Source organism: Paenibacillus solanacearum (assembly GCF_910593845.1).
Lineage (GTDB): Bacteria > Bacillota > Bacilli > Paenibacillales > NBRC-103111 > Paenibacillus_G > Paenibacillus_G solanacearum.
In genome coordinates, this window is record NZ_CAJVAS010000005.1 from 230686 (window position 1) to 281829 (window position 51144).

Below are 51144 nucleotides of genomic sequence, written 5' to 3' on the forward strand. Positions count from 1 at the left end.
AGATCGCAGGACAGCCCCGGGAATCAGCCCAGGCGTAAATCCACCCTTCCCGTTCCTCGCGCCGCGCATCGCGCACCCAGATTCGTTCGTAATCGTTCGGCATGCCCGGACCGTAATATTCCTCAAGCGCATCCATGCGGGCGAGCCCTTCTTCCGTAACGATAAGCCACCACCCCTCCACCAGATCGCCATCCCCATAGCCGGCAAGCACGATCGCCGGGTAATCGCCGCAATCATACAGCTTGCCGTACACGACGCCGGGCCGGGACGACAAAGTATAGGATGCGACCACGTGATGATTCGACTCGCCCTCAAGCAGTGTGCCGTACACAAAGACCGGAATCATGACAACACTCCTTTGCAACCAAGCGTCAATACCCTTCTCTTATCATACCACATCCCAAGCCCCGGACGCGCCGCCCGTGCCCGGAAAGCGCCTCTAATGGAGGAGCACCAGGAAACATGGGCATACATATAGTGAGAAAGCGTACGAAATGCGCCGCGATTCTCCATGACCATCCATCGCAAAGTAAAGATACGTTTCCCGTTTAGAGAAATCGCGGTATGATAAGCGCCAAACTTAAAAAAACCTTATTGCATATCGGTTAAGTAGGAATTATACTTGTTGTTATTGGATCTGAATCGCAAGGAGCGTATGGAATGGACTGGACAATTGTTTTGATGGGTGCCTTCGTGGGGCTGCTTGTCGGGCTTACCGGCGTCGGTGGCGCGGCGCTGTTGACACCGGTGCTCGTATTCCTTGGCATACAGCCGACAGTGGCTGTTGCGACTGATTTATTTTATAACTCGATTACGAAGCTGTTCGGAAGCATTCAGCATATACGTCAGCGGACCGTGCAGACTTCTCTCGTGCTGTATTTGGCGATGGGAAGCGTCCCGAGCGCCATTGCCGCGATTCTGCTGCTCAAATATTATCCGCCGCTGCATGGTTACCAGGACGCCATCATCAAGCATGCGCTCGGCATCGTGCTGATCATCGTTGCGCTCGTAAGCCTGGTGAAAGTCTGGTTCGACAAGGGCGGCGCGCGGACAAACCGAATTCAGCAGAAGCCGCTGTCAGAGAAGAAGGCGCTGACCATCCTGATCGGCGTCGTGCTTGGATTCGTTGTCGGCTTGACCTCGATCGGTTCCGGCTCATTGTTTGCGCTGGCGATGATGTTTTTGTTCCGGCTGACCGCCGCCGAGCTCGTCGGCACCGATATCGTGCACGCGTTCCTGCTCGTAACGGCCGCAGGCCTCATGCACGCCGGATTCGGAACGATCAACTATGCGCTGGCATTCAATCTGCTCGCCGGCTCCGTCCCGGGCGTCCTTGTCGGCAGCAGCCTGTCGGCGAAGCTGCCTTCCACCCCGCTTCGTACGGTCATGGCTACGATTATTCTCATCAGCGGCATTAAATTAATTTAACCGTCCTTCATATCTATAAGCATCCATGAACAAGAAAAAAGCCAAAAGCGTCCACTTCTGGCTTCATTCTTCTATATTAGCCGGACCGGGAACCGGCGTTTCCGGTCAATGCCTTGTGGACGCCGCTTCCTGCTGCCGGATTGTAAGTCCGCGGGTTTTGACGATAATTTTGCGGATACTGTCTTCCGACAAATGAAACTGGCGGATCAGCTCCGATACGCTGTGACCGCTTTGGTACAGCCGAAAAATTTCGTAGTTGCGGCGCAGAATTGATTGGCGCGTTCCGTTATTCTCGCCCCAGCCTGCGCGGGTTTGTTCCTTTTTCGGTATATAAATAATCTCGCCTTGAATGTAATCCTGCAGTTGTTTCAGCAGGCTAGGCGGTAATATGTCCTTCCCGTTCTTGTACCCCACCGATGAAAGCCTCCTTTCGTGCCGTGTTCGTCCGAGCCTCGAAAGTTGCAAGCATTTTCATCTTCACACCTCCATCAAGAGCCTTGTTGGTATACAAAACCGATGTCTGTCAGCATTCGGGTAAATGAAAGAATAAAAAAAACACGATGTACCGTATCGTGCCCAAATGCCTTCTATGTCATATATCGATCAATGACGTTCAGGTGACGGTGCTTTCGAAAATGCTTATTCACTTGCGAGCAATCCCTTTTCCGTTTCTAAATGCGCTTCTGTTGATCATTGCAGCTGCACTCCTTTCACCTGATTTGATTGATGATACGCGAATCTTCTTTATTTAACCATACTTTCCCATATATGTCCAGTCGTACCTTCGACGATAGAAGGGGCCCGCGAAGGCCCCTCATTTGATTGGCGCTTCCGCTTTACGCGAAAGCCACCTCCATTTGTGTAATCATTGCTCACGATCACTCCTTTCCTTTAGCGTCAGCTGGCCGGCTACATGTACTATTAACTCATACATGCCGCCTTGGGGCAAGGTGACAAAATCGTTATAACGATTTAATCCTCACTGCCGCGCTGCGCCGCCATTAGCCCGGGACCTTCTCCGTGCGGAGGCCCTTTGCATCCGTTCGCTTTCGCATAAGTCGGGAGGCTAAAATCCTTGCTTCTTCAGCCAGTTCGCGCATAGATTCGGCCATGTGCGCGCTTCCGGATGCTCCTGGGCCAGTCCGAGGCCGTGCCGGCCGCTCTCATAAATATGGAGCTCGAACGGTACTTTATGCTTCCGCAGAGCAGAAGCGAACAGCATCGCGTTCTCTACCGGAACGCCAGCGTCATCCGCCGTATGCCAGATGAATGTCGGCGGCGTAAGCTCCGTAACCCGATTCTCGCTGGACATCTGCTGGACTAGCGCCGGCTCGGCCGGGTCGCCGAGCAAGTTGTTGCGCGAGCCGCTATGCGTATGCGCGCCGAACGTGATGACAGGATAACAGAGCACAAGCGCGTCCGGGCGCGAGCTTTCCCGTTCAATCGGGTCGGCTGCCTCCGCATCCCCGCCGTCGAACTGCGTCCCTGCGGTGGAGGCCAGATGCCCTCCTGCGGAGAAACCGAGAATGCCGACCCGCTTCGGGTCTACGTTCCACGCGGCGGCGTTATGCCGGACGGTCCGGATGGCGCGCTGCGCATCCATCAGCGGGTTCGGATGCCGGTAAGGGGCCACCCGGTAATGCAGCACGATGGCAGAGATGCCGAGCGTATTGAGCCATCTGGCAACCGGTTCGCCTTCGTGTTCGGCTCGGCGGCCATAGCCGCCTCCCGGGCAAACGACAACAGCGGAAGTCGGCTCGGCGGACTCCACCAGGAAAGGCACCAGCGTCGGCCGATCTTCCTGCTCCTCCCCAAGCGCATTCGGCGTTCCTTGCGGCCACAGCAATAAACTCATCAATGAAACCTCCCCAATGGAAATGTATGCTAAAATCATACTACATTCGCCGACCGGTTTGTACTATGAAATCGCGCCGCGGCTTCGGAATTTCCCGGCGCTGCCCGTCCGTTGACATGCGGCGCTTGCGCACCCGTTCGTTCGTTTGCGCCAGCCATGCCGGTTTAAGCCCGTCGACGGATGCCGGGCCGAGGGCGGCTATGGTACAATGGAAAATAAAAGAAATCTAGAAGCACGACATTCTTTTTCAAGCGAGGGACCTTATGGAAACGAAACGAAGCCGGGCGGAAGCGCTCGTTCAACAATATAAGCAGGAGCATTTACTGCGGTGTATATCCCGATTGCCGGAGGAGCGGGCGGAGCGGCTGATCGATCAAATTTTGCGAATCGATTTTACGCAGCTTCGCAGCGCGATGCGGACGCCGGCTCCGTCCATTAGCGGCCAAAGCCGCCTGGAACCGATGGACGCAGCGGACTGGGACGATTTCGACGCGCGGCAGCGAGCGGATTTTGAAGCGAAGGGCTGGGATTTGCTGCGCAGCGGCAGCGTCGGCGCGATCGTCGTCGCCGGAGGACAAGGAAGCCGGCTCGGCCACGAAGGGCCGAAGGGCACGTTCGATATCGGACTGCCGTCCGGCAAGTCGCTGTTTCAGTTGCAGGCCGAGCGGCTGCTGAATTTGTCCCGGCGCGCGGGCCGGCCGATTCCGTGGTACATTATGACCAGCCCGGAAAATCACGCCGAAACGGTGCAATTTTTTAAAGCCGCGCACTATTTCGGCTATGCGGAGGATGATTGCTTCTTTTTCCCGCAGGGCGTAATGCCGGCTGTCGATATGGACGGGAGCATTTTACTCTCCGGCCCGGATGAAATCAGCCTCGCTCCGAGCGGCAACGGCGAATGCTTCGCCGCCCTCAAGCAGAGCGGTGCGCTGGAGGACATGAAGCGGCGCGGCGTGGCCTGGCTGTTCTACTATAACGTGGACAACGCCTTGATCCAGGCGGCCGATCCGCTGTTCGTCGGCGTAGCGGCGCACTTAGGTCATCCGATCGCCACGAAGGCGGTCGAGAAGGCATATCCGGAAGAGAAGGTCGGCATCCTCTGCCTGCGCGACGGAAGACCTTCGGTCGTGGAATATACCGATGTGCCGGAAGAAGTGATGCTGCAAAAGGACGGCAAGGACAAACTGTTGTTCGGCCTGGGCAACGTCTCGATTCACCTGTTCCGTCTCGATTACATCGAGCGGCATGCCGATGCGGCCATCCCTTACCATAAGGCACATAAAATAATCAAATATATCGGCGAAAACGGCGAGCTGATCCGCCCCGAGACGCCGAACGCCTATAAGTTCGAGCGGTTCATCTTCGATTTCTTCCCGCTGGCGGACCGCATGACCGTGCTGAAGATGAAACGCGAGGAGCAGTTCGCTCCGGTGAAGAACAAGGACGGCGTCGACAGCCCGGCGTCGGCAAGACGGCTTGTCTTCGATCTGCACCGCAAGTGGCTGCTGGAGGCAGGCGTGCCGGCAAGCGCGATCCAGGGACGGGATATCGAAATTTCCCCGCTTCTGTCGTACGGAGGGGAAGGACTGGAGCAGCCGGATCTTCTTCGAAGTCTCGGCATTTCCAGCGAGTAGCAGACGGTTCCTTAACGAATAAAGCCTTGATCCCGCGACATCGGGACCAAGGCTTGCTTCATATTCATATTTTACAACGTTATTGTACAAACTTCGGATTATTCGTTCCGGGCAGCGAGCCGCCTAGCTCTTCGCTTCGTCCCAGACGACTTCCCAGTTCCGGTTCAAAGTCGCTTCAATTGTGCCGCGTTCCATAATGTAGGACGCCAGCAGCTCCGCCATATCCGTCGGAATGTCCTTCACCACCGGCTTGCCTTGGAACATCAAGTAATTCCCGCCGCCGCCGGCGCGGTAATTGTTCATGACGACATCGTACTCCGCCTTCGGATCGATCGGCTTCCCATCATACTCCAGCCGGGTCACCCGCTCGCCTTCGGGCCGCGAAATGTTCAGCCGGTATTCGATGCCTTCCCACATATCATAGTTGTAATGCTGCGGTTTCGGATCGCTAAAGTGCGGGCTTACCTCGATGTCCCCGCTCCCGTCGTACTGCTGGAAATACGAAGCGGTGCGCTCCAGCGCGGCCCGAATATCGGCGCCGGTAATGCGGATCACCTGCAGCGTGTTCGGGTAAATGTAGTTGGAGACGATATCGCGCATCGTAATATGTTCGGGAAATCCCGGCGAGACGTTGTCGAACAGCGCCGTATTGGAGATCGGCGCGCCGGATAAGTCCATCTGCACCTTATTGATGAATTCGATCAGCGGATGCTCCTTGAGCCTTACGCCCATCGGATCGGTGACTCGCATATCGCCCGCCAGCCGGCCGATCGGCTGATCGAGCCATACTTGCGCGAGCGCCTCATGAGGCTGGACCAGCGCCAGCACCGCCGGATCGGGCTCTACGCCCTGCGGGGACAGCAGCTCGGACCGTTTGGACTGCACCTTCCATTTCCCATCTTCCTTGGTCAACTCCAGCGTCACTTTGCCGAGCCAGGCTCCGGTGCTTCCCGGCTGCACGATGACAACGCCGTTCACCGTCGTATCCGACAGCACCCGGTGCTGGTGGCCCGTCAGCAGAACATCGATTCCCTCAACCTCCCGGCACAGCGCGTAGCCTTGATTCTCCCCCGTCAGCGGCTCTGTCGGCTCGCCCGTTTCCAGATGGCGCTCGAAGCCGCCGTGATACGAGACGATGACGACATCGGCGCCTTCTTCCTCGTGCAGCTTGCGCACCCATGTCTTCGCAGTGAGAAGCGCATCCTTGAACTGCAGCCCGCGAATATAATCCGGCTTCTCCCAATGCGGAATATAATGAGTCGTCAGCCCGAGCACGGCCACCTTCAGATCGTCCGCGAACGTTCGAATGAAGTACGGCTTGCCGAAATACGGATCCCCGGTCGCTTCGTCCACGATATTGGCGCAGAGCCACGGGAACCGCGACTCCTGCACAGCCTTGCCGAGCAGGTCCGGGCCGTAATTGAACTCATGATTGCCGATCACCGCGGCATCGTACCGCAGCTCGTTCAGGCACTCGATCATCGGGCTGGCGGCCTCGGCGTTCAGCTTCGCATGATGATAAGCAAGCGGCGTCCCCTGGATCAGATCTCCATTGTCGATGACGAGCAGCGGCGCTCCTTTGCGGCGCTCTTCGCGGATCAATGTGGCAATTTTGGCAAAGCCGTACTCCGTCGGCTTATTATTTGCATACTGAATGGGTATCATATTTCCATGAATATCGCTTGTTTCCAGAATGGTGAGTGTGCATTCCCGGGCCATACGCATTGTTCAACTCCGTTACACGAATTTGACTACACTATACCAGACTTCACCCGACAGGCACAACGGAGACAGCAAATTGCAATTTCCGACGCAACTTAACGAATATTTTACTGTCTCTTTCTTCAAATTGTGATATAGTAAGTAATGGATTTTTATCCGAGCCATTTAACAGGAGGTCAATTCCATGTTCAAAAAGTTTGCAGCAATCAGCTTGTCCCTCGTGCTGACTGCGGGATTTGCTGTAGGGTGCGGCAGTAAACCAGAGACAACCCCGGCCCCTGCACAGCCTGACAACAAAGCGGCGGCTCCTGCTGCCAAAGGCTACGTACCGAAAGAATTGACGGTACAATTCGTTCCATCGCAGCAAGCCGAAACGCTGGAAGCGAAGGCGAAGCCGCTGGAGAAACTGCTCGGAGAAAAACTGGGCATCCCGGTGAAAGTTTCCGTATCCACGAACTACAACACCGTTATCGAAGCGATGGCTTCCAAAAAAGTCGATATCGGCTTCTTGCCGCCAAGCAACTACGTCATGGCGCATGACGATAAGAAGGCTGCCGATCTGCTGCTGCAAGCGCAACGTTTTGGCGTAGACGATAAAACCGGCCAACCGACGAAGGAATTGGTAGACTTTTACAAATCAATGATCGTGGTGAAAGCCGATTCTCCGATTAAAGATATTAAAGATTTGAAAGGGAAAAAGATTGCATGGCAGGATGTTACCTCTTCCGCCGGCTATGTATACCCTGCAATTCTAATGAAGAAAAACGGCATCGACCCGGAGAAGGACGTAACGGGCATTACCGTGAAAGGCCATGACAAGGGCGTTCTTGCCGTACTGAACGGCGAAGTGGACGCAGCGGCCGTATTCCAGGATGCACGGATCAACGTGATCAAGGATTTCCCTGACGTATTCCAGAAAGTTCGCGTGCTTGCCTTCAGCGACCCGATCCCGAACGACACGGTTTCCGTTCGTCCGGACATGGACCCAGCTTGGAAAGACAAGATCGCGCAAGCGTTCATCGATCTCGGCAAAAACCCGGAGAGCCAAAAAATCATCTTCGACGTATACTCGCACCAAGGCTACGTGAAGTCCGACGACAAGAAGTTCGACATCGTCCGTCAAGCGGCCAAAGAAATCGGTCAAAAGAAATAAGGCGCTCTGCCATGCAAAAAGGAACAGTCCTCCGCGAGGAGCTGTTCCTTTTTTTTGCTACACCGTGAACTCGATCGGTACGCCCTTGTCGCCGAGCCGGCCTTCCCTCGCGTCGTCCCGCAGCCGCTTCAACCAGCGCAGCTCCGTCTTGGCGTGCTCATATCCGCCGACCATCATGTGCAGCGCCGATTTCGGCACGATGCCGATATGGTCCGTATACACATCGTGCAGCGCCTTCATCGCCTTCTCGCACTTTCGGACGCGCGAGTCCAGCAGCTCCGCGAGCTTCTGCTGGTCGCCGTGATCGGCGAAGACGAGCGCCATATACAGCGGGTGCTTTACCGGCTCGTATTCCGCAAAGACGCGCAGCAGCAGCCTGTCGAACTCTTGACGCCCTTTTTCCGTTATACGGTATATCGTTTTGTCCGGGCGTCCGGCATCCTTCACAATCTCGACGGTCTCGATGCACGCTTCCTCCGCCAGCCGATCGACAGCATAATAGAGCGACCCCATCTGCAGCTTCGTATAGCGGTGCATTTCGCGCTCTTTCATCTTTTGCGTCATTTCATAAGGATGCGCGTCACCCTCGATTAACAGCCCAAGGATGGCCAATCTCATCGACACCGCGCCTCACCCCCTGCTTGCTTCCGGCACTGGCGGGCTTTCCGCCGGCTTGACCCGCTCGCTGCCCATCATGAATACGAAGACGGCCGCAAGCAATGCGGGAAGCAGCGCCCACATGAACGTTTGCGCGATCGACGACGACAGCGTATCCGTTATCTGGTTCAGCACGTCGGGCGGGATCAGCGCCCGCTTCTCCGACGACAGCATATCGCGCGGATCGCCGAGCTTGCCGCCAGGCAGACCGCCTCCGCCGGCGAACGCATCCGCTATGCCGGACGCAAAGGCGTTCCGCTGAATGATGCCGAAGATGGTAATGCCAAGCGTCATGCCGAGCGAGCGGAGGAACGAGTTGGCCGACGTCGCGGCACCGCGCTGCCGCATGTCGAAGTTATGAATCGACGCCATGCTGAGCACCGAGAACGAGAACCCGACGCCGAAGCCGGTCAAAATCATGTACAGCGTCAGCAGCATCCGCGATGTCTCCGGCGTAATCGTGCCCAGCAGCAGGATCCCGAGAACGAAGCAAACGGCGGAAAAAATCATAATGTTGCGGAAGCTTGTTTTGGCTGTGAAAAAACCGCCCGTCTGGCTGCCGACCACGGAACCGAGCATCATCGGCATCAAGATCAGCCCCGAATTGGTCGCCGATCCGCCGAAGACGCCCTGCACATAGATCGGAATGTAAATCGCGGCGACGATGTAGCTTGCGCCGTACAGCAGCGCCACCGCATTGCTGGAGGCGAACAACCGCTGTTTGAACATGGCGAACGAAATAATCGGTTCGCTCGCCCGGGTCTCCGCCACGAGAAACGCCACGAACAGCACGGCAAACGCGGCGAACAAGCCGATGATGGCAAACGAGCCCCATGCATACTTCTGTCCGCCCAATTCCAGTGCGAACATCAGGCAGACGACGGAGGCTACGAGGGTGGCCGCGCCGAACCAGTCGATGCTTTGCTTCGTGTGCTTGAGCGACTCATGGTAGAAGGCGCCAATGAACGTAAGCGCAACGACGCCGATCGGAAGGTTAATGTAGAACACCCAGTTCCATCCGATATATTCGGTAATATACGCGCCGAGCAGCGGTCCGAATATGCTCGAGATGCCGAAGACAGCGCCGAACAGCCCGCCCATCTTTCCGCGTTTTTCCGGCGGGAAAATGTCGAACACGATCGTGAACGCAATGGGCATCAGCGCGCCGCCGCCGATCCCTTGGACCGCACGGTAAATGCTGAGCTGAACGATGCTGTTCGCCGTGCCGCAAAGCGCCGAACCGACGAGAAACAGCACCATGCCAAAAATAAAAAATCGTTTGCGTCCGAACATGTCGGACAGCTTGCCGAAGATCGGCGTACCGGCCATCACGGCCACCATGTAGGCGGAGGTCACCCAGACGAACTGCTCCATGCCTCCCAGCTCGGCCACAATCGTCCCCATTGCCGTTGCAACGATCGTATTGTCCATGGCCGCCATCAGGATGCCGAGCAGCAGCCCGGCAATGACAAACCCGGTCTTGCTTTGTTTCGTATTCATGCCAGCGCTCCTCTTATCAATCCATATAGTCAATAATGGAAATTATTATATTCAAATTTGAATAGATAATCAACGATTTATTTGTCATGAAAAAACAGTGCGAAGCGAGTCTCCTGACTCCGCACTGTTTCCTTCACAGCATCCTTCTGCTGCTGTTCGGGCATCACCGCGCTTCCCTTCCCGCGGCTGCCATTCATTCCAACGCGCGCGAAGCGGTATGCGTACGTTGGACGGAGGGACGTGCCCCCCATGACATCCGCTTCGGCTGCAGCGGCGCTTAAAGGCGACGATCGACCGACGCCCTATCCAGCATCCGCTCCCGCATGCGAAGCTCCAGCGCCTCCGGCGTTCTCCCCGCATAGCCCGCCAAAGCCTCGGCATCTTTCAGCAGATGCCCGGTCAAGATGCACACCGCCGTCTCGTCCTTGTCGATGATCCGCTCCGCCGCCAGCCGCTTCAAGCCGGCCACCGTTGCGGCTGACGCCGGTTCGCAGCCGATGCCCGAGCGGTCGATGACCTGCTTGGCCGCGAAGATTTGCTCGTCTGTGACGGTTACCGTCACGCCGTTCGTGTGCTCCAGCGTCCGCAGCGCCTTCTTCCAGCTCGGCGGGCTTCCGATGTTGAGCGCGCTGGCCCGCGTGGACAGGCGCGGCTCCGGTGTCAGCGTCCGCTCACCGGCCTCCACCATGCGATGGAACGGGCTCGCGCCTTCCGCCTGCACGATCGCTACTCGCGGCACGGTCTCGATCAGGCCGATCGCTTGCAGCTCCTGCAGCCCTTTGCCGAGTGCCGCAGCGTTGCTGAGCGCACCGCCCGGGACGACGATCCAATCCGGCATCGACCATTCGAGCTGCTGGGCGATTTCAAATACGATGCTCTTCTGCCCTTCGATGCGCAGTGGATTGACGGAGTTGCAGACATACAGTCCGAATTCATCCGCATGCGCCTCCAGAAAACGCAGGCCGTCGTCGTACGTTCCGGGGAAGCGGACGAGCTTGCCGCCGTAAGCCAGCGTCTGCAGCACTTTGCCGTCCGCCACGCCCTCCTCGGGAACGAACACGTACGACGTCTTGCCGCACCAGGCCGCATACATCGCCAGCGACGAGGACGTATTGCCGGTGGAGGAGCAGGCAAACCGGTTCATTCCGAGCGCGTGTCCGTGCGAGACGGCGACGGTCATTCCGTTATCCTTGAACGAGCCGCTCGGGTTCTCGCTCTGCGCCTTCAGCAGCACGCGGCGCACCCCGGCAAACCGGGCGGTCGCCGCCGCATCATACAATCCTGTATTTCCTTCGTATCGGGTTACAATCGCTTCGTCCGGCAGCTCGGGATGAATCAATTCCTTGTAGCGCCAGACGCCGCTCGCGTAAGGCGTCATCCGCTCCGCAAGCCTCGCATGGAATAGACGCTTCAGCCGGTCGGCGTCAAGCCGCTTCCACTGCTGCTCAATTTGCAGCAAGCCGCCGCAGGCGCAGCGGATGCGCGGTTGATGTAACTCCCATAACCGGTCGCAATCGATGCATGTCAACTGCATATTTCGAACCTCCTTAAAGTGTCATTGCGTTGTTTTGCTCCTGCTTATGAACTACAATAAAGGAAATCGTTTCATAAATAAAATATAAGTTATTTTGTAATTCATAAATTAAAATTATGATTTATCCCAAGACAGGAAGGAGGCATCCGCTATGAATCTTCATGCGCTCAGCGTCTTTCGCGCCGTTGCGCACGGCGGCAGCGTGACCCGTGCTGCCGAAGCGCTGCGCATTAGCCAGCCGGCGGTAACGGCCCAAATCCGCAATCTGGAGAACGAGCTCGGCCTCTCCCTTATCGCTCCGAAAGGCCGCGGCATAGGGCTGACGGAAGCAGGCGAATGGGTTGCGGCCCAGGCGGACCGGCTGTTCTCGCTGGAGACGGAGGTCGAGCGTCTGATCGCCGATTACAAGGAAGGCCGCACCGGCAAGCTGCGCATCGCCGCTACGTATTTGCCGGCCAACTTTTTGCTGCCTGGCTGGATCGCTGCTTTCAAATCGGATTATCCCGATGTGCGCGTCATATTGCATACGGCCAACACGCGCCAAGCAATGGAACGGCTGATGCGATACGAAGCCGACTTGGCGGTGATCGGCGGAGGGGCCGAGCCCGAACCGGGCATCGCCCGGCGCGTTCTGTTCGAAGATCCAATGTGGTTTGTCGTCCCGCGCGGTCACCGGCTGGCGGATCGGGAGTCGTCCCTTGCGGAAATTTTGCGCGAACCGTTCGTCATGCGGGAAGAAGGAAGCCGTACGCGCGAGATGCTGCTGGCCTTGTGCCGGACGGCCAATCTGAAACCGCCCGCGGCGGCGGTGGAATGGGACGGTATGAATGAGGCGGTCAGGGCGGTGAAGGCGGGGTATGGCGTCATCTTCGCCTCGGCGGCGGAAGTGCGGGAGGATGTGCAGCGCGGCGATGTCGCCCGCGTCTTTGTGCGGGAAGTCGAAGCCGTCAATCCGATTGCCGTGTATACGCGGGAGCAGGAGACGTTGTCCAAACCGGCGGAGGCGCTGATGAATATCATCATGCGCCCCCGTGAAGAATCGTAGGCGGCGATCAAGTCGCCGCTATTTCTTCTTCAATTCTTCAATTTTTTTGTCAAACGTCTCGTTCGCTTCTCTTAGCGCCGTGTTGACGTCTTTCCCATTTTTTACGGTCGCAGTCAGCGCGGCTCGGGCTGCGCTAATCCCTTGCGTGTCGTACACCGTCTGTGGATACGGACTGGCAGGTGTCATATTGACGGCTTTCACATTTTTCCCCACCATATAAGTCAGGTCTTTACCGAAAGCTTCTTTCACCTTCGGATCTTTCAATACGCTGTATCTTCCCTGCCTGGACATATCCATCTGCACTTCGTCCGATAAGATGGCGGACATTACCCGGAAAGCGTCCTCCTTCTTGGAACTTGTCTTGGAAAGCACCATTAAGTGTGCGTCGATTCCGGGGCTGACGCCCGGCAGCTTTTGCCAGACAGGGAAGGAGGCCATGTCCCAATTCAAATCCTGGAATTGGCTTAAATCGCCGAATAAATTAATATCGGCCAGCATGGCCAGCGTCCGTTTCTTGTAAAACAGCTCTGCGGCTTCTTTATTAAATGAGATTTGCTCGTTTCCGGGAATCGAATGAATGGCAATCATCCGCTCCATGACTTGCTTCCACTCCGGTGTGTTCAGCGCCGCTTTGTTCGTCTTCGGGTCGACAAAAGGCAGCGAAAGCTGCGAAGCGAGCCGTTCCGGGACATTCGGTTCCAGTCCGCGGTATTGCGTGCCGTTGTCGTTTCGGGTTACGAGCTTGGCAAGCTCTGTGGCCTGCTCCCAGGTCATCCCGTCCTTCGGATACGGAACGGCGAATTTATCGAAAATGTCCTTGTTATAATAAAGCGTTTGAAAGTTTCGGGCATATGGCAGCGCAGCCAAATCATTCGTTTGCGTGGCGGCTTTGACCGCTTCGACGGCCTGCGTCTCGATTTTGGCCAGATCGAATTTATGCTTTTGAATCCACTCCGTTAAAGGCGCGGCCAAGTCCAGCTCGAGAAATTCGGGCATCCCGTTCACATTATTCGTAATGACAATGTCCGGGACATTGCCGGCCGCCACCAGCTCCGCCAACTTCGTGCCCTGTGCGTTATATATGAACTTCTGTACCGTAATCCAAGGATATTGCTTGCTTACCGGCGCTATGATATAACGCTGAAATTCTTCGTCCGTCAAATATCCCTGGGTTTTAACCCCTACGGAAATCGTCACGGGCTGATGCTCGGCCGGCTTGTTCTCCGGCGAAGCGGCTGGCTGCTTGGTCATGCAGCCGCCGAGTAAGGCGGGTAACATCGCGCCGCTCAGCAGTATCGATCCGAATCGGTAACGTCGTCCTTTAAGCATGATTTTTCACTCCTCGGTTAAATTGTGGATCCCCGCCATTTTCCAAGTATTGCTTCAATTCCAAAGGACAATCCGTCTGGATCATATTGAATCCGTAGTGAATCATCCATTCCCAGCCTGACGGCGTGTCTGTGTATCCGCCGCAAAGCTTCTTCTGAATCGAATTCACCCAAATCCGGTAACGTCCGATGAGCAGGCCGAAGTTCGGAGCTGAGATGACCGGACTCGGGTCCGCGGGAAATACAAGCTCGAGCGCCTTCGGCCTGACCATCTGCAATACGTTCGGCAATTGGCCGATATTTCCTTCCTCGACCACATGCATATATTCGGGCCGGGTCGGCTTCCCCTTCAAAAACTGTTCCACTTCCGCATAGTCCGCGCTGCTCTTGAATAAGCCTTGGGTCAACGTACCGGTGCGGACCAGCACCTCGTATACCTCTTCGCGCGCATCCCAGCATTTATCCAGGTTGATCATGATGCTGCCTTTGGCGAGTCGCATCACCTCCTCCAACAAAGCTACTTTCATGCCGGTTATCCTTGCCGTTTCCCCTCCCTTGCCGTCTTTAAGGAATAACGACCGGATTTGCTCCAGCGTTAGATCTGATACTTTGCCGGTGCCATCCGTCATCCGGTCGACGGTTTTGTCGTGCATGAGTATCAAATGCCCGTCCTTCGTCTTGCGCACATCGATTTCTACCATATCGATCCCCATATCGATGCAGGACTGTACGGCCGCCAGCGAATTTTCCGGATATCGGCGCCAATCACCCCGATGCGATACCGTCAAGGTCCGGGCTTCCGGGTCATTGAATGCAGCGTATATTTCATTAAATTGCAGCGATGTCATCGCGCTCGACCTCCTATTCCATCTCGGCTCCACAGATTTCGTAATCGATTACTTTTTATAACTTAAAAAAATACTGTATAACAACTTACTTTATGGACAATCACCTATCGTTTATCAAATAAAAAATAATCGATTACAATATAGCCTTCACATCGGCCGCTTCCTTATAAACGTCTCCATATCGGTCATTCCGTACAAGCTGATGCTGGAATAGACGATCTTCCGGTCTTTAAGCTCCTTCGCCAGCATGAGGTTCAATTGTTCCACTGTCTCGGCAGATTGTGCTCCCTGTTCTTTGTTCGCGAAATAACCGACCGAAACATGCGGCCTATACGTCTCCGTTGCCGTAGCAAAACCGAAACGCTCCTCAACGAATCGGTTCAATTTAACCCGCTCTGTCTTTATGTTGTTTAATATGGCGGCGGATTCGGAATCGGCTGGCTTGAGCGTCGCCACAACGCCGTTATTATTCCAGTTCTCCAGCCTGTCGAATTCAAAGGCGAGACTTCCCGAGCCGAACCAGCCGGAATCCGCGCACATGACCGGTAATAGCCGGCTTTCCTTGCATCGGGAATTCGGCAGCCCCGCCAGCAGTGCTTCGGCTTCTTGCCGGATCGGATCGGGCAGCTTGTGCACATTGAAATCATTTATCGCATCCCAGACGGTAACGTGGTACGAATGAAGCGGCAGGAAACAGAACAAATAATCTCGGGCCATCCGCTCCAGTCCATTCGCCGTCTCCCACAAGCTGCTATAAAAGGAAGTGTCCGCTTCCTCTTCCCGGCAAAACATTTGTTCTAACTCCGGGCTGCCGCCGGCCGGAGCGTAGCTGTCCCCTGGATTGTCAAACAACAGTGAAAAACCGTTAAAGTGCGCCCATACGGGCCGAAAGCCATTGATCTTCCGATTCGTAACGCGAAACATGCGATATTCCATCCTTTTTCTCAATTATTTTGTAATCGATTACTTTTTGGCGAAAAGCAAGAATAGCTCTCATCAAAGTTGATTCGGCTTCGATAAGGAACCATTCATGTTATTAATGATAGGCGGCAAAATTGATCTTACGTTTCCCTTACAACCAGCTGATGGTCCAAAATATGCCGTCCGCTTGTGTTGATTTCTTTATTTTGTATTTTTTGCAGCAGCAGTTTGACTGAGGAAAATCCAAGCTCATAAGCCGGTTGAACGATAGCGGTTACGCCCGGGTTAGATATTTCCGTCAGAAACGTGCCGTCAAAGCTGATCATACCGACCTCTTCCGCCAGACGAATCGCCTTGTCTCTGATTCCTTTGAGCACGAAGGCAGCCATCAAGTCCGAATGCGTGAGCAAGCCGTCGATGGCAATGCCTTGATCCACAAGCTCGTTCAATATCCCGACGAGTTGCCCGTCTTCCCCGTTTCCTTGGTGCGGCTTGACGATCAATTCAGGACGAAAGTCAATCCCCGCCTCACTTAGCGCTTCTTTGTAACCGGTCAGCCGATCGCCCACCGAGCTTGATTTCTTGGAACCCGTAATGTACACGATGTTCCGACAGCCTCTTCGAATCAGCTCACACGCCGCGTCATAGCCGGCCTTCCTATTGTCGATCGCAACGTAAGTAATATGAATGTCATCAAAATATTCGTTGCACATGACGACCGGATAGTTCTCGTTTAATTTTTGAATTACTTTCTTATTCGCCCATGACGATAAAATAATGATCCCGTCCACTTGGCTTGTGCTGAGCATATTCTCATATGTATCCGCCTGCCATCCCGTCGTTCCGAGAATCATATGATAGCCGCTGTTGCGGATTGCTTCCTGCGCGCCTCTGACGATTCCGGCGTAGAAAGGATTGGCGATGGTGGGCATGACCATGGCGATGGTATTACTGGATTGCTTTCTTAAATTTTTGGCCAGCACGTTCGGCTTGTATTGAAGCTCCTCGATCGCCCTCATAACCTTCTGCCTGTTGACCGCCTTCACGGACGGATCATGGTTTAGCACTCTGGACACCGTTGCTACGGATACGTTCGCGCGCGCGGCCACTTCTTTGACTGAGCTCATATTTAATCTCCAACGAAAAGTAATCGATTACAAAATGAGCGTATCATATCCTGTTTTCCAAGTCAACCACTTGTCGATCGATTAACCGCTAATCGTATGAGGATCGGCAAGCTCCGCGCAGCTGACCGCACACGCCGAAGGGACTCAATCGGGACAACGCAACAACGCACAGCCACTCCGAATGGTGCAGAGATCCGCCTTGCGATTGCACAACCGCACCAATAAGGCCGTCACGGAGCGACGGCCCTTTGCTGCAATTTGCGTTACACTACAAACGAACTTCCCTGCCGGTTTCGGCAGATTCGTACAGTGCGGACAAAATTTTAATCATGTCGACGCCTTGGTCCGGCGTATTGATCGGCTCCGCCCGGTCCTGCAGACAATCGATAAAGTGGTACAAATGCTTCCCATGATTACCCAGCTTGCTCGCACCCTTGAATACGGGCGTTATATTGGACAGCTGGCCGGCCGTTTCGGTGAATAGCTGCAATTCGCCCTTCTTGATGCTCGCCCCGGCCTTCGTGCCGCGAAGCTCGACGAAATTCATCTCCTCGCCCACATTGGAAGCCCAACTGAATTCCAGTTGCAGCGATGCGCCGTTATCGAAACGGATGAAGCCAATGGCCAAATCCTCTACGTCAAAGGTGCCGTTTTCCTGCTTTTCTCCAAAATTCGAATGGACCGAATCCGATAGCTCGTTGCCGGCAAACTTCGTGTAGGTAGAGCCGGATACCGCGACAGGGCGCGGATTGCCCATCAGCCATATAGCCAAATCGATAAAATGAACGCCGAGGTCAATCAGCGGTCCCCCACCCGACAATTCCTTGGTCGTGAACCAGCCGCCTTTGCCGGGAATGCCTCTTCGTCGCAGCCAGCCGCAGCGCCCGGTATACATTTCCCCCGCGTGGCCTTCGGCGATATAGCGCTTCAAGTACTGGGCTTGCGGCGAGAAGCGGTTATTGCGCATCGCCATCAGCAGCTTGCCGGACTGCCGCGCCGCATCAGCCATCCTTTGAGCTTCTGCAGGACTTACGGCATCCGGCTTTTCGCAAAATACATGGCAGCCCGCATTCAGCGCCGCAATCGCTACCTTGGAATGATACAAATTCGGCGTGCAAATATCGATAACATCCAGTTCCGGAAGCTCCTTCAGCATCTGCTCGTAATCGCTGAATACATAAGGAATGCGGTGCTCGGCAGCCAGCTTCTCGGCCTTTGGCTTATTGATGTCGCACAAGGCGATGATCTCGACTTCGTCATGCTCCAGCAGCGGCTGCAAATGAGCCGTTCTGAAAATATTTCCCGTCCCCACAACGCCGAATTTCAGCTTATTTCCCATCTTCTTCTCCTCCGCTTCATTCCATCGTTTCTTCATGTATCCCTCATCCGGCCATCCCATCAAGTCCCTTTACATTATAGATAGGCCGCAGGTATGATGAACAGAGACAATCTTCCGTTTAGTTAGCGGATCTTCCGATTTTTTTGCCTAGGAGAAGGAGGTGCTTTCGTATGGATATTGGCCCCTGTTCCTTACTCGCCTGCGGCTATTCGGTGCATACGAAGCCGTTTACGTCCAAGCGGGAATTGCAAGTGTGCTTGGTCCGGTTTCAGTCCGAAGGCTGCAGCAGGATAGCTGTCAATGAGCATGTTCAGGAATACCGGCCCGGCGATCTGCTCGTTGCTTCTCCCGGCGACCGTTATCACCTGCAAACCGGCTATCCGGAAAGCGGAGACGCGCAAGTAAGCGCCGTGCGCTGCGCAGATTACTACTTCACCTGCAAAATCGAAGGGGAAGCTCCGTTCGGAGATTACCCGCGCAAACTGCATATCGGGATGGACGATCCGTTTCTCAATTTGCTAAAAAATTTGGTTTATGAGCGCCGCAAGCTGAAGGACCGTGATCCGAGCATTCAGGATTACCTGATTCGCCTTACTTTTATGTATATCCGCCGGTTCATCCAAACGAGGCTGAATGCAAGCGGCAGCAACTATTTGCCCAATAAAATGAAAGATTATATCGAACGGCACGCTACGGAGCCGCTCACCTTGAAGCAGATTGCATCCCATGCGGGACTCGGAATCTCACGGGCGTCGGAGCTGTTTAAAGCAGCGTTCGGCATCTCGGTCATGGGGTATGCCGCCGAGGTCAAGCTGAACATGGCCCGCAATTTTATTTTGCACGAGACCCGCTCCATGGAAGAAGTCGCCTACTCCTGCGGGTTCGGAAGCTACACGCACTTTTGCCGCATGTTTACCAAGCGATTCGGCGTCTCGCCAAGAAAATACAGGGAGAGCAACCGTTAACGAAAATGCACCCCTAGAATTCCATCGGTTAAACCTCGAGGGTTGTGCCGAATGTGTATTCAGGGATGCATTTTTTCAACCGAAGAAAAGCCTTGCAGGTTTCATTATTTGCTGTAAGACGCAATCGACTTGTTGGCGCGCTCCTCCGCTTCCCTGAGCGCCGTATTGATATCCTTCCCGCTATTCACAACTTCGTCGGCCGCCTTGTTAATTTCCGGGTTGACGAGGTTGTCGTATACGTTGCCGCGATTGATCGGCTGATGCTTGTGCTTGAACGGTGCGGCAATATTTTTGCCCTTCAGCGATGCATAGTCTTGACCGAACGCCTTCTTGATCGCATCATCCTTCAGCACGGCCGGACGGGCTGCCTTGGACATCGCCATTTGGTTTTCTTTACTTGTAATCGCTTTCAGAGCAAGAAACGCTTGATCCTGAAATTTGCTTTGCGCGGAAATGGTCAAAATTTGCAGCGGTGTGTCCACCTCAAGCGGTTTGCCCGGCATCGAAGGGAAGGTGACCATATCCCAGTTAAACACGTCGCCGGCTTTATAGTTATCTTCCAGAAGCCCCAGCCCGCCGTTAAAGGTAGCCATCATCGCCACGTTCTTGTTGTCGCGGAACATCTTCTCGCCCGGGTTGCCTTCATTGCCCGGAATCGTGCGCAGCTGCCGGTAAATATCCATCGCCTGCTTCCAGCCGTCGGTCGTCAGCTTCGCCTTGCCGGATGCGTCATACTTTTCCTGGAGCATCGTCAACGAAAGCCGCGCGGCGACCATCGTGCCGAACCCTTTGTACGAGACGCCGTCCACCGTCTTCGTCACCTTGCGCGCCAGCTCGATCGTCTCCTGCCACGTCATGCCATCCTTCGGATAAGCGACGCCGAAGCGGTCGAATATATCCTTGTTATAGAGCAGAATCGGGAAGCCGAGAGAGAACGGCATCGAGTAGATTTGGCCTTTGTCGCCGTAACGCTTGATCATCTCGATGGTAGACGGCTCAAAATCATTCAGGTTGACATCGTGCTTTTTGATCAGCGGGGTCAAATCAAGCTGCATATCCAGCTTTTGCATGACCGGCACGTCGAGGATGCCCGAATAGATCAGATCCGGGATGAATCCCGCCGTAATCATACTTTCGAAATTTTCTCCTTGCTGGTATTTGCGATATTCGACCGTAATGAACGGATATTTCGCCTTGACCGGGTCGGCGATCATCGTTTTGAATTCCTCATCCGATATGCCCGAGCCGAGCGTCGCCATCGTGAGCGTGACCGGCGTCTGGTCCAGCTCGGCTTTGGCGCCGGGCGCGGGCTGCCCGGACTTTCCTCCGCTGCAGCCCGTCAATGCCAAGCCCATTGCAATGGCAGACGTCATTAGTACCTTGGATTTCTTTCTCAACATCTGTGTACCCCCCGATATTCATATTTGTATATGGAAAATGGTTGGAGCCGCACATCCAGTAGAGCTATAAGCATATGTTCATGACCGGCAAAGCGTTACGCGCCCCTTACCAGGGCGCAAGCTTCTCGGGCAGCGGATCGATGGTTTCCGCCATGCGGTGGCATAGCAGCTCCATCATCCGAAGCTTGACGCTGCCGTGCTCGGACGAGCTCCACAAATTCCGGCTTTCCCCCGGGTCCGCCTCCAGATCGTACAGCTCGCCGTCCTGACGCGTATGATACATGACTAGCTTATGCGTGCGGTCCCGTACCATCATCGCGTATTCCATGCCGTACTTCCCGCTGCTTTCGTAGGCTTCACAATACACGTCGCTGCGATGCTCCGCCGTCTCGCCGCTCAGCAGCTTCATCAGCGATTTCCCTTGCATGCCGGGGTGACGCTCGATGCCGGCCGCCTCCAGGAACGTCGGCGCAAGATCGACAAGCTCGACAAAAGCGGACAGACGGGAAGGCTGTTTGACGACGGCAGGCCACGAAACGATCAGCGGCACGTGTACGGACGGCTCATAGAAATGCGCTCCCTTCAAATAAACGCCGTGGTCGCCGAGCAGCTCTCCGTGGTCCGACATGAACACGACGATCGTATTGTCCAGCTGTCCGGTACGCTCCAGCGCCCCCAGCATACGGCCGACCTGGTCGTCGATCAATTCGACCATCGCGTAGTAAGCCGCCGTCAAATACCGGTGATCGGAATCGGACATTTTATTGAAAGGGTACAGCTTCGGATTGGCGTAAGCCCCTTGATGGTCTCTTCGCTGGCCGCTCGTTTTCGATTCTGGCTCGCCCTCGTAATAGTTCGGCAGCGGCAGCTCGTCAAGCAGGTCCATATACCGCTTCAGGTAGCTCTCCGGCGGATCGAACGGATGGTGAGGCGCAAAGATGTTGGCCGAGAACGCCCACGGCCGCCGCTTCCCCTCATGCGCTTCGATGAAATCAATCGCTTTCTCCGCGCACCAGGCCGCTTGATGGTCCTCCGCATCCGGACCGTACACCACATATTCGCAGCCTTCCACCGGCCGTGTAGTGAATTTCTTGCCCTTGGCCCGCAGCCACTGGCTGTATTCGTTGGTCGTCCAATCGTCCTTCGGATGGTGAGACCAATGGAACATATCGTATCCGTCATCGATTCTTCGCTCCGTTCCGTGAGATACCCTCGGGAAGCAGGCGGACAGATGCAGCTTGCCGGACAGACCGCACGTGTAGCCTGCATCGTGCAGCAGCTTGGTCACAAGCACCTCGCTGTCCGGGATGTTCTGCCCGTTCTTGCGCAGCCGGACCGTGCGCGGATAACGTCCGGTCAAGAAGCTCCCCCTGCTCGGCGCGCACACCGTCGATTGGCTGTATGCGTTTTCAAATAGCAGGCCGTTTGAAGCAAGTCTGTCGATATTCGGTGTTTTAACGTATCGGTTGCCGTAGCAGCCAAGCGAATCGAACCGCTGCTGGTCGGTGCAAATCCAGAGTATATTCGGTTTATCGGTCATGTCATGTACCTCCGTAGATGTGAGATGTAAGATGCTGTATACGATGTTGTGTCAAAATATATCATGAATTCCTCCGCTAATATATAACTCAACCGATTACCTATGTTTCATTTTCGATTAACGGAGTAACCTTGAAGATAAACCGAAGAAAGGGCTTGCCCCGGATATCCAATCCGCAGAGACAAGCCCTTCCGTCAAAGGCGTACTCAGGTTATTGCTTGGGAGCTATATTCGAGAACCCTACGCTCACATCGCCGCTGTCGTTCATCCCTTTCAGCTTATAGTAATAGGTGACCCCTGCTTGAAGATCGGTATCCGTCCACGATGTGCCCGTCACATGACCGGCCACCTGGGTATACCCGGTGTCGGGCTGGGTGCTTCTGTACACCTTGAAGCCCGTTGCATTCGGCACCCGGATGAGGACCTCATCGAAATACGCGACCTGGTTCGCCCACAGCCCGGCCATGCCGGCCCCGATCGAGCTGTCGGTCACATCCACGATCAAGTTGTCGTTGACCATCGCCTTAAGCTGCGTTCCTTCCATAACAAGCCTTACGTTCATATCCGCCACATTCGGCTTGATGCCCTTCGCTGATAGCTCGGTCAGCGTCTTGGCAGCGATCAGGACGGTCGCGCCGTTCACATATTTGGCCAGCCGGAACGACGCGTTGCTGTGATCATACGTAAAATAATAGTAATTGTTGATGTCCTGAAACCGGCCGATGAGCCCGACTCTTCCCGAACTGTTATAGCTCGTGACGTCGATATTCGCTTCGATCTCGAAGTTGCTCCATGAAGCCGAGCCGCGCGTCACGATTTGCTGGCCGCTCGCGGTCGCCTTGTACACCTTCGTCGCCCTCGCCGCATCGGGATGGTTGACCGCAGTATAATCCGGACCGGCCTGCACCGTCCAGCCGCTCGACGTGCCGTCCCCATCCTCGAAGAAGCCCTTGAACGTTTCGTCGTAGGAAGGCTTCCAAGTTAACGTAGCGGTCGTAGCGGTTTTGGCCGATACTTTAACGTCATGCGGAGCGAACGGATTGTTCGCGTTCGGATAAGCAGCGTCCTCCGTGGAGTATGCGCTCGTTCCATATGCGTTGTAAGCGGCAACTTGGAACATGTACGTTTGCCCGTTATTTAGGCCTTCCACCCGTGTGCCTACAGCGTTGCCGACATCAATCGGCGTGCCGTAGCTTCCGCCGGACAGCTTGTAGCGGACCTTGTAGCCGGTCGCTCCCGGAACAGACTGCCACTCCACGCCTACGGCGCCGCTTCTTTCTACGTAAGCGGAACGCAGCAGCGGGGTCGACGGCGCGGCTGTCGTCAGGCTCGGAACGTTGGCTGAAACGGTCGTGCCGCTCGTGCCGACGGCCTCCACTTGGAAGTAATACGTCGTGTTCGCTGATAAGCCCGTTACCGTGTAGGAGGATACGCCTGGGGAAATTCCCGTAATCGCATTCGTCAAGCTCGAAGGTGACATGCCGTACTTGATCGTGTACGCATTCGCACCGTCAGACGGAAGCCATTTCAGACTCGCTGCGCCGGTCGTCACAGCGTCCGCATGCGTAATCCACGGCTCCTGCGGCGCCTTATCCGCCTGCGGGCTGGCCGGCGACCACTCCAGACGCACGATCGAGTACGCCGGAATGGATACTGGATTGGCTGCGCCGCTCTCTATCTGCTCCTTCACCGATTGCGGAGCCGCAGCGGAATTTCGGGCAAGCGGTTTGCCGTTCGGCGCCGCTGCGTAAATCTTGGTGAACGTCCCGCCGTAAGCGGTTCCATTCAACTGCAGCGTAGCCGTATGCGCCTTGTCCGACTTGTTCGTGATGACAACATAATTTTTGTTGTCGTAGCTTCCGCGGAACGCCTGCGCGTAAATCGCCGGCATCGAAGCGCCGTTCAGCCGGTCTACTTCGGCCCCGCCTGTAACGGTTGTGCCCCAATAGGACGAGCTGTTGTTCACCGCCAAATCCATGATATGCGTATACACGGCAGGGGCGGCGGAATAAAATCCGAAGTTGTACCCGGTCGCGTCCGCCTTCTGTCCCCGCTGATACAGATCCATCGAAGCATTAACAAATCGGTTGGCAGGCTGCAGGTATCCGTTAAACAACCGGAATCCGCCCATATATCTAATATTGGAGCTCGTGTTCGTACCATACCGCTGGGTCAGCGTACGCAGCAGCGTCTCTGCATTGTAGATGCCGTGGTAGGCCGTTTCGCCGATGACGCCGCCGAGATCGACCCCGTTCTCAGGGAAAAACGCCGGCTGACTCTTATTTTGCATTCGGGCAATGTACCCGTTGTTGATGACCGAAACGTGGGTGGCGATCGCTTCGTTGGCGTCCTTCAAATCCGTTGCAGCGCCTCCCTTGTAGCGGTGGAAGTTAATGCCGTCCCAGTATGGATTCGGGTAGTTGTAGATCGCATTGTTCCAGTTGGAATCCGGGGTGTTATGATAGGAGATAAGCACTTGGGCGCCCGGCAGCACCTCCTTGATCGCATCGCGGTAAGGCTTCATTTTCGCCAAGTAATCGGGGGTGTTCGCATATATTTTCGGGTCATTCTGGTAGAAGAACGGCTCGTTGCCAAGCTCCCAGTAGAGGACCGGGATGTTGTTATCCTTGACGAACTTGGCCAAGTCGTATACTTTGCTGACCGGGTCCATCGCCGCATTGATCGGTATAGCCGTCCGTGCGCCTACCTTTTGCAGAAAGTCCTTGAAGTCAGATAATCGTTCCGGAATTTGCGTAGACCGCTGCATTTTATAGAAGTCCATGTACTTGTAGTAGTTTGCTTCGGCGTGCTCGTTGTGCTGGTAAAATTGGGCCAAGTATTCCGTATCCGTCAAGCCTGTCTTCCAGTTGAAAAAGTTCACGTTCGTGCCGCCCGGCCAACGAATCCAGCCAAGATCGAGCGCTCGGGTCCGATCAATGACGTTCTGGTCTGTAAATTCGACAATGCCTTTCTGAAATTCGTTGTTCAGCCCCCGATAGCCGTATGCATATGATTCCTCGCTGCCGGTATCGACATTAATCGTTACAGCGCAAGGCGCGGTCGTGCAGCCTGCCGCCTGGACGGCCTGCTCTCCCGCTCTCGGCATTACTGCAGCAACGAGCCCTGCCGTCAAGCACACATAAAGCGCGCGCTTGCTCCCTGCCCGAAATGCGCTAGTTCCAAAAAAACGCCGTGTTCCCTTCACTGTGACACCTCCCTGTCAAGATTTGCTTATCAATGTACCACCTTGCCCGATCGAATGATATAACAATTCCGATTACAAATTTCTCCATTTCGATTAACGCAAAAAAGCCCCCGAATGCGATGTCCGGCATGGCTGCGGGCTTGTTCGATAGGGGTAAGAAAGAACGTCCTCCGTTACGAAAAAAAGAAGAACCTGGCGAATAGTCGCAGGTCCTTCGTAGGTTCATTTATAGTCGGTTCTGTAGCGGCAGACGGTTCGGAGTGATACTATGCCATCCGCGCCGGAATGCCGCAAGCCGATGTCAATGCTTGTCAGCCTTCTCCTTGTACCGTTTCCGGTACTCTCTGGCGCTCAAGCCCTCCAATTTGACGAATGACCGGCTGAACATATTTTGGTTCTGATAGCCGATCATTTCCGCAATGTCGCGGATCGGAATTTGCGTGTTGACGAGCAGTTCTTTCGTCCGCTTCATACGGGCTTGCTGCAAATATTCCATCGGCGATATGCCGAATGTCTTGCGGAACAGCAGCCGCAGATGGCTCTCGCTAATGTAGACGTTGCGCGCCAAATCTCCGATTTTTATCGTCTGATTCATATGCCTCTCCATATAGCTGCATGCCGTCTGAATTCTCGGATCGATCGTCATCGGCTGCTCGAGCAGAAGCGGACGCATCAGCCTGTAAAATTGATAAAACCAGGTGACGAACAAGCTTTGTACGTGCAGCAGCGCCTCGGTCTCCTCGCTGCTCACGTTTGCCGCTTTCTCCTGGGCTTCGAGCTCTGAGATCTCCTTGATACCCAGCTGGTTCAAAATACGATTCGTCTCTTTCAGTAACGTGAAGGATAAGTCGACAAGCTCCTGGAAACGTGTCTGGTCCTGGATCGCCGACGCGATCGGAAACCGGTACATATCCACAAATTCCAGCGAGCCGAGCCTCAAGTCGCAGCAAATCGTAATATACCGGAACAGCTCCGGGTCATTCGCATCGGCCTCTACGTTACGTATCGTATGCGGCGGGATGACGACCAGATCGCCCCGTTTGATTTCATACGTTTTCTCGCGAATCGTAATATGCCTTGTGCCGCCCAATATAAGCCATATGATCGTGTGGGGATAGGCGATTTTGCCGACACCCATATGAGGCTTGAACTTCCATTCAATAATCCAATTCAATTTCAAGGAGAGGTCTCTGAGAAAACTTACGGCCTGGATGTGTCCCATTTCCGGCACCTCTTTTGAAGCATTTAAAACCTATTATACCGCTTTCATAGAAAGACAACCAGATGAACCGGATGCTGTCGCCTAGCCGTATAGCCGCCCAGTCTTATATACGACTCAAATTCCGGCAAGCAATAAGAAAAGCCGTCATTCGTCCCATCTGGAATGAACGAATGACGGCTGCTTCCCGCTTCTGCGCCTGAGGAGCGAGCTTGTGAAACGTAGACGGGTTTATCCCGCCTTTCAGTCCCCATACACGCCGATCAAATACCTCAGCGGATCGTCCGCTCTCGTAATGCGAATCTGATGCGTCCCGGCAATGACCGCCGCAAATCTTCCGTTCGCCGTTGCGACATTAATACTGTCGGTTCCCGGACGGAAGCCGGACGAAGACCAGCCTCTGGCGTATTCATGAACAAGCCCGCCCTCGGATACGACGCCCGTCGCGACGATAACGGCTTTGAACTTCGTGATGTCGTCGTTCAACTCGACGGTGCCGGACACGGCATTGATCGTCGGGGTGAGAAACTTCTCCCGGACTGCGCCCGGCGCCGGACCGCTCGCGGCAGCCCATGTCGCGACGAGCGTATCGGACGCGTCGTTCGCCAGCTCCCCTGCCGTTCCCTTACGCCACATATTATGAAGCACAGCGGTCATGGAACAATCGGACTTCACGTTCAGCGCATAGCTGTACCGGTTCGAGAACCCTTCGTTATGCACGGTGTTATGCGAGATTTCAGCATTCGCGCAGCCTTCCAGCCGGATGGCGCTGTACGAGCCGTTTTTTTCCTGCGATGCTCCGCGGATCACATTCTGTTTAACGACCGCATATTGGGAGGAGCTTACGGAGACGCCTTCCTTGCCCACACTGTATTCGAAGTTGTCGGCGATTACGATCTCTTCTCCCCCGATGACGCGGATCCCGACGCTTTTGCCGTTCTTAATGATATTGCCGGAAACGTTCACGTATTTGGACGCTTCGTTAAATACGTAAGCGGCTGAGGCGTCGGTCGTCTTGGGCACGACCGCAATGCCGTGAAGTCCGATATCGCTCAGCACATTGCTAACGATCGTCGTGTGCTGGCAAGCGTAGGCGATAATGCCGTGGCCGCCTGCGCCGGAAATGATATTGCCCGATATGACGCAGTGCTGATAGCTCTCCGGCCGGATGGCGACATCCCGCAATTCTTGAAAATGGTTATTGACGATGCGAATATTCGTATGAAAGATCGGCTTGCCCGACGCATCGTACTTTGAGCCGTGCGTCCCGAACCCCCGGTCCCCGTTCCGGAACGTGCAGCCTTCGACCAATACGTCCGTGCACGGGGTGTCGTCATAAGCGCCAAAGCTCGGAAAGCCTTCCTTGGTTGCAAAATCGAGCTGAACCATTTCATACTGGCCCGGTTTGGTAATCAACTGATTGTGGAACAGGCAGTGCAGCAGCTTGATGTTTCGGCTGGAGTTGAATTCGATGATGTGGCCGTTGCAGCCATTAACGAAGCGGACCCGTTCGATGTGGACGCCGTCCGCGTGCCCGATGGCGAAAGCCATATACCCTTTGCCCGGCTCGCTCGGCCGGATCACATCTGAGCCAAGATCGATCGTGCCGCCGATGATGCTGATGTTTCCTTCGCCGTCATATCCTGTCGCGTAGTGGTCGTCGCCTAACGTACCGTTCGTAAACAGCTTTAAATTCCGGTCGGGATCGCCCATCTTTTTCAATACGGCGCCGTTGTCCATCCGAATCTCCGTATGTTTGCTCAACTGCAGCGGCCGGGTAAGGATATACGTTCCCGGTGGAACGTATATCCTCCCTCCTCCGTTTTCTTTGATGCGGCGGAGCGCCTGTTCAAAAGCGGACGTATCGTCCGCGACGCCGTCCCCTTTCGCGCCGAAAGCTTTGACGCTGTCCTTATCCCAGCTCTCCGCATCGGCCGTCGAACGACCGGCCGACAACAGCGCTGCCGCCCCCATCGCACCCGCGCCGATCACGCCCATCGACGCAATCAGCTTCCGCCGGCTGATCCGCTTGCCGTTTGACTTTTGTTCACCGCTCATGCATTTTGCACTCCTTTTGCTTGGAAACAAAGGATTACTTCTTATCCAGCTCGCTGATTTTCTTGTTGATTTCTTCCTCCGCCGTTCGCAGCGCGGTGTTCATGTCTTTTTTGCCGAGGACGAAATCGTCGTAGTTTTTGTCGAGAATCGTGCGCGCGGTCGTGTAATAATCGCTGAAGCGCGGAGCCAGCGCCGGCTTGCTCTTGAATAACGCAGGGATGTTTTTCCCTTTGGCGTAATCCACTTCAGCAGCGAACTGCTTCTGCAGCTCCGGATTCAGAAGCGGGCTCACGACAGGCCGTTTTTTCGCGGCAAGCATCTGCACCTCATCGGATGTCAGAAGCTCCACCACCTTCATCGCCGCTTCCTTATGTTTGCTCGTCTTCGTCGCTCCGATGACGGCAAAGTCGGTCATGCCGTATACGTTCGGGCTTCCCTTATAGCTCGGATATTGCACCATATCCCAATTCACGCCGTTGACGGACGCTTCCTGCAGCCGGTCGACGATATTGACTGTAGCCAGCATCGCGATATTGCGCTCCTTCATAAAGCGGACGATGCCGCCGCCGTTCAGGTCGGTCGTTTTTTTCGGGATGTTGCCGGGAATCGAGTACATGTCCTTGGCGAGCTGGAACACCTTTTGCCATTGCTCGTTGTTGACTTCAGCCTTGTTCGTCTTGCCGTTTACAATGACGAGCGATAACGGAAACGCAAGCCGGGTCGCATGCTCGGGATCGAGTCCGTAGTACGATGTCCCGCCGTCGGTTCTCGTTACTTTGCGGGCGAGGTCGACCGCATCTTCCCAGGTCATCCCGTCCTTCGGATACGCTACGCCGAATTTATCGAAGACGTCTTTATTGTAATACAGCGCATTCGCCTGCCGGTAGAAGGGAAGGCCGTACAGTTCGCCTTTGTCGGAGTACGCTTTAAGCGCTTCCATAAAGATCGGGTCGAAACGGGCAAGGTCCAGCTTCTCCTGCTTCGCCAGCGGCGTAATGTCTTCCAATAAACCGACCTGGATCAAATTGCCCAAGTAGCCCTGAAACTCCAAATACAAGTCAAAGCTCGTTCCGTTGGCCACCAAATCTTGAATGCCCTTGCCTTTTTTCACGATGTTAACCGTAATATGAGGATATTTCTTTTTCAGCGGATCATGCAGCAGCAGCTTCCACAAATCGTCGGACATGTCCTGGCCCGCGAACAGATTGAGCGTCACCGGCTCCGTATTCGCCTTGGCTGCGGCTCCGTCCGAAGCTGCGGGGCTTTTCCCTCCCTCCACGGGGCCGCCTTGGGAACAACCAAGCAGCGCCGATATGCCCACCAGTTGGGCTAGAAGCAGAACGTTCAGCTTGCGCATCGATCATCTCTCCTTCAATAAAATGATGTACGAGTTCAGCGGCTTGCAACGGCGTTTCTTCTGCGCAAATAATGCGATAACTGCATAGGCCAGTCGGTTTGAATGATGTCCGCCCCCATATCCACGAGCCTTCCCCAGCCTTCGTCTTCACCGACCAGCAAGGAAGTATCGTCGTCTCTGCCGAGCGTAAGCGTTGACTTATCATGGAGCCGGATCGCATTCAGCCACACGAGAATGTTCCGGTCCTTCAATTCCCGGATGACCTCCAAGTTATAGAAATCGCTCTGCTCCGAACCGATGATCACCTCGACGGCCACCGTATGAATATTGCGGCTCAGCACGCGCCGCAGTTCGCTGTCTTTTTTAACGATCGGAATGTACATCACCGGCACTTCATACCGCTCCAGCGTATCCAGGCAGGCGTCCGTGACAGGACTTTTCAGCATCACCTGATCGAACATCGATAATTTGTCCAGCAGCTCATAGACATCGTCCCAGCAATCCCAAGCCCGGTCCAGGTTGATCAGCGTATTGCCTTTGAAATGGGAAAGCACTGCCTCCAGCTTCTGAACCTTCTGCTTCACCTCGAACGAATTGCGGTTGCGGTAATGCAGCTGGTCGATTTCCTCGGAGGCAAGCGTTTGAACATTATGTTTACTAAAAAACAATCTTTGCTCTTGCCCATCATGGATCGTGTATAGCTCTCCGTCCGTCGACTTCGAAGCATCCATCTCAATAATATCCCCGCCGTATTTGAGCGCGATTTCAAAGGCGGGAATCGTATTCTCGATAATATTCCCCCCGCTGCAGCCGCGGTGTACCGCGACAAGCAAGTTTTTTGCCGCTTTTCTTTCCTGAAGCTTTTTTGCGATTTGCGAACGATTCACCTGGTTTCCCCCTACAATTCAGCGATGTACTGCTACATTCAGTTAATAATAATTTAGTAAATATGTCAATAATTTTATCGATTTTTATTTTTAATTTTTAGTAAATATCATATTTTATCTTCTCTCGAATACGATATATTCTAGCCGATGACGGCCAAATAACGAAACAACAGGCCTAGCTGAACGATCCGAAGCATTGCTCCTTTGAATCGTTCGGCTAGGCCCATGACAGCGAAGAACACCCTCTTCGCGGCAAGGGCATTCCTTCTCAACTGTATCGCTATTTACTTCGCTCCGGTGCTGTCCCGCACAGTCAGCCCGGTAGGGATCGTAATTTTGTAAGGAATCTCTCTTCCCTTCAAGCGGCTCAGCAGCAGCTGAATGCCGGCTCTTCCCATCTGCTCCGTATAAATCTTGACGGAGCTTAACGGGCAGCTGGCGTACTGGGCCAGCTCCGTATCGTCGAACGAGACTAACGCGACTTGCGACGGCACCTTGATGTCGAAATCCTGCAGCGCCTTCAGCGCCCCTACGGCCATCGGATCGCACGCGACGACGAACGCCTCCGGCAGCTGTCCGGATTCGATGGCGGCTTTCATGAGCCGATATCCGTCGGACATCGTATATTCGCCCAGAAAAACTTGCCGTTCCTGATAACGGCCCTGCTCCCCCATCAGACGTTTGTACGACCGGTATCGTTTATCGTCCGTTACGATCGTTTCGCCCACGCGCACATATTCCCTGGAATATCCGCCGATAAACCCGATATCGTTGTAGCCGCGGGCCGTCAAATGCTCCAGGACGTTCTCCATCGCCTTTTCCAGATCCACCGTAACTGAATCGTATATGCTCTCATTCGGCGAATAATCGATATAGACGATGCTGCTGGAGTCTTTATTGACGAGTTCCACCGCATCGGGATGTACTTTTCCGACGACGGCGATTCCCATGAAATCGGCTTTGATTTCCTGCTGAAACAAAGCGTTGAACGTATAGGTCGCAGTGGACAAGCCCTGTTCGGCGCATTCCTTCTCAATCCCGTTGCGGATCGAAATAAAGTAAGGGTTGTTCATCTCGTCTTCGATCTGGCATAAAAAGATAGCTACCTTGTCGGCCGGCCGTTTCTTTTTCCCCGCACCGCCGGCGCTTTTCCGTTCCCGTTTCACATACTGATGCTCGCGTGCTATATTTAAAATATTTCTTCTCGTTTCCTCCGTGACGGCCAGCGTATAATCGTCGTTCAACACTCTGGATACCGTCGCTTGAGACACCTGGGCCAATTCCGATATTTGCTTTATCGTTATCACATAGACTCCTGCTATTCATATATTTAGTAAACTTATTATATCAATCTGTCATTTCGCTTTCAACTTGAAAGCGTTTTGGCTACAGAGAAGGAGACGATCTTATGCTCATCCGCGTGCTGACCCCGGAAGATGCGGTGAAGTATCGGTCGCTGCGCCTGCGCTCGTTGCAGGAGCATCCCGATGCATTCCTGGCAACCTACGACATGGAGAAGGACCAGCCGCTTGACGTAACGAAACAGCGGCTTCAAGCGGCTGGCGACCGGTTTACGCTGGGCTGCTTCCCCCATCCGAACGAGCTGGCCGGCATCGTAACGTTCGTTCGCGAATCCCACCCCAAACTGCGGCACAAAGGCCATATCTACGCGATGTACGTCGCTCCCAAATACCGCGGCAACCGTGCCGGCTCGGCGCTGCTGCGCGAATTGATCGCGCGGGCCGGCCAATTCGAAGGACTAGAGCAAATCAATTTGACCGTCATGTCGGACAACGCCGCTGCCAAACGGCTGTACGCATCGCTCGGATTTGAGGTTTACGGGACCGAGCGGCGGGCGCTGCGGCTGAACGGCCGGTATTGGGACGAAGATTTGATGGCCTTGACCTTGCCGTAAACCACAGCGCCGCCTAGCTTATACAACAGCAACAGCCTGCTCCTTTCGCCAGACGGCGAAGGAAGCAGGCTGTTTGGTGTTACACAAGACGCTTGCGGATTGAGGTCGAGATCAAGTCGATGATCGTGACCATCACGATGATGCCAAGCAGGATAATACCGACGCGGTTCCAAGCGCGGGCTTCCAGCGCGAAGATCAGCGGCGTGCCGATCCCGCCGGCGCCGATCATCCCGAGAATCGCCGCGGAGCGGACATTAATCTCGAAGCGGTACAGCGAGAAGGAGAAAAATTCCGGCAGCACCTGCGGAATGACCGCGAACCAGAGCACCTGCAGCCGGTTTGCGCCGCAGGCGGTAAGCGCCTCGGTCGGTCCGAGATCCATGTTCTCCACCGCCTCGGAGAACAGCTTGCCGAGCATCCCGATGGAGTGCAGCCCGAGCGCCAGCACCCCGGCGTAAGGTCCCGGGCCTACCGCTTTGATGAACAAAATCGCCATGACGATTTCCGGGAACGTCCGAATGAGACTGAGCATGAATTTCCCGCTGCCGGTGACGGCCCGGTAGCGGCTTATGTTGTTTGCCGCCCAGAAGGCAAACGGCACGCACAAGATCGCAGAAATGAAGGTGCCGAGCACCGAAATGGCGAGCGTATCGAGCAGGCCGCGAAGCAGGTCCTCCCCTTCGGGAATATAGACGTAAGACCAGTCGGGATGGAGCAGCCCGGAAAGAATGGACTTCGATATCGTTCCCGCCGTTTCTTTGATGCCTGTAAACTGGATGCCGGTGAACGACCATACATACAGCGCCAGGATGAATATAGCAACCAGCCAAAAACGCATGCGAAACCGCTGCGGCGGCTTTACCGAAGGATTTGTCATAACAGCCTCTCCCGAATTTTAGTACTCGCGTAATCGATGATCAGAACGATGGCCAGCGTCACCAGAATGATCAGGCATGTGCGGTCATAGCGCAGCTGACCCAAGGAACGATCCAGGTACAAGCCGATCCCGCCCGCGCCGACGAGCCCGAGCACCGCAGCCGCACGCACGTTGACTTCAAACGTATAGAGCAAATAAGCCGTGAAGGAAGCCATCACCTGCGGGATGACGCCGTAATGGATCCACTGCAGCTTGTTGGCGCCGACAGCGGTCATCGCTTCCAGCGGCCCGGGATCGATCGCCTCGATCGATTCGTACGCAAGCTTGGAGATGAGGCCGAACGAAAAGAACATGAGCGCCAGCACGCCGGCGAACGGGCCGAGGCCGAAGATCGCGACGAAGACGGCGGCAAACAGCAGATCCGGAATCGTCCGCACCAGATTCAATATGAACCGGGCCGGGTAGTACAGCAGCGGCGACTTGGTGACGTTGCGCGCCGCAAACAAGGAGATCGGAATCGCAAGAATGGCGCCAAGCGTCGTACCGACGACCGCCATCTGGATCGTTTCCAGCATCGGCTTCCAGATCACATCGAAGTACGACCAGTCCGGCGGGAACATTTCCACAATGAGCTTGCCCATCTCCGGCATCCCGGTAATGAGCGAGGTCAACGTCGCGTCCGTTTTATAAGCGCTGCCCCACAGCAGCAAGATCAGGATGATCGCCGTTAAGTACGTTTTGGTGCGGTCAGGCTTTTTGAGCGGCGCCGCCTTGGCCAGAGCGTCGGGTTTCATTACTCCTGCCCCCCCAGAAGCTCGTCTTTCTTGATGGCCCGGCCGTAAATGTCCGAGAACGCCTCGTCCGTCGCTTCCGATACCGGTCCGTCGAATACGACTTGACCGGCCCGCAGCCCGATAATCCGGGTAGCGTACTCCCGCGCCAAATCGATAAAGTGCAGGTTGACGACCGTCGTAATCCCGAGCTCTTGATTAATCCGGCGCAAATCGTCCATAACCTGGCGCGTCGTCAACGGGTCGAGGGAAGCTACGGGCTCGTCCGCCAATATGATTTTCGCTTCCTGCGCAAGGGCGCGGGCGATGGAGACGCGCTGCTGCTGGCCGCCGGACAGCTGGTCGGCGCGGACATACGCTTTTTCGCGAATATTGACGCGCTCCAGGGCCTGCAAGGCGAGATCGACATCATGCTTCGGGAACAAGCCGAGCAGCGTTCGCAGCGTCGAGTGGTAGCCGACGCGGCCCGACAGGACATTCCGAAGCACGGAGGAGCGTTTAACCAGATTGAAGTTTTGGAAGATCATGCCGATGTCGCGGCGCAAGTTCCGCAGCTGGACGCCGGTCGCCGCCGTAATCGAGCGGCCGTTAATCGCAATTTGACCATCGGTTATTTCATGAAGGCGATTAATGGAGCGAAGCAGCGTCGATTTCCCTGCCCCCGAAAGCCCGACAATGACGATAAATTCGCCTTTATTGATCGTAAGATTAATGTTTTTCAGACCGATTGTCCCGTTGGGATAAACTTTGGACACATTTTGAAATTCGATCATAGGCTTCCAGAATTCCCCTTTAAACTAAAATGACTAACGAAATACATTTCGACATAAATCGCGTATTTCCTCTTTATCCTCTGTCCGTTTACCAAAACCTTATTTTCCCTCTAAGCTTCCCTGCCTACTCGCCGTCCATTCCTTTCCCCGCTCACGATACCCACCAGGCAATGATCGCGGCTCCCGGCAGGAGCAGCAGCTGCGCCAGCAGCGTCCCGGCTAGCCGCGACAGCATCAGCAGCCCGAACATCTTGTTTGTCTCGGCGTTCCCCACCTTGCCGGACAGCGCTTTGTCCGAGAGCAGCGCCACATGCGGGTCGACGAAGACGGTCAACAGCACCGTAGCGATCCCGTTAATGAGTCCCGACGATTGAGACGCCTTGATCGCATGCTCGGGCACGAGATAGGAAGCGTACAAAGCCGAAAGCACGCCGACGGTGTAGATGCCCGTTACCGCGGCGTTGAGCAGCAGTAGCCGTTTCGGAATGCCGCCGATCCGCAGGCGCCGCAGCATCTCCCATCTCGGGAGCCTCACGTTCTGACTTGCCCGCTTCAGCTTGTCCAGCGATACCGATTCGCGGACGAGGGCCGGGAAGGAGCCTGCCACCTCCAAATGAGCGATCAGCCGCATAAAGATGAACACCATGGTCGGAAACAGCAGGATCGACACGAGCGTGCCGAGCGAGGCGGAGCCGATAATGTATTGAAAATCGGTTTGCAGCCTGTGACCGCCTTCGGTTTTGGCCGAATCGATCATTCCGCCGGTGAATGTCGCCTGAACCATGTTGGACGTTCTCGATACGAGCATGATGATGCCGGACAACGATAACGATACGGCAAGCTTGCCGCTGCGGATGCCCGCCAGACGGATCGCATACCCCATCGTTTCCGCCGCATGAATGATGAGCGTCAGGACGCAAACCAGAATCAGCGATGTCGTCAACGTTCCATACCGCCTTCCTCGGCACGGACGCTCTCCCGCTCCACTTCTTCGGTCAGCGCCGCCAGCAGCCGTAACAGCTTGCGCGACGCTTCTTCATTCCAGTCCCCGCTATGCTGTATACTGGTAGTGATCATTTCTTCGCTTAACTCATGTATGCGGCTGCAGCCTACCGTCAGCGCGACGCCTCGGAGCGCATGCGCATAGGCGTACGCCGATTCGCCCAGCCGGTCCGCCGGCAGCGCGCCTTCCCGCCACCGGGCAGCCGCTTCCAGCACAGCCGCGCCGCGTAGGCGGGCATCGCCCAGGAACAGCTCCCGCGTCCGGGCAAGGATGCGCTGCATCTTCCGGCGCTTGTCTTCATTCGTATCCGCGGCTTGCGACATCTCGGACTCGCCTCCAATTCGAATAAAAGGATGTGTCACTGAAAACGTATGAACAGGAAAAAAATCGCGCTGGTGGACGACAGCTCCCCCTTCTGTCTGCTCGTCAAGCAAATATTCGAAGACCGGTATGAAGTGGATTCGTATTCGTCCGCCGAAGATTTCATCTCGCTCGTCTCGCGAGCGGCCAGCTATCATCTCATTATTCTCGATCTTCATCTGCCCGGCATGGACGGTCTGGACACCTTGACCCGGCTGCAATCGACGCCCGCGACGCACAATATTCCCATTCTGCTGCTGACCGCCGATTCGCGCAAGGATACGGTCATCCGGGGCATGCGGCTCGGAGCGAAAGACTACATGATCAAGCCGATCGATCCGATGCTGCTCGACGAGCGCGTCTCTCTCCTGTTAAGCGACATGATTTAAACGAAAAAAACGTGAGTGTGCTCGCGAACATCGAGCCATCACGTCTTTTTTTCGTTATGCGGCGCGGCCTCTCCTCGGCCCCGTTAACCGCGAGCCTTCAGTTGCCGGCCACATCGCGCTTCGTAAACAGCAGCCAGGATACGGCATAAAACAAAATCCAGTACGCCACGAGCACCGTGACGGAAAATCCGAGCGACATGCCCGGCAACAGCGGCTTGCCTCCGGACAAGTAAGGAGACAGGTCGGTATTGGCGAACAGGAAATATTTTACCCATGTCTTTTTAAGCGACATCAGCACCAGCACGATCGTGTTGGACGAAAGCATCAGGAAAATGGACAGCCCGATGGCCAGCGAGCTGCTGCGGAACGCCGCCGAAATCATAAAGGCCAGCGTCGCGGTCATGACGATCTGAACGAGCTTCAAGCCATACGTTTTCAAGATCGCGGGAAACGACATGTCGGGACTGACCGCGCCGCCGAGGCCAAAAATAAGCAGCCCCGTGAAATAACTGATAATGAGCAGCATGACCGTCAGCGTCAAAATAAAGAGCAGGACGGAGATGTACTTGGCGCAAAGAATTTTGCCGCGCGACGCCGGACGAATCAAGAGCAGCTTGATCGTCCCCCACGTAAACTCCGAGGCAACGATATCGCCGGCGATAATGACAGTAAAGATCGTCACGATCGACGTTAGGCTCGTTGCCAAATACATAAACGGCAGCGTATGGCTGATCCCCATTCCGATGACGAAGCGGGACAGCACGCCCGCAGAAATGACGCTTAGCACAACGATCGCCAGCATCACCCACGTCCGGAAACGGGAATATATTTTCATCTGTTCATTTTGCACAAGCCGAACCAAGCTAGACAATCCGATTCCCCCTTGTCACCTCGAGGAATTGATCCTCCAGCGTTTTGGTTACGGCCCGAATGCCGTAAACCGGAATCCCTTCCTGCACGAAGCGCGCGTTGAGCGCGGCAATCGCATCGCGGCGGTTATGCAGCCGCACGACGAGCTCGGCCCCTTCCGCGCGGATCAGCGCATCTTCCTCGATCAGTTCCCGCGCCCGCTCTGCTTCCCCCACTTCAAAGCATACTTCCGTCCATTCCGTCTCCGCCGGCGCTTCCTTGAAGGAGCGTACGTCGAGCAGCCGCCCGTTCTGAATGATGGCGACCCGGTCGCACATCAGCTCCATCTCGGAGAGCAGGTGGCTTGATACGATGACGGCGATGCCTTCCTCCCTGGACAGCTGTCGCAAATAATCGCGCAGCTCCCGTATGCCTTCCGGGTCGAGCCCGTTCGTCGGCTCGTCCAGCACGAGCACGGACGGGCGGTGCAGGATCGCCTGCGCCACGCCAAGGCGCTGCCGCATGCCGAGCGAGTACGTCTTCACCTTATCGTGAATGCGCGCTTCGAGCCGCACCAGCTTGACCACTTCATCGATCCGGTCCTTCTCCACGCTGGGCATCATCCGGGCAAAATGCTGCAAATTTTGATAGCCGCTCATAAATCCGTAAAATTCCGGATTTTCGACAATGGCTCCCACATGCACCATCGCTTGCTCGAATTGACGTTTCACGCTGCAGCCTTGAATCGTCACTTCCCCGTCCGTGATGGAAATCAGCCCTACCATCATGCGGATCGTCGTCGTCTTCCCCGCTCCATTCGGTCCGAGAAAGCCGAACACTTCGCCGGACTTCACCTCGAAGCTGAGTCCGTCGACGATCGTTTTGGAGCCGATTTTTTTCGTTAAGCCCTCCAGCCGTACTACCGCAGTATCGTTCATAAAGCCTCCAGTGCAACAAAAAAAGTATGGTGTCGTTTTCCTATTAGGAAAAGTATACCATACCTCCAGTTGTTGACCAAACGGCAATCCGTGCTACTGCTCCCCGTCCGGCGAACCTTTCTCCACGGATTCATAATAGCGCGTAAGGCTGACGATCATGCTTCCCATGCGTTCCTGCTCGGGAGCGATCACGCGCTCGATGCCTTCCTCGCGGAGCGCCTCCGCCGTCACTTTGCCTACCGCCACCGCGACGACGGGGCCGCGGAAAGCGTCCAGCACCTGCGGCGCCAGTCCCCGCTCGCGCGCATAGGTCATCAGGAAGCGAGCCTGCGGCGTGCTGGTGAACGTCACCGCGTCGACATCGCCCCGCAATATTTCCGCCAGCAGCGTATCTACGACATCCAGCTCCGGCGGGACATGCCGGTAAGGCAATATTTCGAAGTCCATTGCGCCGCGCTCGCGCAGCCAGCCGACCAGCCGCGGCGCAGGGTCGCCGTACAGCTGCAGCGCCACCTGTTTGCCTTGCAGATCATAGGGCGACAGCGCCCGCATTAGACCCTCCGTCGTTCCATCGTCATCCCTGACGTCAGGCGTCAGCCCGAGCGTCTTCAAGAAGTTGACGGTCTTGTACCCTCTGGCCGCAATCTTCGCGCGGCGAAGCGTCTCGACGAAATCGTCGGCCCGGCCGATGCTTTCCGCCGCCTGATAGAGCAGCTCCGTGCCGATCCCGGTCGTGAGCAGGACCCAATCCGCTCCTTGCCCGAGCAGTTTGACGATCTCCCTCCCGACTTCCTCACGTTCCACGGCGATCGTTCCTTGCGCCGGCCGGACGAGCGGAACGCCTCCCTGCTTCTCTACAATGACGCTAAGCTCGGCCGCTTTGCGCGGCCCGGTAAGCGCGACTCGCTTCCCCGTCAACCCTGACATCGTCTCTCCCCCTATGCAATCTCCATCTGTAGTCGTTCTTATCTTCCCATTCTATCAGATCGCGGCGCAAATAGGTTTATAATCTATCAATTTCGGAAACTATAAGACTATCGCTTCTATATTCACTAGAGGAGGATCGACTTATCTATGATTCCGATAATGAAAAAACGTTTGGTTTGTCTTGCTTTCCTGATGCTGTTCTACGCGATGACCCCCATGTCTCTGCTCGCCTATGAAGAAGAGGAAGAGTTGTTCGGGCCGATCTCGACGGAATATTTTGTCCCCTATCTGGCTCCTGAACCCGCGGAGGCCGCCGCCGATACGATCGAACCGTCTTTGCCGCAGCCGCTGCTGTACGAGGTTCGTTCCGGCGACACCTTGTCCAATATTGCCCGGTCGTTCGATGTGTCCGTCCGGGATTTGATGGCACTCAACGAGATTACGAATCCGAACCGGCTTGCGGTCGGCCAGCAGCTCAGCATTCCCCCGGATTTCACCGGCGTCGAAGCGATCGGCGGACAATCCGGCGTCATTCGCCAAGTGCTGTCGACGACGCTTACGGCATATACCGCCGGTTATGAATCGACCGGCAAGACGAAATCCAGTCCCGCTTACGGGATCACATCGAGCGGGAGCAAGGCCGAGGAAGGACGCACGATCGCCGTAGACCCTGCGGTCATTCCGATGGGCACGATGGTTTTCATTGACGGCGTCGGCTTCCGCAAAGCCGAAGATACCGGCTCGGCGATCCGCGGCGCCAAGATTGACGTGTTCATGAACGACCTGAACGAAGCGCGCCAATTCGGCGTCAAGAAGAACGTGAAAGTGTATGTACTGGCCGCCAAGGAAGCGATATAGCCGGGGCTTGGCCGGGACGCTGCGAGCGGCCCCGGCTAGCCGCCGTATTTTTGCTGCAGCCGTCGAACCTCCTCGATCAGCTCGCGTCCGATCGTGCGTTCGAATTGGCGATACAGCGGGTCCCAGGCCTGCATCCATTCCGCCCGTTCGCTGCTTGTCAGCAGGTGAAGCTGGATCGTGGAATGCGTGCGAATGTCGTCCAGCTGCGCCTGATTCATCTGAATGGCGTTCCGGTTCGCCCAAGCCGATGTTTCATCGATCGCTTCTTTCACCGCTTTTCTCACGCTTTCGGGCAGCTTGTCCCAATATTTCTTGTTGGTCAGCACCCCGTAGCCGAGATAACCGTGATTGCTGATCGTCATATATTGCTGCACTTTGTAAAACCGTTTCGTATAAATGTTCGAAATCGTATTTTCCCCGCCGTCCGCAATGCCCGTCTCATACCCCCGGTACACGTCGTTGAACGGAATCGCAATCGTCCTGGCGCCGAACAGCGTAAACTGCGCTTCAATCACCTTGCTCGGCAATATGCGGAACCGCTGCCCTCTAAAATCTTCCGGACGGACTAACGGCCCCCGGTTCGATGTCATCTGCTTGAATCCGTTGCTCCAATAAGCCAGACCGGCCATATTGCTGCTCTCCAGCTTCTTGAACAAGATACGTCCGATTTCCCCTGCAAAGGCTTCCTCCACCGCTTCTTCCGACAAAAAAGCATACGGCAGGTCAAACAGCTCCCACGCGGGCACCCGCTCCGAAATATTGGCAAAGGCCGGCGCGATCAGTTGAATATCGCCGCGCATCAAGGCATCTACTTCATCTTTTTCCGTATACAGCACCCCGTTGGGGAACACTTCGACGGACACGCGGCCGCTTGTCTTCTCCTTGACGAGATCGGCGAACTTTTGCGCGGCCAAGCCTTTGGGCGTATTTTCCGCCACGACATGGCTGAATTTCATAACAAGCGTCTTATCAAAGCCGGTTTGTTCGTCGTCCTGGACCACCGGTTCTCCGACAAACGCCGGATAAAATCCGATTGCGGCCGCCGCCGCCAATCCGGCCAAGATGAATAATACGGTGCTCAACAACGGCCTCATGCCGCGCCCCCTTCGCTGCGTCTGCCGCAAATCATGTGCTTAGTATACACAAAATCGCTTTTTCCGACGAGCGCCTTGCCATTCATGAAATATTGCACCGGCGGTTATACTAAGCGCATCCATACTCGTCGCCCAATATGATCATGCTGTAAGCTTACGTCCGAACCAAAGGAGGTTTTCGCCATGAAACTGAGGAATGCGCCGGCGGCTTGCGCCGTCATCGCTGCCGTAACCTTGGCTCTTGCGGGCTGCGGCGGGCAAACCGGAACCAAGACAGACAAAGGAACGAAAGCGCAAAGCCAAAATCAGAATCAGCCGATCGATGCCGAGCTGCAGCAGCATATGAAGATGTACAAGGACATCAAACAAAGCGAGCTGGAACAGCAGCAAAAGATTCGCCAGGATGAAAAAAAGCGGCTGAAGGAATACCAGAAGATGCGCGAGGAGTCGCTGCGCCGCGAAATTGAATTCCAGGAAAAGGTCCGCAAAGGAACGAATCATTTCGGCACGAAAAAATCGGACCAGAGCGGAACGGATAACCCGGATGGAGAGCAAAGCTCCGGCGGCGGCTCAAAAAAAAATACGAAATCGACCGGCAGTTCGTCGTGACCCGTCGGCATCCAAAGCGGATGCCCGTCGGGTTTTATTGTTTTCAAGCAGTCCCCGCTGATGTATGATAGGTTGTACTTGACCTCGAACAGCGGCATGAAAGGAGACGGACGGGCATTGCTGCAGCGGTTGAAAATCAATTGGAAAATCGCGATTTGGTCGTTCGGCATCGTTCTGTTCTCCGTCTGCATCGGGGGTACAATCCTGCTTGGCGGCATTATTCGCCTCAAGGAGGAGGAGCTGTCACGCCGGCTTGTCGTCACGGCGCGCACGGTAGCGCAAATGCCGGAGGTCGCGGACGGCCTGACGCGCTTGGAGCTGCGCCCCGGCGTGCAGGCGGCCGCCGAGCGCATCCGCATCATCAACGACGTTACGTACGTCGTTGTGATGGACATGAACCGGGTACGGCTGTCGCACCCGGTTCAAAGCGCCATCGGCACCGTTTCGGAAGGCGCCGATGAAGGGGCCGCCTTTGCCGAGCACACGTACGTGTCCAAGGCAAAGGGTGAGCTCGGCACGGCGCTGCGCGCCTTCGTGCCGGTCATGAACGCCGATCACGTGCAGATCGGCGTCGCGCTCGTCGGCCGGATCATGCCGACGACGCTGGACGTGCTGCTTGGCCTCACCGGCCAAGGCTACGTCGTGCTGCTGCTCTCGCTGCTGTTCGGGCTGTGGGGCTCGTGGCGGCTTGCGCAGCATATCAAGCGCCAAATGTTCGAGCTCGAGCCTCATGAAATCGCCCGGCTGCTGGTTGAGCGCACCGCGACCTTCCATGCGATGCATGAAGGCGTCATCGCGATCGATAAAGACGAGAACATTACGATTTTCAACGACAAGGCAAAGCATATCTTCAACATTACCGGAGACGTGATCGGCAAGTCGATCTGGGACGTCATTCCCGATACGCGACTGCCCGAAATACTGGAGCTGAACCGGCCGATCTACAACCAGGAGCTGGCCGTCGGCGATACGCTCATTATGAGCAACCGGGTTCCCATCACCGTTGGCGGCCAAACCGTCGGCGCCGTCGCTATATTCCAGGACCGTACCGAGGTCACTCGCATGGCGGAAGAACTGACGGGCGTCAAGGCGTTCGTCGACGCCCTGCGCGTGCAGAGCCACGAGTACATGAACAAGCTGCATACGATCGGCGGGCTTATCCAGCTCGGCAATAACGAGAAGGCGCTGGCATATTTGTTTGAAGCGACCGAAGAAAAAGGCGAGCTCACCCGCTTCTTATCCGAACGTATCCGCAACGACAGCCTGACCGGGCTGCTGATCGGAAAAATCAGCCGCGGCCGCGAGCTCGGCATCGACGTGACGATCGACCGCCAGAGCCGGCTGGACCGGTTCCCGCCGCGGCTCGACCATCATGACTTCGTGCTGCTGCTCGGCAATTTGATCGAGAACGCGTTCGATGCGCTGCAGCAGCAAACCGGCCGCGAGAAGCATATCTTCGTCAGCATCGCACAAGACGACGACGCGCTATCCGTGCTTGTGGAAGACAACGGTCCGGGCATGGACGCCACGACTCAATCCCAAGTGTTCGAGCGCGGATTCACGACCAAGCGCGGCAGCAGCCGCGGGATCGGACTGTACTTAGTACGCGGCATCGTCGACAAAGGGGAAGGAACGATCGACATCGATTCCGCGCCGGATAAAGGGACATCGTTCGTGATTACCTTCCCCATGTCTCTATCCTAGCCTAAGGGAGAGCTTTCCTTCACATGAACGTTTATTCCGTACTTCTGATCGAGGACGACCCGATGGTGCAGGAAGTGAACCGCCAATTCGTGGAGCGGGTCGAGGGCTTCCGCATCGCCGGGGTGGCGGGAAGCGGCACGGAAGGGCTGGAGCTGGTCCGCCAAGTGAAGCCCCAACTCGTCATTCTCGATATTTTCATGCCTTTGCAGGATGGCATCGAGACGCTGACGCAAATACGCAAAGAGCAGCTCTACGTCGATGTCATCGTCATCAGCGCCGCAAGCGATCGGCGTACCATCGAACGCATGCTTCAGAACGGGGCGTTCGACTATATTATCAAACCGTTCAAATTCGAGCGCGTGAAACAGGCGCTCGAGCATTACCGACAGATGAAGGAAGCGCTGGGCAGCGAACAGACAGCAACCCAGCACGAGCTGGACCGGATGCTGTTCGGCGGGAGCCGGTCTTCCGCGGCAACCGTGCCTGACGTGCCGGTGCTGCCAGCCGCCGAGCTGCCGAAAGGACTGCAGGCGGTAACGCTGAAGCAAATCATGCAATATTTGCTCGGCCAGCCGCACCCGCTCTCTGCCGAAGAAGTTGCCGAAGGCGTCGGCATTGCTCGCGTGACGGCGCGCCGCTACCTCGATTATTTGGAGAAGAGCGGTCAACTGCGGCTGGATCTGCAGTACGGCGTAGGACGTCCGGTTAACAAGTACATGCTTACCTCCCCTTCTCCCCCATCCTCCCACGGATCGCACTAATTTGCGTGAGCATTGTGCGGTCTTTTTTTCGTTCCCGTAACGGTACGACCCGCTTAAGACCAAAATGATCAAAACAACCATTATGGTCATATGATTCACAACGATTCCTGAAAGCGATATCATGAGGTCACGCAAAACGAACAAAGGAAGTGACCTAACGGATGTCCATTCCCTCCGGTGCCCATACCAGCATTATTCTTCGCCTTGAGCTTCACAAAGAAACCGCTTCATTCGGTCAAATCGCCACGGCCATTGGCGACAGCGGCGGCGATATCGTCGCCATCGACGTAGGCCGCTCCGATAAAACGACGATCGTTCGCGACATTACGGTCAACGTATACGATCAGAAGCATACCGATCTTATCGTACAGGCTGTCAACGCTGTGCCCGGCGCCAAAGTGATCCACGTCTCGGACCAGACGTTCTTGATGCATCTCGGCGGCAAGCTCGAAACGACGCCAAAGACGCCGATCAAAAACCGCGACGACCTCTCCCGCGTGTATACCCCGGGTGTCGCCCGCGTGTGCATGGCCATCCATGAGAAGCCTTCCCGGGCGCATTCGCTGACGATCAAGCGGAATACGATCGCCGTTGTCTCGGATGGCTCCGCCGTACTCGGCCTCGGCAATATCGGCCCGGAAGCCGCTATGCCGGTTATGGAAGGCAAGGCGGTGCTGTTCAAACAATTCGCCGGCGTCGACGCGTTCCCGATCTGCCTCAATACGCAGGACACGGAAGAAATCATCGCTATCGTGAAAGCGATTGCACCATCGTTCGGCGGCATTAACCTGGAGGACATCTCCTCGCCGAGATGCTTCGAGATCGAGCAGCGGCTCGTTGAGGAGCTGGATATCCCGGTATTCCATGACGACCAGCACGGTACCGCGGTTGTCCTGCTCGCCGGCCTGCTGAACGCTGTCAAGATTGTCGGCAAACGGCTCGAGGACTGCAAGATCGTCGTTTGCGGCATCGGCGCCGCCGGTATCGCCTGCTCCAAGATGCTGCTGGCTGCCGGCGTACGGCACATTGTCGGCGTAGACCGCTCCGGCGCCATCGTCAGCGGCGAGACGTACTCCAACCCTGCGTGGCAGTGGTACGCCGATCATACGAATCCGGACCGGCTGACCGGCTCTCTGTCGGAAGTCATCCGCGGCGCTGACGTGTTTATCGGTGTATCCGGCCCCGGCGTGCTGAAGGTCGACGACCTGAAAGCGATGGCTCCCGATCCAATCGTATTCGCGATGGCCAACCCGACGCCGGAAATTTTGCCCGAGGAAGCGGAGCCTTATGTTCGCGTCATGGCGACAGGGCGGTCGGATTACCCGAACCAGATCAACAATGTGCTCTGCTTTCCCGGCATTTTCCGCGGGGTACTTGACTGCCGCGCTTCCTGCGTAACGGAACAGATGAAGCTGGCCGCAGCCAAAGCGATTGCCTCCGTCGTCAGCGACGAGGAACTCAACGAGCATTACATTATCCCGAGCGTGTTCAATACCGCGGTCGTCGAACGGGTGCGCGAAGCCGTGATCCAGGCGGCTTACGAATCGGGCGTCGCCCGCAAAGCGCAGCCGACCGCACCGAAGCAGCCGGTTCCCTACTACTAAGAAAACGAGGAAATGAGGTATTGCGATGAGAATCAATTTTAAAAACTTGACCGTTCAAGTGCTGATCGCCATCGTCATCGGTATATTCATCGGCCAGTTTTTTCCCGCCTTCGGCGTAGAATTGAAGGTGCTGGGCGATATTTTCGTCAAGCTGATCAAGATGGTGATCGCTCCGATCGTCTTCTTCACCATCGTCATCGGATTCGCCAATATGGGCGATATGAAAAAAATCGGCCGCATCGGCGGCAAGGCGCTGCTCTACTTCGAGATCGTCACTACGTTCGCGATGGCAATCGGGATTGCGGTCATGTACATCGTCCGTCCGGGAACCGGAATGGACATCAGCAAGGTCGGGGCCACGGCTTCATGGAATTTGTGCTCAGCATCATTCCGGACAGCGTGGTCGGCGCCCTTGCCAAGGGCGAAATGCTTCCCGTCCTGTTCTTCTCCGTCCTGTTCGGTCTTGCCATGGCCGGACTCGGCGAAAAGGCCAAGCCTGTCACCGTCTTTTTCGAGAAAATGAACGATATTTTCTTCCGTCTCGTCGCGCTGATCATGCGCTTCTCCCCATTCGCCGCCGGCGGCGCGATGGCTTACACCATCGGCAAGTTCGGCATCGGGTCCTTGTTCTCGCTCGGCAAAATGATGGGTTCGGTATATATCACGTTGTTCCTGTTCGTTATCCTCATTCTCGGGGGCATTGCCCGGTTTTACGGTTTCAGCGTCTTCAACCTGCTGAAATTCATTAAGGAAGAAATTTTGCTCGTGCTCGGTACGTCGTCTTCCGAATCGGCACTGCCGCGGCTCATGGAACGTCTGGAGAAATACGGCTGTTCCAAGTCGGTGGTCGGACTTGTCGTCCCGACAGGCTATTCCTTCAATCTGGACGGCACGTCGATTTACTTATCGATGGCCGCCTTGTTCATCGCCCAAGCTTACGGTATCGAATTAACATTCCTTCAAATCGTCACTTTGCTTGGGGTGCTGATGCTCACCTCCAAAGGCGCGGCAGGTGTAACCGGATCCGGCTTCATCACGCTGGCCGCCACACTCGCAGCCGTTCCGGGCAACGTAATCCCGATTGAGGGAATGGCGCTGCTGCTCGGCGTCGATCGCTTCATGTCCGAAGCCCGCGCCATCACCAACCTGATCGGGAACAGCGTCGCCACCGTCGTGATCGCCAAGAGCGAGAAGCAATTCGATCCATCGCAGCGCGCTGCTGCTGCATCGTCGCCGTCCGCGCCTGCCTCTGTTTCGGTCGCAGACGGCGGCCATATGGTCACGAACTAGGCCACCGGCCTGCCAACCAGCGGTTACATTCCTTTCAGTCAATCACACAGAACTGCCGCCTAATGCGGCGGTTCTTTTCTGTGCTCATCGCTGCCATCCCCGAGCAGCCTTGCAGGCAACGATGCCGCAAAGCAAACGAATGGAAACCCCGAATCCCAGCACCGCCGCCGCCCGCGGCCTTTACTTTCCGGCCCTCGAATTATACAATAGATCGAAACTTAACCATTCGAGGTATCTCATGTTCAAACGTTTGAAGAAGAAGGGCTTTACCTTCTCGCTCAATCCTCCCCAAGTGCTGTCGCTCGGCTTTATCCTCATTATTTTAGCCGGAGCCTTCCTTCTGTCGCTTCCTGTCGCATCGGCCGACGGGACAGGCCAGCATTTCCTGGACGCTTTGTTTATGGCTACATCGGCCACCTGCGTCACCGGACTGACCGTCGTGAATACAGGCCAGTTTTATTCCTTTTTCGGCGAAATCGTGCTGCTTCTTCTTGTACAGATCGGAGGACTCGGCTTCATGACGATGGCCACCCTGATCGCCCTCGTATTTCGACGAAAAATAACGTTTCGCGAACGTCTCATTTTACAGGAAGCGATGAATCACAACTCAACCGAGGGCATCGTCCGGCTCATTCGCAAAGTGCTGTTCTACTCTCTCATTATTGAATTGACAGGGGCTGTTCTGCTAACCCTTCGCTGGTGGTTCGAGCTGCCTTTCAAAACAGCACTTTATTTCGGCATCTTTCACAGCATCTCGATCTTCAATAATGCCGGCTTCGACTTGTTCAGCAGTCTCAAGGATCGTCCCGGCAGCCTGGTCCATTATGTGGACGATCCTTTTGTCAATATCATTACCATATTACTGATTGTGCTCGGCGGCATCGGCTTTATCGTCATTTCTGACCTACTCACTTATCGCATCAACAAAAAGCTTACGCTTCACAGTAAAGTCGTTCTGAGCGTATCGGGAATATTGATCGCCGTAGGCTGCCTGATCATCTTCATCTTTGAATTTACGAACACGCATACGCTGCAGCCATTATCTCCGACGGGCAAAATCCTTGGCTCGCTGTTTCAATCGGTCAGCTCCCGTTCGGCAGGGCTGAACACACTGGATATCGGGTCACTCCGTCAGGCGACGCAGTTTTTCCTCATCATCATGATGTTTATCGGCGCCGCGCCGGGCTCCTCCGGGGGAGGGATCAAGGTTACGACCTTTGCCATCCTGATCGGGGCGATGCTTGCGATGGTTCGCGGCAAAGAGGACATTGTCATGTTCCAGCGTCGTATCGCCAGCGATCGGATTTACAAAGCGATTACGTTTACGATGATTTCGTTCCTGATTATCGTCGTGTTTACGATGCTGCTGTCTACAACCGAGGAGTTTTCCTTTCTCGGCATTTTATTTGAAGTTACCTCGGCCTATGCAACCGCAGGCATGTCGTTGGGATTAACCCCCCAGCTCACATCGTTCGGTAAAATTTTGATTGTTCTGCTTATGTTTATCGGGCGCCTCGGCCCCGTTACACTGGCCTTCAGCCTGACCATAACGCCGGATAAAGAACATTACCGGTACCCAGAGGGCAAAATTACGATTGGGTAAAGAGCATACGATCGCTTTGTAATGCAATCAGCATCACGATGATCCGGGGTCGGTCCTAAACGGTCTTAAGGGAATTGTAAATTCGATTAACGACGGGAGAACCCGTAAGGGGGTGGCACTCTTCATGCTGTTGGCTGTATTCCTCTTCATCGCGGCAGGGCTCGCCGAAATCGGCGGGGGCTACATGGTCTGGCTCTGGCTTCGCGAATCGAGGCCCATGTGGTATGGAATCGTTGGGAGCCTTATTCTCATCTTATACGGTATCGTTCCGACGCTGCAGAACTTCCCTTCATTCGGGCGCGTCTATGCCGCATACGGCGGCGTGTTTATCGTACTCGCCGTTTTGTGGGGATGGCTTGTCGATAAGAAGACACCCGATCTATACGACTGGCTCGGCGCCGCGATATGCATCGTAGGCGTTTCTATCATGCTGTGGGCCCCGCGGAGTTGATAAAAATAACCGCTCGAATGGGCGGTTTTCTTTATGCGCGTTATTCGCTCGCGCCACTTAACATGAATAAAAGCTTCACGGTCGATCCAGCACTAGGACTAATTGTTCAGAATTTGTATAGACCCCTCCTGTATAATAGTTCTGAAGAACTTATTTCTGGAACGATTCACAATTAACTCTAAAATTGGGGGGAAATCCAAATTGAAGCGCAAGGCATTGCTACCTTTTCAAAAAAAATTGGATATTATCGAAATCGCGCATCTTCTATCGATCGATCCGAATGTCATTGTAAAGCATGTCTTTACCAGAACGGCGGACGAGCAGGAAACCGAAACTCTCATAAAAATAACCGGCGCTTGACTTGGAAGTCGGCGCCTGACTATAGAGACGGGTATCCAACTCGCAAGAATCCAAAAAATATCCTCATCATCCTAGGCAGTCATAGACGGTATCATTTCTCATTTCACGCTTACATCATGACCTCAGTAACCTTTTCCGCCACCCCCTCATTTGCCACATAGACAAAAAATCATCCATCGTTTGTCGAAAAAAATGCAAATAAAAAACCCTTGCGCACAAGGGTTTCGAACGTTCTTATAAGATAAGCGGGTGATGGGAATCGAACCCACGCCACCAGCTTGGGAAGCTGGAGTTCTACCATTGAACTACACCCGCATTTTATGGTCGGGACGACACGATTTGAACATGCGACCCCCTGGTCCCAAACCAGGTGCTCTACCAAGCTGAGCTACGTCCCGTTGTTAAAAAAAGCGGCGCATACATTTCAATGCATTTTGACTAAATGGCGTGCCCTGAGAGATTCGAACTCCCGACCTTTTGATTCGTAGTCAAACGCTCTATCCGGCTGAGCTAAGGGCACATATAAATGGAGCGGAAGACGGGATTCGAACCCGCGACCCTCGCCTTGGCAAGGCGATGCTCTACCCCTGAGCCACTTCCGCGTAAAACTATGCGCTCGAGAGGACTCGAACCTCCACGGCTGTTACCCCACTAGAACCTGAATCTAGCGCGTCTGCCAATTCCGCCACGAACGCATATTTGATTATGGTGCGGTTGAGAGGACTCGAACCTCCACGGGCGTAAGCCCACTACCCCCTCAAGATAGCGTGTCTGCCATTCCACCACAACCGCATATAAGATTAAACGTGAGCCATGTAGGACTCGAACCTACGACACCCTGATTAAAAGTCAGGTGCTCTACCAACTGAGCTAATGGCTCATAATATACAATACTGGACAATAAATGTCAATCGTATTGCAGAGGTACTCAAGGCTTGCACCCTGAAAACTGGATCGAAACGGGTTCCGATTTATCTTTTCTCGTTCCGTTGTGCTTCGCACAAAGGTCACTTCTAAAAGATAAATCTTCGCTGCAACAAAAGTCAAATGCTGAACCTTTAACTACTGCTTCCGAAGCTAGCTTTCCTTCGGAAAGCTCTTGGATAAGCCCTCGACCGATTAGTATTCGTCAGCTCCACACGTTGCCGCGCTTCCACCCCGAACCTATCTACCTCGTCGTCTACAAGGGGTCTTACATACTGGGAAATCTCATCTTGAGGGGGGCTTCACGCTTAGATGCTTTCAGCGCTTATCCCGTCCGTACTT

The 51144-nt window shown here is 55.2% G+C and carries 45 protein-coding genes, 7 tRNA genes, 1 rRNA gene and 1 pseudogene (1 of these 54 only partly in view); 17 read left to right on the forward strand and 37 right to left on the reverse strand.

All coding sequences use genetic code 11. The annotated features are described in order from the left end of the window. On the reverse strand, window positions 1-346 hold the 5' portion of the coding sequence (locus KXG62_RS08715) for a gamma-glutamylcyclotransferase family protein (RefSeq protein ID WP_218091553.1). The gene continues 74 nt to the left of window position 1, outside the view; only the first 346 of its 420 coding nucleotides appear in the window; its start codon is at window positions 344-346; its stop codon lies off the left edge, out of view. A gap of 314 nt (window positions 347-660) precedes the next feature. Here KXG62_RS08715 and KXG62_RS08720 point away from each other — a divergent pair, with 314 nt between their 5' ends. Further along, window positions 661-1428, forward strand: coding sequence for a sulfite exporter TauE/SafE family protein (locus KXG62_RS08720; RefSeq protein ID WP_218091554.1), 768 nt, complete (start codon window positions 661-663; stop codon window positions 1426-1428). A 105-nt stretch (window positions 1429-1533) separates the two neighbouring features. Here KXG62_RS08720 and KXG62_RS08725 read toward each other — a convergent pair whose 3' ends face one another. Both KXG62_RS08725 and KXG62_RS08730 read right to left on the reverse strand, forming a co-directional pair. Then, window positions 1534-1842, reverse strand: coding sequence for a CD3324 family protein (locus KXG62_RS08725; RefSeq protein ID WP_218091555.1), 309 nt, complete (start codon window positions 1840-1842; stop codon window positions 1534-1536). A gap of 652 nt (window positions 1843-2494) precedes the next feature. Beyond that, window positions 2495-3283 (reverse strand): alpha/beta hydrolase, encoded by a 789-nt coding sequence (locus KXG62_RS08730; RefSeq protein WP_218091556.1) that lies wholly within the window; start codon window positions 3281-3283, stop codon window positions 2495-2497. Window positions 3284-3546: 263 nt separating this feature from the next. Between KXG62_RS08730 and KXG62_RS08735 the strand changes: the two genes are divergently transcribed. Beyond that, window positions 3547-4917, forward strand: a complete 1371-nt coding sequence (locus tag KXG62_RS08735; RefSeq protein ID WP_218091557.1) for a UTP--glucose-1-phosphate uridylyltransferase — start codon at window positions 3547-3549, stop codon at window positions 4915-4917. A 123-nt stretch (window positions 4918-5040) separates the two neighbouring features. On the opposite strand, the gene KXG62_RS08740 is transcribed toward KXG62_RS08735, so the two are convergent. After that, window positions 5041-6636: a bifunctional metallophosphatase/5'-nucleotidase gene (locus KXG62_RS08740; RefSeq protein WP_218091611.1), complete on the reverse strand. Its 1596-nt coding sequence runs from the start codon at window positions 6634-6636 to the stop codon at window positions 5041-5043. 187 nt (window positions 6637-6823) lie between these two features. On the opposite strand from KXG62_RS08740, the gene KXG62_RS08745 reads away from it, so the two are divergent. Continuing rightward, window positions 6824-7792: a phosphate/phosphite/phosphonate ABC transporter substrate-binding protein gene (locus tag KXG62_RS08745; protein WP_218091558.1), complete on the forward strand. Its 969-nt coding sequence runs from the start codon at window positions 6824-6826 to the stop codon at window positions 7790-7792. A 57-nt stretch (window positions 7793-7849) separates the two neighbouring features. On the opposite strand, the gene KXG62_RS08750 is transcribed toward KXG62_RS08745, so the two are convergent. Both KXG62_RS08750 and KXG62_RS08755 read right to left on the reverse strand, forming a co-directional pair. Continuing rightward, window positions 7850-8410 carry a PadR family transcriptional regulator gene (locus tag KXG62_RS08750; RefSeq protein WP_343223451.1) on the reverse strand — a complete coding sequence of 187 codons (561 nt, stop codon included), beginning with the start codon at window positions 8408-8410 and terminating at the stop codon, window positions 7850-7852. A gap of 12 nt (window positions 8411-8422) precedes the next feature. Beyond that, window positions 8423-9949 (reverse strand): MDR family MFS transporter, encoded by a 1527-nt coding sequence (locus KXG62_RS08755; RefSeq protein WP_218091560.1) that lies wholly within the window; start codon window positions 9947-9949, stop codon window positions 8423-8425. 86 nt (window positions 9950-10035) lie between these two features. On the opposite strand from KXG62_RS08755, the gene KXG62_RS08760 reads away from it, so the two are divergent. Further along, entirely contained in the window at window positions 10036-10230 is a 195-nt protein-coding gene (locus KXG62_RS08760; RefSeq protein ID WP_218091561.1) for a hypothetical protein, read from the forward strand. Here the strand turns inward: KXG62_RS08760 and thrC are convergent. Beyond that, a complete protein-coding gene (gene thrC, locus KXG62_RS08765; RefSeq protein ID WP_218091562.1) occupies window positions 10227-11483 on the reverse strand; it encodes a threonine synthase in 1257 nt (418 codons plus the stop codon). The genes KXG62_RS08760 and thrC overlap by 4 nt on opposite strands. A 151-nt stretch (window positions 11484-11634) precedes the next feature. Between thrC and KXG62_RS08770 the strand changes: the two genes are divergently transcribed. Beyond that, window positions 11635-12528, forward strand: coding sequence for a LysR family transcriptional regulator (locus KXG62_RS08770; protein ID WP_218091563.1), 894 nt, complete (start codon window positions 11635-11637; stop codon window positions 12526-12528). Between the two features lie 18 nt (window positions 12529-12546). Here KXG62_RS08770 and KXG62_RS08775 read toward each other — a convergent pair whose 3' ends face one another. The 5 genes from KXG62_RS08775 to KXG62_RS08795 all read right to left on the reverse strand — a co-directional run bounded on the left by KXG62_RS08775 (window position 12547) and on the right by KXG62_RS08795 (window position 18127). Further along, window positions 12547-13857 carry an ABC transporter substrate-binding protein gene (locus KXG62_RS08775; protein WP_218091564.1) on the reverse strand — a complete coding sequence of 437 codons (1311 nt, stop codon included), beginning with the start codon at window positions 13855-13857 and terminating at the stop codon, window positions 12547-12549. Next, entirely contained in the window at window positions 13850-14704 is an 855-nt protein-coding gene (locus tag KXG62_RS08780) for a glycerophosphodiester phosphodiesterase family protein (protein WP_218091565.1), read from the reverse strand. The genes KXG62_RS08775 and KXG62_RS08780 overlap by 8 nt, the downstream gene beginning before the upstream one ends. Before the next feature lie 147 nt (window positions 14705-14851). Continuing rightward, window positions 14852-15628 carry a 2'-5' RNA ligase family protein gene (locus KXG62_RS08785; protein ID WP_218091566.1) on the reverse strand — a complete coding sequence of 259 codons (777 nt, stop codon included), beginning with the start codon at window positions 15626-15628 and terminating at the stop codon, window positions 14852-14854. Window positions 15629-15765: 137 nt separating this feature from the next. Further along, entirely contained in the window at window positions 15766-16752 is a 987-nt protein-coding gene (locus KXG62_RS08790) for a LacI family DNA-binding transcriptional regulator (protein WP_218091567.1), read from the reverse strand. A gap of 268 nt (window positions 16753-17020) precedes the next feature. Then, the gene (locus KXG62_RS08795; protein WP_246627356.1) at window positions 17021-18127 is read right to left on the reverse strand and encodes a Gfo/Idh/MocA family protein; all 1107 of its coding nucleotides are present in this window, start codon (window positions 18125-18127) and stop codon (window positions 17021-17023) included. Window positions 18128-18261: 134 nt separating this feature from the next. Between KXG62_RS08795 and KXG62_RS08800 the strand changes: the two genes are divergently transcribed. Then, complete coding sequence (locus KXG62_RS08800; RefSeq protein WP_218091568.1) at window positions 18262-19056, forward strand: AraC family transcriptional regulator; 795 nt, start codon at window positions 18262-18264, stop codon at window positions 19054-19056. A gap of 104 nt (window positions 19057-19160) precedes the next feature. On the opposite strand, the gene KXG62_RS08805 is transcribed toward KXG62_RS08800, so the two are convergent. The 8 genes from KXG62_RS08805 to KXG62_RS08840 form a co-directional block, all read right to left on the reverse strand. Then, a complete protein-coding gene (locus KXG62_RS08805) occupies window positions 19161-20456 on the reverse strand; it encodes an ABC transporter substrate-binding protein (RefSeq protein ID WP_218091569.1) in 1296 nt (431 codons plus the stop codon). Window positions 20457-20562: 106 nt separating this feature from the next. Continuing rightward, window positions 20563-21996 (reverse strand): sulfatase family protein, encoded by a 1434-nt coding sequence (locus KXG62_RS08810; RefSeq protein WP_218091570.1) that lies wholly within the window; start codon window positions 21994-21996, stop codon window positions 20563-20565. Window positions 21997-22207: 211 nt separating this feature from the next. Next, the gene (locus KXG62_RS08815) at window positions 22208-25201 is read right to left on the reverse strand and encodes a fibronectin type III domain-containing protein (protein WP_218091571.1); all 2994 of its coding nucleotides are present in this window, start codon (window positions 25199-25201) and stop codon (window positions 22208-22210) included. 301 nt (window positions 25202-25502) lie between these two features. After that, complete coding sequence (locus KXG62_RS08820) at window positions 25503-26381, reverse strand: helix-turn-helix domain-containing protein (protein ID WP_218091572.1); 879 nt, start codon at window positions 26379-26381, stop codon at window positions 25503-25505. A gap of 282 nt (window positions 26382-26663) precedes the next feature. Then, the gene (locus KXG62_RS08825) at window positions 26664-28478 is read right to left on the reverse strand and encodes a right-handed parallel beta-helix repeat-containing protein (RefSeq protein ID WP_218091573.1); all 1815 of its coding nucleotides are present in this window, start codon (window positions 28476-28478) and stop codon (window positions 26664-26666) included. Between the two features lie 34 nt (window positions 28479-28512). After that, window positions 28513-29835, reverse strand: coding sequence for an ABC transporter substrate-binding protein (locus KXG62_RS08830; RefSeq protein ID WP_218091574.1), 1323 nt, complete (start codon window positions 29833-29835; stop codon window positions 28513-28515). A gap of 35 nt (window positions 29836-29870) precedes the next feature. Then, window positions 29871-30722 (reverse strand): glycerophosphodiester phosphodiesterase family protein, encoded by an 852-nt coding sequence (locus tag KXG62_RS08835; protein ID WP_218091575.1) that lies wholly within the window; start codon window positions 30720-30722, stop codon window positions 29871-29873. A 284-nt stretch (window positions 30723-31006) separates the two neighbouring features. Next, window positions 31007-32029 (reverse strand): LacI family DNA-binding transcriptional regulator, encoded by a 1023-nt coding sequence (locus KXG62_RS08840; protein WP_218091576.1) that lies wholly within the window; start codon window positions 32027-32029, stop codon window positions 31007-31009. Window positions 32030-32130: 101 nt separating this feature from the next. Between KXG62_RS08840 and KXG62_RS08845 the strand changes: the two genes are divergently transcribed. Beyond that, a complete protein-coding gene (locus tag KXG62_RS08845; protein WP_218091577.1) occupies window positions 32131-32637 on the forward strand; it encodes a GNAT family N-acetyltransferase in 507 nt (168 codons plus the stop codon). Between the two features lie 79 nt (window positions 32638-32716). Here KXG62_RS08845 and phnE (KXG62_RS08850) read toward each other — a convergent pair whose 3' ends face one another. The 5 genes from phnE (KXG62_RS08850) to KXG62_RS08870 form a co-directional block, all read right to left on the reverse strand. After that, window positions 32717-33514, reverse strand: a complete 798-nt coding sequence (gene phnE / locus KXG62_RS08850; RefSeq protein WP_218091578.1) for a phosphonate ABC transporter, permease protein PhnE — start codon at window positions 33512-33514, stop codon at window positions 32717-32719. Then, entirely contained in the window at window positions 33511-34308 is a 798-nt protein-coding gene (gene phnE / locus KXG62_RS08855) for a phosphonate ABC transporter, permease protein PhnE (RefSeq protein ID WP_218091579.1), read from the reverse strand. Before phnE (KXG62_RS08855) ends, phnE (KXG62_RS08850) begins: the two co-directional genes overlap by 4 nt. Further along, window positions 34308-35078: a phosphonate ABC transporter ATP-binding protein gene (gene phnC / locus KXG62_RS08860; RefSeq protein WP_218091580.1), complete on the reverse strand. Its 771-nt coding sequence runs from the start codon at window positions 35076-35078 to the stop codon at window positions 34308-34310. The genes phnE (KXG62_RS08855) and phnC overlap by 1 nt, the downstream gene beginning before the upstream one ends. 151 nt (window positions 35079-35229) lie before the next feature. Then, complete coding sequence (locus KXG62_RS08865; RefSeq protein WP_218091581.1) at window positions 35230-36021, reverse strand: lipid II flippase Amj family protein; 792 nt, start codon at window positions 36019-36021, stop codon at window positions 35230-35232. After that, entirely contained in the window at window positions 36018-36404 is a 387-nt protein-coding gene (locus KXG62_RS08870) for a hypothetical protein (RefSeq protein WP_218091582.1), read from the reverse strand. The genes KXG62_RS08865 and KXG62_RS08870 overlap by 4 nt, the downstream gene beginning before the upstream one ends. 48 nt (window positions 36405-36452) lie before the next feature. Here KXG62_RS08870 and KXG62_RS08875 point away from each other — a divergent pair, with 48 nt between their 5' ends. Continuing rightward, a complete protein-coding gene (locus KXG62_RS08875) occupies window positions 36453-36830 on the forward strand; it encodes a response regulator (protein WP_218091583.1) in 378 nt (125 codons plus the stop codon). Window positions 36831-36927: 97 nt separating this feature from the next. Here the strand turns inward: KXG62_RS08875 and KXG62_RS08880 are convergent, their stop codons facing one another. The 3 genes from KXG62_RS08880 to KXG62_RS08890 form a co-directional block, all read right to left on the reverse strand. Continuing rightward, the gene (locus tag KXG62_RS08880; protein ID WP_218091584.1) at window positions 36928-37701 is read right to left on the reverse strand and encodes an ABC transporter permease; all 774 of its coding nucleotides are present in this window, start codon (window positions 37699-37701) and stop codon (window positions 36928-36930) included. Next, window positions 37694-38617, reverse strand: coding sequence for an ABC transporter ATP-binding protein (locus tag KXG62_RS08885; protein WP_218091585.1), 924 nt, complete (start codon window positions 38615-38617; stop codon window positions 37694-37696). Before KXG62_RS08885 ends, KXG62_RS08880 begins: the two co-directional genes overlap by 8 nt. A gap of 93 nt (window positions 38618-38710) precedes the next feature. Continuing rightward, window positions 38711-39544 carry a uroporphyrinogen-III synthase gene (locus KXG62_RS08890; protein ID WP_218091586.1) on the reverse strand — a complete coding sequence of 278 codons (834 nt, stop codon included), beginning with the start codon at window positions 39542-39544 and terminating at the stop codon, window positions 38711-38713. Between the two features lie 147 nt (window positions 39545-39691). Here KXG62_RS08890 and KXG62_RS08895 point away from each other — a divergent pair, with 147 nt between their 5' ends. Beyond that, window positions 39692-40402: a 3D domain-containing protein gene (locus KXG62_RS08895; RefSeq protein WP_218091587.1), complete on the forward strand. Its 711-nt coding sequence runs from the start codon at window positions 39692-39694 to the stop codon at window positions 40400-40402. A gap of 35 nt (window positions 40403-40437) precedes the next feature. Here KXG62_RS08895 and KXG62_RS08900 read toward each other — a convergent pair whose 3' ends face one another. Next, complete coding sequence (locus tag KXG62_RS08900) at window positions 40438-41496, reverse strand: DctP family TRAP transporter solute-binding subunit (protein ID WP_218091588.1); 1059 nt, start codon at window positions 41494-41496, stop codon at window positions 40438-40440. Window positions 41497-41679: 183 nt separating this feature from the next. On the opposite strand from KXG62_RS08900, the gene KXG62_RS08905 reads away from it, so the two are divergent. The 8 genes and pseudogenes from KXG62_RS08905 to KXG62_RS08940 all read left to right on the forward strand — a co-directional run bounded on the left by KXG62_RS08905 (window position 41680) and on the right by KXG62_RS08940 (window position 49878). Next, a complete protein-coding gene (locus tag KXG62_RS08905; RefSeq protein ID WP_218091589.1) occupies window positions 41680-42105 on the forward strand; it encodes a hypothetical protein in 426 nt (141 codons plus the stop codon). A 60-nt stretch (window positions 42106-42165) separates the two neighbouring features. Next, the gene (locus KXG62_RS08910; protein WP_281426688.1) at window positions 42166-43809 is read left to right on the forward strand and encodes an ATP-binding protein; all 1644 of its coding nucleotides are present in this window, start codon (window positions 42166-42168) and stop codon (window positions 43807-43809) included. 23 nt (window positions 43810-43832) lie between these two features. Continuing rightward, the gene (locus KXG62_RS08915; protein ID WP_218091590.1) at window positions 43833-44570 is read left to right on the forward strand and encodes a response regulator; all 738 of its coding nucleotides are present in this window, start codon (window positions 43833-43835) and stop codon (window positions 44568-44570) included. A 161-nt stretch (window positions 44571-44731) separates the two neighbouring features. Then, window positions 44732-46174: an NAD-dependent malic enzyme gene (locus KXG62_RS08920; RefSeq protein WP_218091591.1), complete on the forward strand. Its 1443-nt coding sequence runs from the start codon at window positions 44732-44734 to the stop codon at window positions 46172-46174. Between the two features lie 25 nt (window positions 46175-46199). Beyond that, window positions 46200-47464: pseudogene (dctA, locus tag KXG62_RS08925) on the forward strand (C4-dicarboxylate transporter DctA). A 238-nt stretch (window positions 47465-47702) separates the two neighbouring features. After that, window positions 47703-49067: a TrkH family potassium uptake protein gene (locus KXG62_RS08930; RefSeq protein ID WP_218091592.1), complete on the forward strand. Its 1365-nt coding sequence runs from the start codon at window positions 47703-47705 to the stop codon at window positions 49065-49067. 124 nt (window positions 49068-49191) lie between these two features. Next, on the forward strand, window positions 49192-49518 hold the full coding sequence (locus tag KXG62_RS08935; protein ID WP_218091593.1) for a YnfA family protein: 327 nt from the start codon (window positions 49192-49194) through the stop codon (window positions 49516-49518). A 201-nt stretch (window positions 49519-49719) separates the two neighbouring features. Next, window positions 49720-49878, forward strand: a complete 159-nt coding sequence (locus KXG62_RS08940; RefSeq protein WP_218091594.1) for a hypothetical protein — start codon at window positions 49720-49722, stop codon at window positions 49876-49878. Between the two features lie 244 nt (window positions 49879-50122). Here KXG62_RS08940 and KXG62_RS08945 read toward each other — a convergent pair. From KXG62_RS08945 to KXG62_RS08980, 8 genes are all read right to left on the reverse strand, one after another. Then, a tRNA-Gly gene (locus KXG62_RS08945) sits at window positions 50123-50193 on the reverse strand. A 6-nt stretch (window positions 50194-50199) separates the two neighbouring features. After that, window positions 50200-50276: transfer RNA gene (locus tag KXG62_RS08950), tRNA-Pro, on the reverse strand. A 45-nt stretch (window positions 50277-50321) separates the two neighbouring features. After that, window positions 50322-50398, reverse strand: a tRNA-Arg gene (locus tag KXG62_RS08955). A 7-nt stretch (window positions 50399-50405) separates the two neighbouring features. After that, window positions 50406-50480, reverse strand: a tRNA-Gly gene (locus KXG62_RS08960). A 9-nt stretch (window positions 50481-50489) separates the two neighbouring features. Next, a tRNA-Leu gene (locus KXG62_RS08965) sits at window positions 50490-50573 on the reverse strand. Window positions 50574-50584: 11 nt separating this feature from the next. Then, window positions 50585-50670 (reverse strand) — tRNA-Leu (locus KXG62_RS08970). Between the two features lie 15 nt (window positions 50671-50685). Beyond that, window positions 50686-50758 (reverse strand) — tRNA-Lys (locus KXG62_RS08975). Window positions 50759-50977: 219 nt separating this feature from the next. Beyond that, window positions 50978-51144, reverse strand: a 23S ribosomal RNA gene (locus tag KXG62_RS08980); the annotation flags it as partial.

Coding starts and splice junctions, on each gene's coding strand:
- KXG62_RS08740 (WP_218091611.1), bottom strand. CDS start 6,636: ATGGCCCGGGAATGCACACTCACCATTCTGGAAACAAGCGATATTCAT.
- KXG62_RS08875 (WP_218091583.1), top strand. CDS start 36,453: ATGAACAGGAAAAAAATCGCGCTGGTGGACGACAGCTCCCCCTTCTGT.
- KXG62_RS08730 (WP_218091556.1), bottom strand. CDS start 3,283: ATGAGTTTATTGCTGTGGCCGCAAGGAACGCCGAATGCGCTTGGGGAG.
- KXG62_RS08825 (WP_218091573.1), bottom strand. CDS start 28,478: ATGAGCGGTGAACAAAAGTCAAACGGCAAGCGGATCAGCCGGCGGAAG.
- KXG62_RS08735 (WP_218091557.1), top strand. CDS start 3,547: ATGGAAACGAAACGAAGCCGGGCGGAAGCGCTCGTTCAACAATATAAG.
- KXG62_RS08810 (WP_218091570.1), bottom strand. CDS start 21,996: ATGACCGATAAACCGAATATACTCTGGATTTGCACCGACCAGCAGCGG.
- phnC (WP_218091580.1), bottom strand. CDS start 35,078: ATGATCGAATTTCAAAATGTGTCCAAAGTTTATCCCAACGGGACAATC.
- KXG62_RS08915 (WP_218091590.1), top strand. CDS start 43,833: ATGAACGTTTATTCCGTACTTCTGATCGAGGACGACCCGATGGTGCAG.
- KXG62_RS08845 (WP_218091577.1), top strand. CDS start 32,131: ATGCTCATCCGCGTGCTGACCCCGGAAGATGCGGTGAAGTATCGGTCG.
- KXG62_RS08745 (WP_218091558.1), top strand. CDS start 6,824: ATGTTCAAAAAGTTTGCAGCAATCAGCTTGTCCCTCGTGCTGACTGCG.
- KXG62_RS08935 (WP_218091593.1), top strand. CDS start 49,192: ATGCTGTTGGCTGTATTCCTCTTCATCGCGGCAGGGCTCGCCGAAATC.
- KXG62_RS08895 (WP_218091587.1), top strand. CDS start 39,692: ATGATTCCGATAATGAAAAAACGTTTGGTTTGTCTTGCTTTCCTGATG.
- KXG62_RS08785 (WP_218091566.1), bottom strand. CDS start 15,628: ATGTTTCGCGTTACGAATCGGAAGATCAATGGCTTTCGGCCCGTATGG.
- KXG62_RS08790 (WP_218091567.1), bottom strand. CDS start 16,752: ATGAGCTCAGTCAAAGAAGTGGCCGCGCGCGCGAACGTATCCGTAGCA.
- KXG62_RS08890 (WP_218091586.1), bottom strand. CDS start 39,544: ATGTCAGGGTTGACGGGGAAGCGAGTCGCGCTTACCGGGCCGCGCAAA.
- KXG62_RS08885 (WP_218091585.1), bottom strand. CDS start 38,617: ATGAACGATACTGCGGTAGTACGGCTGGAGGGCTTAACGAAAAAAATC.
- KXG62_RS08760 (WP_218091561.1), top strand. CDS start 10,036: ATGAAAAAACAGTGCGAAGCGAGTCTCCTGACTCCGCACTGTTTCCTT.
- KXG62_RS08795 (WP_246627356.1), bottom strand. CDS start 18,127: ATGAAGAAACGATGGAATGAAGCGGAGGAGAAGAAGATGGGAAATAAG.
- KXG62_RS08905 (WP_218091589.1), top strand. CDS start 41,680: ATGAAACTGAGGAATGCGCCGGCGGCTTGCGCCGTCATCGCTGCCGTA.
- KXG62_RS08770 (WP_218091563.1), top strand. CDS start 11,635: ATGAATCTTCATGCGCTCAGCGTCTTTCGCGCCGTTGCGCACGGCGGC.
- KXG62_RS08720 (WP_218091554.1), top strand. CDS start 661: ATGGACTGGACAATTGTTTTGATGGGTGCCTTCGTGGGGCTGCTTGTC.
- KXG62_RS08755 (WP_218091560.1), bottom strand. CDS start 9,949: ATGAATACGAAACAAAGCAAGACCGGGTTTGTCATTGCCGGGCTGCTG.
- KXG62_RS08775 (WP_218091564.1), bottom strand. CDS start 13,857: ATGCTTAAAGGACGACGTTACCGATTCGGATCGATACTGCTGAGCGGC.
- KXG62_RS08800 (WP_218091568.1), top strand. CDS start 18,262: ATGGATATTGGCCCCTGTTCCTTACTCGCCTGCGGCTATTCGGTGCAT.
- KXG62_RS08805 (WP_218091569.1), bottom strand. CDS start 20,456: ATGTTGAGAAAGAAATCCAAGGTACTAATGACGTCTGCCATTGCAATG.
- KXG62_RS08910 (WP_281426688.1), top strand. CDS start 42,166: ATGTATGATAGGTTGTACTTGACCTCGAACAGCGGCATGAAAGGAGAC.
- KXG62_RS08870 (WP_218091582.1), bottom strand. CDS start 36,404: ATGTCGCAAGCCGCGGATACGAATGAAGACAAGCGCCGGAAGATGCAG.
- KXG62_RS08750 (WP_343223451.1), bottom strand. CDS start 8,410: ATGAGATTGGCCATCCTTGGGCTGTTAATCGAGGGTGACGCGCATCCT.
- KXG62_RS08920 (WP_218091591.1), top strand. CDS start 44,732: ATGTCCATTCCCTCCGGTGCCCATACCAGCATTATTCTTCGCCTTGAG.
- KXG62_RS08830 (WP_218091574.1), bottom strand. CDS start 29,835: ATGCGCAAGCTGAACGTTCTGCTTCTAGCCCAACTGGTGGGCATATCG.
- phnE (WP_218091579.1), bottom strand. CDS start 34,308: ATGAAACCCGACGCTCTGGCCAAGGCGGCGCCGCTCAAAAAGCCTGAC.
- thrC (WP_218091562.1), bottom strand. CDS start 11,483: ATGCAGTTGACATGCATCGATTGCGACCGGTTATGGGAGTTACATCAA.
- KXG62_RS08930 (WP_218091592.1), top strand. CDS start 47,703: ATGTTCAAACGTTTGAAGAAGAAGGGCTTTACCTTCTCGCTCAATCCT.
- KXG62_RS08780 (WP_218091565.1), bottom strand. CDS start 14,704: ATGACATCGCTGCAATTTAATGAAATATACGCTGCATTCAATGACCCG.
- phnE (WP_218091578.1), bottom strand. CDS start 33,514: ATGACAAATCCTTCGGTAAAGCCGCCGCAGCGGTTTCGCATGCGTTTT.
- KXG62_RS08900 (WP_218091588.1), bottom strand. CDS start 41,496: ATGAGGCCGTTGTTGAGCACCGTATTATTCATCTTGGCCGGATTGGCG.